The 47,653-nt window shown below is 55.2% G+C and carries 39 protein-coding genes, 2 tRNA genes and 1 riboswitch (1 of these 42 running past the window's edge); of the genes, 25 read left to right on the top strand and 16 right to left on the bottom strand.

The window, feature by feature from the left end; genetic code table 11:
- The 4 genes from nspC to AAFN83_RS16200 form a co-directional block, all read left to right on the top strand.
- Positions 1-791, top strand: the 3' portion of a protein-coding gene (nspC, locus tag AAFN83_RS16185; RefSeq protein ID WP_347771165.1) for a carboxynorspermidine decarboxylase. Its footprint begins 346 nt before the window's first position; only the last 791 of its 1,137 coding nucleotides appear in the window; its start codon lies off the left edge, out of view; it ends in the stop codon at positions 789-791.
- Between the two features lie 248 nt (positions 792-1,039).
- Positions 1,040-4,240, top strand: a complete 3,201-nt coding sequence (gene lacZ, locus AAFN83_RS16190) for a beta-galactosidase, LacZ type (RefSeq protein WP_347771167.1) — start codon at positions 1,040-1,042, stop codon at positions 4,238-4,240.
- Positions 4,241-4,481: 241 nt separating this feature from the next.
- Positions 4,482-5,492 (top strand): ketoacyl-ACP synthase III, encoded by a 1,011-nt coding sequence (locus AAFN83_RS16195; RefSeq protein ID WP_347771169.1) that lies wholly within the window; start codon positions 4,482-4,484, stop codon positions 5,490-5,492.
- 197 nt (positions 5,493-5,689) lie between these two features.
- Positions 5,690-8,512, top strand: a complete 2,823-nt coding sequence (locus AAFN83_RS16200; protein ID WP_347771171.1) for a leucine-rich repeat domain-containing protein — start codon at positions 5,690-5,692, stop codon at positions 8,510-8,512.
- Positions 8,513-8,666: 154 nt separating this feature from the next.
- Here the strand turns inward: AAFN83_RS16200 and AAFN83_RS16205 are convergent, their stop codons facing one another.
- The gene (locus AAFN83_RS16205; protein WP_347771173.1) at positions 8,667-10,427 is read right to left on the bottom strand and encodes an alpha-glycosidase; all 1,761 of its coding nucleotides are present in this window, start codon (positions 10,425-10,427) and stop codon (positions 8,667-8,669) included.
- A 170-nt stretch (positions 10,428-10,597) separates the two neighbouring features.
- Between AAFN83_RS16205 and AAFN83_RS16210 the strand changes: the two genes are divergently transcribed.
- Both AAFN83_RS16210 and AAFN83_RS16215 read left to right on the top strand, forming a co-directional pair.
- Positions 10,598-11,338 (top strand): SAM-dependent methyltransferase, encoded by a 741-nt coding sequence (locus tag AAFN83_RS16210; RefSeq protein WP_347771175.1) that lies wholly within the window; start codon positions 10,598-10,600, stop codon positions 11,336-11,338.
- A 1-nt stretch (position 11,339) separates the two neighbouring features.
- On the top strand, positions 11,340-12,335 hold the full coding sequence (locus tag AAFN83_RS16215; protein WP_347771177.1) for an MBL fold metallo-hydrolase: 996 nt from the start codon (positions 11,340-11,342) through the stop codon (positions 12,333-12,335).
- A 92-nt stretch (positions 12,336-12,427) separates the two neighbouring features.
- On the opposite strand, the gene AAFN83_RS16220 is transcribed toward AAFN83_RS16215, so the two are convergent.
- On the bottom strand, positions 12,428-13,009 hold the full coding sequence (locus AAFN83_RS16220; protein WP_347771255.1) for a phosphatidylglycerophosphatase A family protein: 582 nt from the start codon (positions 13,007-13,009) through the stop codon (positions 12,428-12,430).
- Between the two features lie 197 nt (positions 13,010-13,206).
- On the opposite strand from AAFN83_RS16220, the gene AAFN83_RS16225 reads away from it, so the two are divergent.
- The 3 genes from AAFN83_RS16225 (at position 13,207) to rdgB (ending at position 15,849) form a co-directional block, all read left to right on the top strand.
- The gene (locus AAFN83_RS16225; protein WP_347771179.1) at positions 13,207-14,268 is read left to right on the top strand and encodes a GerMN domain-containing protein; all 1,062 of its coding nucleotides are present in this window, start codon (positions 13,207-13,209) and stop codon (positions 14,266-14,268) included.
- A 136-nt stretch (positions 14,269-14,404) separates the two neighbouring features.
- A complete protein-coding gene (gene rph, locus AAFN83_RS16230; protein ID WP_347771181.1) occupies positions 14,405-15,148 on the top strand; it encodes a ribonuclease PH in 744 nt (247 codons plus the stop codon).
- 11 nt (positions 15,149-15,159) lie between these two features.
- Positions 15,160-15,849, top strand: coding sequence for an RdgB/HAM1 family non-canonical purine NTP pyrophosphatase (rdgB, locus tag AAFN83_RS16235; RefSeq protein WP_347771183.1), 690 nt, complete (start codon positions 15,160-15,162; stop codon positions 15,847-15,849).
- Positions 15,850-15,972: 123 nt separating this feature from the next.
- On the opposite strand, the gene asnB is transcribed toward rdgB, so the two are convergent.
- Complete coding sequence (gene asnB, locus AAFN83_RS16240; RefSeq protein WP_347771185.1) at positions 15,973-17,817, bottom strand: asparagine synthase (glutamine-hydrolyzing); 1,845 nt, start codon at positions 17,815-17,817, stop codon at positions 15,973-15,975.
- A 174-nt stretch (positions 17,818-17,991) separates the two neighbouring features.
- Complete coding sequence (locus AAFN83_RS16245) at positions 17,992-18,213, bottom strand: hypothetical protein (RefSeq protein ID WP_347771187.1); 222 nt, start codon at positions 18,211-18,213, stop codon at positions 17,992-17,994.
- 163 nt (positions 18,214-18,376) lie between these two features.
- On the opposite strand from AAFN83_RS16245, the gene AAFN83_RS16250 reads away from it, so the two are divergent.
- The gene (locus tag AAFN83_RS16250) at positions 18,377-19,135 is read left to right on the top strand and encodes a DsbA family protein (protein WP_347771189.1); all 759 of its coding nucleotides are present in this window, start codon (positions 18,377-18,379) and stop codon (positions 19,133-19,135) included.
- 95 nt (positions 19,136-19,230) lie between these two features.
- On the opposite strand, the gene AAFN83_RS16255 is transcribed toward AAFN83_RS16250, so the two are convergent.
- The 3 genes from AAFN83_RS16255 to AAFN83_RS16265 all read right to left on the bottom strand — a co-directional run bounded on the left by AAFN83_RS16255 (position 19,231) and on the right by AAFN83_RS16265 (position 22,612).
- Entirely contained in the window at positions 19,231-20,835 is a 1,605-nt protein-coding gene (locus tag AAFN83_RS16255; RefSeq protein ID WP_347771191.1) for a M4 family metallopeptidase, read from the bottom strand.
- Positions 20,836-21,221: 386 nt separating this feature from the next.
- Positions 21,222-21,713, bottom strand: a complete 492-nt coding sequence (locus AAFN83_RS16260) for a GNAT family N-acetyltransferase (protein ID WP_347771193.1) — start codon at positions 21,711-21,713, stop codon at positions 21,222-21,224.
- A gap of 47 nt (positions 21,714-21,760) precedes the next feature.
- Positions 21,761-22,612, bottom strand: a complete 852-nt coding sequence (locus AAFN83_RS16265) for a lipase family protein (protein WP_347771195.1) — start codon at positions 22,610-22,612, stop codon at positions 21,761-21,763.
- A gap of 258 nt (positions 22,613-22,870) precedes the next feature.
- Here AAFN83_RS16265 and AAFN83_RS16270 point away from each other — a divergent pair, with 258 nt between their 5' ends.
- Positions 22,871-24,619, top strand: a complete 1,749-nt coding sequence (locus AAFN83_RS16270; protein ID WP_347771197.1) for an alpha-glycosidase — start codon at positions 22,871-22,873, stop codon at positions 24,617-24,619.
- 104 nt (positions 24,620-24,723) lie between these two features.
- On the opposite strand, the gene AAFN83_RS16275 is transcribed toward AAFN83_RS16270, so the two are convergent.
- Positions 24,724-25,362, bottom strand: a complete 639-nt coding sequence (locus AAFN83_RS16275) for a matrixin family metalloprotease (RefSeq protein ID WP_347771199.1) — start codon at positions 25,360-25,362, stop codon at positions 24,724-24,726.
- A 221-nt stretch (positions 25,363-25,583) separates the two neighbouring features.
- Between AAFN83_RS16275 and AAFN83_RS16280 the strand changes: the two genes are divergently transcribed.
- The 3 genes from AAFN83_RS16280 to AAFN83_RS16290 all read left to right on the top strand — a co-directional run bounded on the left by AAFN83_RS16280 (position 25,584) and on the right by AAFN83_RS16290 (position 27,522).
- On the top strand, positions 25,584-26,606 hold the full coding sequence (locus AAFN83_RS16280) for a fibronectin type III domain-containing protein (protein ID WP_347771201.1): 1,023 nt from the start codon (positions 25,584-25,586) through the stop codon (positions 26,604-26,606).
- A 72-nt stretch (positions 26,607-26,678) separates the two neighbouring features.
- Positions 26,679-26,781, top strand: a riboswitch (guanidine-I (ykkC/yxkD leader).
- An 88-nt stretch (positions 26,782-26,869) separates the two neighbouring features.
- On the top strand, positions 26,870-27,211 hold the full coding sequence (locus AAFN83_RS16285) for a DMT family transporter (RefSeq protein WP_347771203.1): 342 nt from the start codon (positions 26,870-26,872) through the stop codon (positions 27,209-27,211).
- The gene (locus tag AAFN83_RS16290; protein ID WP_347771205.1) at positions 27,208-27,522 is read left to right on the top strand and encodes a DMT family transporter; all 315 of its coding nucleotides are present in this window, start codon (positions 27,208-27,210) and stop codon (positions 27,520-27,522) included. Before AAFN83_RS16285 ends, AAFN83_RS16290 begins: the two co-directional genes overlap by 4 nt.
- 90 nt (positions 27,523-27,612) lie before the next feature.
- Here AAFN83_RS16290 and AAFN83_RS16295 read toward each other — a convergent pair.
- Positions 27,613-27,689 (bottom strand) — tRNA-Arg (locus AAFN83_RS16295).
- Between the two features lie 272 nt (positions 27,690-27,961).
- On the opposite strand from AAFN83_RS16295, the gene AAFN83_RS16300 reads away from it, so the two are divergent.
- A complete protein-coding gene (locus AAFN83_RS16300; RefSeq protein ID WP_347771207.1) occupies positions 27,962-28,834 on the top strand; it encodes a DMT family transporter in 873 nt (290 codons plus the stop codon).
- A gap of 177 nt (positions 28,835-29,011) precedes the next feature.
- Here AAFN83_RS16300 and AAFN83_RS16305 read toward each other — a convergent pair whose 3' ends face one another.
- From AAFN83_RS16305 to AAFN83_RS16320, 4 genes are all read right to left on the bottom strand, one after another.
- Complete coding sequence (locus tag AAFN83_RS16305) at positions 29,012-29,524, bottom strand: hypothetical protein (protein WP_347771209.1); 513 nt, start codon at positions 29,522-29,524, stop codon at positions 29,012-29,014.
- Positions 29,525-29,675: 151 nt separating this feature from the next.
- Positions 29,676-30,290, bottom strand: coding sequence for a response regulator (locus AAFN83_RS16310; protein WP_481810518.1), 615 nt, complete (start codon positions 30,288-30,290; stop codon positions 29,676-29,678).
- 55 nt (positions 30,291-30,345) lie between these two features.
- Positions 30,346-31,056 (bottom strand): sensor histidine kinase, encoded by a 711-nt coding sequence (locus tag AAFN83_RS16315; RefSeq protein ID WP_347771211.1) that lies wholly within the window; start codon positions 31,054-31,056, stop codon positions 30,346-30,348.
- A gap of 637 nt (positions 31,057-31,693) precedes the next feature.
- Positions 31,694-31,767 (bottom strand) — tRNA-Gly (locus AAFN83_RS16320).
- 188 nt (positions 31,768-31,955) lie between these two features.
- Here AAFN83_RS16320 and AAFN83_RS16325 point away from each other — a divergent pair.
- From AAFN83_RS16325 to ispG, 5 genes are all read left to right on the top strand, one after another.
- On the top strand, positions 31,956-32,909 hold the full coding sequence (locus AAFN83_RS16325) for a hypothetical protein (protein WP_347771213.1): 954 nt from the start codon (positions 31,956-31,958) through the stop codon (positions 32,907-32,909).
- Between the two features lie 160 nt (positions 32,910-33,069).
- Positions 33,070-34,362: a trigger factor gene (tig, locus tag AAFN83_RS16330; RefSeq protein ID WP_347771215.1), complete on the top strand. Its 1,293-nt coding sequence runs from the start codon at positions 33,070-33,072 to the stop codon at positions 34,360-34,362.
- A 243-nt stretch (positions 34,363-34,605) separates the two neighbouring features.
- A complete protein-coding gene (gene clpP, locus AAFN83_RS16335) occupies positions 34,606-35,196 on the top strand; it encodes an ATP-dependent Clp endopeptidase proteolytic subunit ClpP (RefSeq protein ID WP_347771217.1) in 591 nt (196 codons plus the stop codon).
- A gap of 14 nt (positions 35,197-35,210) precedes the next feature.
- Entirely contained in the window at positions 35,211-36,464 is a 1,254-nt protein-coding gene (clpX, locus tag AAFN83_RS16340; protein ID WP_347771219.1) for an ATP-dependent protease ATP-binding subunit ClpX, read from the top strand.
- A gap of 108 nt (positions 36,465-36,572) precedes the next feature.
- Entirely contained in the window at positions 36,573-37,700 is a 1,128-nt protein-coding gene (gene ispG, locus AAFN83_RS16345; RefSeq protein ID WP_347771221.1) for a flavodoxin-dependent (E)-4-hydroxy-3-methylbut-2-enyl-diphosphate synthase, read from the top strand.
- Here the strand turns inward: ispG and AAFN83_RS16350 are convergent.
- Positions 37,691-38,452 carry an N-acetylmuramoyl-L-alanine amidase family protein gene (locus AAFN83_RS16350; RefSeq protein WP_347771223.1) on the bottom strand — a complete coding sequence of 254 codons (762 nt, stop codon included), beginning with the start codon at positions 38,450-38,452 and terminating at the stop codon, positions 37,691-37,693. The genes ispG and AAFN83_RS16350 overlap by 10 nt on opposite strands.
- Before the next feature lie 222 nt (positions 38,453-38,674).
- Between AAFN83_RS16350 and lonB the strand changes: the two genes are divergently transcribed.
- The 4 genes from lonB to AAFN83_RS16370 all read left to right on the top strand — a co-directional run bounded on the left by lonB (position 38,675) and on the right by AAFN83_RS16370 (position 44,289).
- On the top strand, positions 38,675-40,414 hold the full coding sequence (gene lonB, locus AAFN83_RS16355) for an ATP-dependent protease LonB (RefSeq protein WP_347771225.1): 1,740 nt from the start codon (positions 38,675-38,677) through the stop codon (positions 40,412-40,414).
- A 155-nt stretch (positions 40,415-40,569) separates the two neighbouring features.
- Complete coding sequence (gene lon / locus AAFN83_RS16360) at positions 40,570-42,921, top strand: endopeptidase La (RefSeq protein ID WP_347771227.1); 2,352 nt, start codon at positions 40,570-40,572, stop codon at positions 42,919-42,921.
- A gap of 46 nt (positions 42,922-42,967) precedes the next feature.
- Positions 42,968-43,588, top strand: coding sequence for a ribosome biogenesis GTP-binding protein YihA/YsxC (yihA, locus tag AAFN83_RS16365; protein ID WP_347771229.1), 621 nt, complete (start codon positions 42,968-42,970; stop codon positions 43,586-43,588).
- Between the two features lie 104 nt (positions 43,589-43,692).
- Complete coding sequence (locus AAFN83_RS16370; RefSeq protein ID WP_347771231.1) at positions 43,693-44,289, top strand: hypothetical protein; 597 nt, start codon at positions 43,693-43,695, stop codon at positions 44,287-44,289.
- Positions 44,290-44,487: 198 nt separating this feature from the next.
- Here AAFN83_RS16370 and AAFN83_RS16375 read toward each other — a convergent pair whose 3' ends face one another.
- Positions 44,488-45,069, bottom strand: a complete 582-nt coding sequence (locus AAFN83_RS16375) for a TetR/AcrR family transcriptional regulator (protein WP_347771233.1) — start codon at positions 45,067-45,069, stop codon at positions 44,488-44,490.
- The gene (locus AAFN83_RS16380) at positions 45,047-45,784 is read right to left on the bottom strand and encodes an MBL fold metallo-hydrolase (protein ID WP_347771235.1); all 738 of its coding nucleotides are present in this window, start codon (positions 45,782-45,784) and stop codon (positions 45,047-45,049) included. The genes AAFN83_RS16375 and AAFN83_RS16380 overlap by 23 nt, the downstream gene beginning before the upstream one ends.
- A gap of 255 nt (positions 45,785-46,039) precedes the next feature.
- Here AAFN83_RS16380 and hemA point away from each other — a divergent pair, with 255 nt between their 5' ends.
- Positions 46,040-47,476, top strand: a complete 1,437-nt coding sequence (hemA, locus tag AAFN83_RS16385; protein ID WP_347771237.1) for a glutamyl-tRNA reductase — start codon at positions 46,040-46,042, stop codon at positions 47,474-47,476.
- Positions 47,477-47,653: the final 177 nt, after the last annotated feature.

Raw genomic sequence — 47,653 nt, forward strand, 5'->3', positions numbered from 1 at the left:
AGGTGAAAGCGGCTGGCAAGCCGATTGAATGCGGCATTCGCGTCAACCCCGAATATTCGGAGGTGGCGACGCCGCTGTATGATCCTTGCTATGCGAATTCCCGTCTGGGTGTAACCCTTGCGAACTTCCGTCCGGAAGAGCTCGAAGGGCTCGACGGCCTGCACTTCCATGCCCTCTGCGAGCAGAACTCGGATACGCTGGAGCGTACGCTTCAAGCGGTTGAGGAGAAGTTCGGGGAGTACCTGCATGGAATGAAGTGGTTGAACTTCGGCGGCGGTCATCACATCACCCGCCCCGATTACGACATCGAACGGCTCGTTCGCTGCATCACCCACATTCAAGACAAGTATGGCGTGCATGTGTACCTGGAGCCGGGAGAGGCGATCGCCCTCCACACCGGTTACCTCGTGACCACGGTGCTCGATACGATCAAGAACGGCATGGACCTCGCCATTCTCGATACCTCGGCCACCTGCCACATGCCGGATGTCCTGGAGATGCCTTACCGTCCGACGATCATCGGCGCAGGCCAACCGGGCGAATTCGCGCATACGTATCGCCTCGGCGGATTGACCTGCCTGGCCGGCGATATCATTGGCGATTATTCGTTCCCGAAGCCGCTCGAGGCGGGCGATAAGCTCATTTTCACCGACATGGCGCATTACACCATGGTCAAGAACCACATGTTCAACGGCGTCAACCTGCCGTCCATCGCCCTCTACCAAGAGGGAAAAGGCAGTAAGGTTGTGCGCCAGTTCCAATACGAGGATTACCGCAATCGGTTGTCCTAGAGCGTTCTTGCAAACTCGACCTTCGGTCTAATTCGTCAAGGATGACGATAGCTGCAAATGGCCCCCGTTCCTGCATCTGCGATTTTTCCGCAGAAAGGATACGGGGGCTTTTTTTGCACCGATTGGCACGGGTTGGATGCGAATATTGTTGATGTCGGGCGAGTATCTTTGGCTTTCTTGTTGGAAAGATGTTGAGTAAACTAAAGGTGTATTCGCGTGAACCCAACCCATGAATAACGAGGTGCCTTATGCCGAATAAATTTATCTATACGCCTCCCACCAATGGATATCCAGAATGGAACAACAACCCGGACATCTTTCAATTGAACCGGATGGCCGCTCATGCGTCATTTGTTCCCTACCCGACGGCGGAAGAGGCGCTGAAGAGAGACCCGAGCGCTACGCCGTTCCTTCACTCCTTGAACGGGGAATGGTCATTCCATTTTGCAGAGAACCCGGCCAGCCGCCCGGTCGACTTCTATCGGAACGACTATGATACCTCCAACTGGGCGACCATTCCGGTTCCGTCCCATTGGCAGCTGCAAGGCTATGATTACCCGCAATATACGAATGTCGTTTATCCCTGGGTAGGCAAGGAGGACATCAAGCCTCCCTTCGCCCCCACGAACTACAACCCGGTCGGCTCCTACCTGCGCACCTTCGCGGTGCCTGAAGAATGGAACGGCCAGCCGGTCTTCATCAGCTTCCAGGGCGTGGAATCGGCCTTCTATGTATGGCTGAACGGGGAATTGGTCGGCTATAGCGAAGACACGTTTACCCCGGCTGATTTTGACCTCACCCCGTATTTGGTTCCGGGTGAAAATCGCCTCGCCGTTGAGGTCTACCGCTGGTGCGATGCCAGTTGGCTGGAGGATCAGGATTTCTGGCGTCTGTCGGGCATCTTCCGCGACGTATTCCTGTATACGAAGCAGCCGGTGCATTTGTACGACTTCTTCGCGACGCCGGTCCTCGATTCCGGCTATCGCGACGGAACCCTGCGCGTGAAAGCCACCATTCGCAACTATGATGGAGAAGCGGCGGGGGCTCATTCTTTCCGCATCCAGCTCTATGATGCGGCAGGAGTACCGGTTGAAGGGGCCGCGGCTAGCATGGAGTTCCCGGTAGACGACCGCGAGCAGCTGGAATTCGAGCTCAGCCTGTCGGTCTCGAACCCGCTCAAGTGGAGCGCGGAGCATCCGAACCTGTACACGCTCCTGCTTGTGCTGAGCGATGAGGCGGGGCGCGTGGTCGAAGCGGCATCGCAGCGCATCGGGTTCCGTACCTTTGAGATCAAGGACGGCCTCATGCGCATCAACGGCGAGCGGATCGTCTTCAAGGGCGTCAATCGCCACGAATTCGGCTGCGACAACGGCCGTGTGGTCGACGCGGCCGCCATGCTTCGCGATATCCTTCTCATGAAACGCAACAATATCAACGCAGTGCGTACCTCGCACTACCCGAACCACCCGCTCTGGTACGACTTGTGCGATGAATACGGCTTGTACGTTATCGACGAAACCAACCTGGAGACCCACGGAAGCTGGTCCTACGGCCAACCGGAGCAGGAGGAACGCGACACGGTGCCGGCAAGCAAGCCGGAGTGGACGGAGAACGTCCTCGATCGCTGCAATTCGATGCTCCAGCGGGATAAAAACCACCCGTCCATCGTCATCTGGTCGCTCGGCAACGAATCGTGGGGCGGACGCAACTTTATCCGCATGCATGATTTCCTGAAGGCGGCGGACCCGAGCCGGATCGTTCACTACGAAGGTGTGTTCTTGCACCGGTCAAGCGAAGCGGCGAGCGACATGGAGAGCCAAATGTACACGTCTCCCGACAATGTGGAGCGGTATGCCCGCATGGAGAGAGTAGACCCGATGCAGCGTCAACTGGGCAACGGAACAGCCCGCAAGCCGTTTATCCTCTGTGAATACAGCCATGCAATGGGCAACTCGGTCGGTGGCCTGATGAAGTACGTGGAGCTGTTCGACCGCTATCCGATCCTGCAAGGCGGGTTCATCTGGGACTGGATCGACCAAGCGATCCGCACGAAGACAGCGGATGGGGTGGAATATCTGGCGTATGGCGGGGATTTCGGCGATACGCCGAACGATGGGAACTTCAGCGGCAACGGCCTGATTTTTGCCGATGGCGCTCCGTCTCCGAAGCTCGCCGAAGTGAAGACGGCATACCAGAACCTGCAGTTCGTGCCGGTAGACTTGAAGCGGGGAACCGTTCGGGTGATCAACCGGTACCTGTTCACGGACCTCGACGAGTTCGAGCTTGTCTGCACGCTGGAGCGTAACGGAGAACCAATGGACGAACGGAGGGGCTCCTACTCGCTTGCTCCGCTTGCCGAAGAGACCCTGTCGTTCCAATGGCCGCTTCCGGAAACGCCGGAGCCTGGAGAAGAGTATGTGATCACCTTGAAGGCTGTGCTCCCGGAGGATAAGGTTTGGGCGGCGAAGGGTCATGAAGTGGCTCATGCCCAATTCGTGCTCCCGGTTCCCGTGATGGAAGGCGGGACCGCCTCCGGTTCTAACGATGGCGAACGGGAGGAGCAAGGTGAAGAAGGAGCGGCTGCGGTCTCGGTGGAGAAGAAGAGCGGCCAGCGGATCGTTCAAGCGGGAATCAGCACGATCCGCTTCGATGAAGCGACCGGCGAGCTGGAGTCGTTCGAGGTGAACGGAACCGAGCTGCTTGCAGGGGGAGAAGGGCCTTCGCCGTACTTCTGGAGGGCGATGACCGATAACGACCGCGGCAACGGACTGCCTGCCCGCTCGGGGGTATGGAGAGAAGCCGCCGCCGAACGTCTCCCGGTCAGCGTGCAGTACCGCACAGAGCGAGTGAACTTCCTCGTTCGGCAGGAATTCCTGCTGCCGGAAGCCGCGCAGTCGCGTGTGACGGTGACCTACACCGTAACGCCAGACGGCGAAGTACGAGTGCGGCAAGAGCTGATCCCTGGAGCAGGCCTGCCGGACATTCCGGCCGTCGGGATGCGGTTTAGCCTGGCCAAGCGCTTCTCTCAGCTGGACTGGTATGGACGAGGCCCGGAGGAGAACCATTGGGACCGCCACACCGGAACCCGCCTCGGTCGCTATCAGTCGACAGTAGCGAATGAACTGACGCCGTACCTCCGCCCGCAGGAATGCGGCAACAAAACCGATGTTCGCTTTGCCCGTATCACCGATGCTACCGGCCTCGGCCTTGAGATCGGCGGCTGCCCGGTTGTGGAGCTGTCCGCCCTCCCTTACTCGCCGGAAGAGTTGGAGGAGCATGATCACCTCTACAAGCTGCCGGACAGCACCCGCACCGTCGTTCGTGTGAATGACAAGCAGATGGGCGTTGGCGGAGACGATTCCTGGGGCGCTTGGACGCATCCGGAGTTCCGCATCCCGGCGAACCGCGCCTATGTCTATGAATACACGCTGAGGGGGATCTCTCGGTAAGCGTAAGGAATGACTGAAGGGCCTTCTTCCCTTTGATCCTAACCTGATTAGGTGGGTCATGGGGGCGGAAGGTCCTTTTCTATAGAAGATACAAGCGTTCACGGCTCGTTCAGCTGGCTGGTAGACATGGTTTTTTGAGGTTGTCTATCGGCCTCCTTTGCTTTTGGACAGAATAGAAGGTATACTGAAACCATAATTAGTACCTGGTACTAATACCTAATCCTAAAAAGGAGTGGCGGCGATGACACAAGGAGCGAGGATCACGGCAATCGGAACCTATGTCCCGGCGAAGCGGCTGACCAATCACGACCTGGAAAAGATGGTGGAAACAAACGATGAGTGGATCTTGCAGCGAACCGGCATTCGCGAGCGGCGGATCACCCGCACGGATGAGTACACGAGCGATTTGTGCATCGCGGCTGTAGAGGATCTCATGCGCCGCTTTGGGATAAAGGTGGACGATGTCGATTTTGTGCTCGTCGCCACCAGCACGCCGGACTTTCCCTTCCCGTCCACCGCTTCTATCCTGCAGAACCGGCTGGGCATTTCAACGGCGGCAGGGGCGATGGACCTCTCGGCGGCCTGCGCGGGCTTCGTTTACGGCTTGCATCTGGCGCATTCCCTCATCGCATCCGGCCTTCACCGCAAGGTGCTCGTCGTCGGCGCGGAATCCCTGTCAAAGATCACGGACTATACCGACCGCAGTACCTGCATCCTGTTTGGTGATGGGGCGGGAGCTGTCCTTGTGGAGGCTTCGGAAACCGATCAGTTCCTCGGTCATCACCTCGGAAGCGACGGAAGCGGAGCCCATCAGGTTTATCGTACCGGCTTGACGGCGAGCGTGAACGGGGTGGAGCTTACGGACAGCGGCCGCATTGTTCAAAACGGCCGTGAGGTATTCCGCTGGGCGCTTCGCACCGTTCCTCAGGGCGTTCAGGAGCTGCTGAACCGCGCTGGGATCGAAATGGAGCAGGTGGATTGGTTCATCCCGCACAGCGCGAATCTGCGCATGATTGAACCGATCTGCGAGAAGCTGAACCACCCGTTCGAGCGGTCGCTGTACAGCCTTGTTGAGTACGGCAATACTTCCGCTGCCAGCATCCCGCTTGCACTGGATCTGGGCATCCGCGACGGCCGGGTGAAGAACGGCGATGTGGCGCTTCTCTACGGCTTCGGCAGCGGGCTTACTCACGCGGGTCAGCTCGTTCGGCTCGATTTCGATCCGATGGTAGCAGAACCGACCCCTTTGTAAGCATTATGATCCAATAAGGGTTATCGAACCTAGTCGACGATTCGAGAAAAGGACTTTCCACCCGTGCAGAGTCGGAAGCGACTCGCCAAAACCGGGTCGAAGGTCCTTTCTTGCCATGAATTCGACAAACTTTTAAACTTTCCGCTTACCCCATATTTTGCTAGTATTGATAATACTACGAACTCAAGGAGAAGATTATGCGCCGTCGTCCTTTTTTGTCGATTACACGATATTTATCCATTCTGATTATTGCCGCTATGCTGGGGCAGCTCCTGCCTTCAAGCCGGGTTTACGCAGAAGGGGTAACCTTCGGAGATTCCCTCGTGGAGCAGTCGGTACGCCTTAATCTCGCAATAGAGGATGGTCCGATTACCGAGGCCGATCTTCGCGAGTTGGACTATCTGGTAATTCCCACCACCGACCACAAGGTAAAGTCGCTGAAGGGGCTGGAGGGAGCGGTGAATCTTCAGTCCTTCGATATGAACAATGGCGAGGTTTCGGATTTGACCCCCCTTTCCGGTATGAAGAAACTAAGCTCTCTCTACCTGCGGAACAATAAGATAACGAATGTGGCTCCGCTGGCTGGGCTAACGAAACTAAAGCGGCTTGATCTCTATGATAATCAAGTGAAGGATATCACCCCGCTGCGAGGGCTCGTGAAGCTGGAGAGCCTTTCGCTCCACCTGAACCAGGTTTCGGATTTGTCCCCGCTGGCTTCGTTTCCTGAATTGAAGGGGCTGGAGCTGTACGGCAATCCCTACAAGACGATTGCTCCTCTCAGCGGATTGACCAAGCTGGAGACGCTGCACCTCGGAGGAAGCGAGATCAAGGATTTGTCCCCGCTGTCCTCGCTGACGGAGCTCAAGAAGCTGAACATGTACGGCAGCAAGATCAAGGATCTGTCTCCGCTCGCCAGCCTAAGCAAGCTCGAAATTCTGGCAGCCAGGGGGAACCTCATCCAAAGCATAGAGCCCTTGCGTTCCCTTACGTCGCTGAAAGATGTCAACCTGGAGGACAACGAAATTCGAGACCTGTCGCCTATCGCGGATCTTCCGCAGCTGGAGAGGGTCGCGGCGAGCAACAACTTCCTGGATTTAAACGCCAAGGAAACGAAAGCGGTTCTCGAAACCCTGCGCAAACGGGGGATTGACGTCTCAGAGATAACCTCCAAGCAAAAGGAGGACATGACGAATCCGGTTAACCAGCACGCTCTCCGAATGGACTGGTCCTCCCTGGAGCAGCTGTATCAGGGCTACAGCCATACAGTTGCCTATGGAAACGGCATCTACGTCATGCCGGTCACCGGCGGGTATGTGAAGACTTCGAAGGACGGTCTCAATTGGAAGCAGACTTTCACGGGAAGCAACGATTCGTTCATCACGATCATCTGGGGGAAGAACACGTTCATGGGCTTCCGGGACGAAGGGCGTTCCACCAGCGTGTGGACCTCCAAGGACGGAGTCAACTGGACGAAAAATGCGAAGGATATTCCGGCTCGCTCCCTTCGAAGCGCCGTTTGGAACGGGAAGCGGTATGTCATGACCGGCGGGAATATGTCCGAAGGCATCATCGTCAGCTCCGAAGACGGATTGACCTGGACCAAGCGCAAATCGAATGTAGACATGGACCTGAAGGCGGTTGCCTGGGGAAATGGCACGTTCGTGGCTCAAGCCTTCGAGGGAGGGGTCGTCGCGGTATCCAAGGACGGCATCACCTGGAAAAAGGTGAAGACCAACCAGCCCAATTATGAGGAAATGTGGTCAATGGCCTTTGGCGGCGGACAATTCGTAGCCGTAGGGGACGTAACCATCATGACCTCGAAGGATGGGATAAAATGGACCTTTGTCCGCAGTGATACGTTCTGGACCGACATCTATTGGGCGAAGGACCGCTTCTACGCTTACGGCTTTGTATACATCAATTATGCTACCGATGAAACGAAGCAGATCAACTGGACCTCCAAGGACGGAAAAGCCTGGAGCTCGGCTGGATTTCTGAATTCACCCGAACAGTTCCCGTACGTTACCCTGCATAACGGCAAACAGTATGTCACGGTGACTTCGATGGGCACTCAAGCTTCTACAGACGGAAAGGCCTGGAAGCAAACGTTGAAATACCCCTTCCAGATGCCCAGCACCCTGTCGGACAGTGCGGTCGGAAACGGGAAGCTGGTTCTAGTGGGAGGGTACCGCGATACGCTTGGCTTCGTGAATGCCAGCAATCAGGGATCGGTTCAACTGAATGCTTCCGGGAAATGGTCATCTTCCATTGTGAAAAAGACGTTCCCCCTTAACAATGTCATTTGGACGGGGAAGGACTTCTTCGCTGTCGGGGATTTGGGCAAGATGATGACGTCATCAGACGGATTGAACTGGACCACGCTGGTCTCTCCGACCAAATCCAATTTATCGAAGGTGCTGCTCACGAGCAATGGTACCTATTACGTAACCGGGTCGGGGGGCTTGATCATGACCTCCAAGGATCGTAAAAAGTGGACCGTGCTTAAAACAGGGGTAACGAAGGCGATCAATTCCATCGAAACGAACGGTAAAACGTTCGTTGCAGTCGGAGCCAGGGGGCTTATCCTCACCTCAGACGACGGAGTAAAATGGACCCAGGTTAAAGCCGTGCATGACGGAACTAATCTTGATGTGGTATGGGGGAACGGAAAATTCGTCATCTCCACCTCCAGCCTCTATATCAACGTGGACTATTCGGTTGCTCTCTCCTCGACGGACGGAAAGAAGTGGACGCGGTCTGAGTTCATCGACGGATATGGATATCGCGGAGAAGGCGCCGCTCAGTATGGGATATCCTTTATCGACAATATGTTTGTGGCGGTCGGAAGTGAAGGCTCCATCTTCCTTTCCGATGATGCCGAGCACTGGACGAAGCAAGCAGTGCTAACGAATGAGAGATGGCTTTATGCAGCGGAATACCAAGGCAAGATCTACGTCTTCGGGGATGCGGGCAAAATCATTGTGGGCGATCTGAAGTCTCTTCGCCGCAGTGCAGAGTAAGGGGGAAACCACCAGGCTTTGAACTCGATCTAGCTTTGGAGATCATACTAGCAAATGGAACATCAACAAGCAGTCCGTCTTCCGATAGGAAGCGGACTGCTTTCTTTTGAAGCATTCACTGCGTAAGCGTGACACATAGATCACTGCGACAAACTCAACGCTTGTCGTTCGCCAAGCTCCTGCGAAGGATTCGGAAGCCCAGCGGGTCAAGCGGGATGGACAGCTTGCCTTGGTTCGGCTTCACCGGCTCTCCTGAGAGAGCATCCACCCAATCATCGGTTTCAATCGGATGTTCCATGGTGGTGGGACCGATTGTGTTGTTCATCCAGATGAGGAAGTGGCTGTCCTCATCGATGCGTTCATAGATAATCCTCATGTCATTGGGATCTGCCTTCAGGAAGCGGAAACGGCCGTCCCGAAGCACGTCGTTCTTCTTGCGCAGGTTGATCATGAGCTTGTAGAAGTCGTACAGCTCGTTGTCCTGCTTCTTGGGGTCCCATTCCATGCAAGCGCGGCAGGCCGGATCGTTGCCGCCCTTGAGACCGACCTCATCCCCATAGAAGATACAAGGCGTACCTATGTACGTCATAAGAAACACGATGGCGAGCTTCAGCTTGCGCTTATCCTCGTTGCAGATAGTGAGCGCCCTTGCCGTGTCATGGCTGCACAGCAGGTTGAAGATGACCTCATTCGCCTGCTGCGGATAGCGCATGAGCAGGCAGCCCATGTTGTTGGCGAAGGTGAACCCGTCTACTTGACCCGATACGAAGAATTCCAGCACCCGGTTGGAAAAGGGGTAGTTCATCACCGAATCAAATTGGTCGCCAAGCAGCCAGATGATCGAGTCGTTCCACACTTCTCCGATGATGTAGGCTTCCGGATTGGCTTCCTTGACCACGCGGCGGAAGGTGCGCCAGAAGTGATGGTCGATCTCGTTGGCGACGTCCAGACGCCAGCCGTCCAGCTTGACCTCCTCGATCCAGAAGCGGGCGACATCGAGCAAGTATTCCTTGACCTCCAGGTTCGCCGTGTTGAATTTGGGCATGTTGCCATAGAAGCCGAAGGTGTCATAGGACGGGATGCCGTCCTTGACGGCGATCGGGAACTCCCGAACGTGGAACCAGTCCGCGTACTTGGAGTCCTTTCCTTTTTCCCGAACATCGCGGAAGGCGAAGAAGTTTTCACTGCAATGGTTGAATACCGCGTCCAGCACGACCCGAATGCCTCGTTTGTGGCACTCGTCCACCAGCTTTTTCAAAAGCTCCGTATCGCCGAATTGCGGGTCGATCTTCTTATAATCGACGGTATCATATTTGTGATTGGAGGGTGCTTCGAAGAGAGGGGTGAAGTAGATGGCGTTGATGCCGAGATCGCACAGGTAATCCAACTTGTCGAGCACACCCTGCAGGTCGCCCCCCATATGGTTCCCGAAGTCGGGTGCGGTTCCCCACGGCTGAACATGCTCGGGATCGTTCGACGGATCTCCGTTGCAGAAGCGGTCCGGGAAGATCTGATAGAAGATGGCGTCCTTGGCCCAGGCAGGAGGAGTAAAGACGTCGATCTCATGAATGTAGGAATACTCGTAGTACCCTCCGGGGGGAGTAGGCTCATGATGGGTGATCCCCGTTTCGATGACCCAGACGGTCTCGTTTCCAGCGGTGATCTTGAACCCGTAGTTCATCCGTCTGTAAGTGGGGCGAAAGCGCCCTTCCCAATAGTCGAAGAGGGCGTCGGATGCTGTTTTTTCCATCGGCTTGGTGGACACCGTCTTGTCCCAGGCGTACTTGTCCCCGGTAATGGCGTATACCTGATCCACGTCATCCCGCTTCGTCCGAAACCTCAGGTGAATGGTGCGCGGATCGTAGGCATAAGCCCAGTTGTTCTTCGTGCCGTGATAAAAGGCTTCCAAATGCATAGGGAAATCATCTCCTCGGACAAATGTGTGGATGGGATCGTGCTCATTCTTTACCCGCAACCACAAGGGTCAGAATCAGGCGGACGGTTTGCGCTCTGCGAGGGACGAACGTACAATAGGGACAAGAGGAAAGCGGCGTTAGTTGTCAGGATATGGGGAGGATATGAAGGATGACGGAAGCATGGTATGAAAAAAGCTTCGGGCAGGACTACCTGCTCGTCTACAAGCATCGCGACATGCAAGGAGCTCAGGCGGAAGCCAAGCAGATGGCCGGGTGGCTCGATCTGGCGCCAGGAGCGGAAGTGTTCGATCTGTGCTGCGGCATGGGCCGCCACTCGCTGGCTCTGGCAGAGGAAGGTTACCGAATGACGGGCATGGACCTGTCGGATGTCCTGCTTGCCGAGGCTAGAAGGCTTGATGACCATAAGCAAGTGGAATGGGTGAAGGGCGACATGCGCCGCGTTCCGCTCACCGGACCTTATGATGCCGTAGTCAACCTGTTTACCTCATTTGGGTATTTCGAGACGGATGAGGAGAACGGGGCGGTGCTGGCTGAGATCGGACGGCTGCTTCGTCCGGGCGGACGCTTTTTGCTGGATTTCATGAACGCTCGCTACGTGGAGCACCATCTCGTTCCGTCTTCGGAACGGCAGGATGGGGCGGTGACGATTCGCGAAAGCCGCTCCATCGAGAACGGCTTCGTCTTCAAGCGAATTGTGCTGGTCGAGTCCGGCAAGCCTGATCGTCACTACCTGGAGCGCGTTCGTCTGTATGAACTGGATGACTTCAAACGGCTGCTTGCCGGGACGGGCCTCGTCTTGGACCAGGTTTACGGCGACTACGAGAGCGGAGCGTATTCCGAGGAAGAGTCGAAGCGGCTGATCCTCGTCGGGACCCGGGAGGGCGCCTGACATGGCGGCAGCAAGAGCGCTCTATGACCACCCTGCGGAAGGAATCATTCGGGTTCGTGTCCCCCTGCCGTTTCCTCTGCGCTGGGTAAATGCCTATGTGCTGCCCGAACCGGACGGCCGCCGTTGGACGTTGATCGATCCGGGGCTTCACACCCCGGAATCCGTCTCCCTCTGGGAGCAGGTGCTGGAGGAGCTTGGGCTGCGCATGGGTGACCTCATCCAAGTCGTGCTCACGCATCATCATCCCGATCACTACGGGCTCGCCGGCTGGTTTCAAGAGCGAAGCGGAGCTCCTGTACGCCTTTCTCCCGAAGGGCAAGCACAGGCGGAACGCCTCTGGGGAGAGGGGACACCGCTCACGGAGGAGACACTCCGCTTCTTCGAGCAGCATGGGCTGGAAGCGGAGATGCTGCCCGCGCTGCGTGAGCATCTGGACAGCTTCGTGTCCCAGGTTTCTCCACAGCCGGTGATCACCGGGCTTCGCACGGACGACACGCTCGTGATGGGCGGGCGGATGTGGAGCCTCTACGCCACTCCGGGCCATGCCCTGGGGCATCTCATCTTCCATCAGGCTGAGGAGGAGTTGCTGCTCGCTGGGGATCATGTGCTGCCGCGCATCTCGCCTAACGTCAGCTACCTGCCCGGGACAGACCCCAACCCGCTGGCCTCCTACTTGCGAAGCTTGAAGGAGGTGGCGAGCCTTCCCGCGCGCTTGGTGCTTCCCGGTCATCGCGACCCGTTCGCGACCCTCGCAGAACGCTGCAAGGAGCTGGAGGAGCATCACCGCGAACGGCTCAGCCGGATGGAGGAACGGCTCGATGATCCGATGTCGGCCTACGCGCTTAGCGAGGCCATCTTCGGGCGCGAGCTTACCGTTCATACGATGCGCTTTGCCGTCTCGGAGACGGTTGCGCATCTCATCCTCCTGGAAGCGGAAGGCCGCGTCAGCCGGCAAGAACGGGAAGGACGGTTCTACTACCAGCGCACCCGCAGATGATCCACTTGAGTGCGGCACGCATCTGCAGCAAAAGCCCGGAAGTCCACCGGGCTTTTTTGTCGTTGTCGTAGCTTCGAAGGGGCTCCATCGGGTCAATCCGCAGGGACGGCTCCCACAGGCGTCGGCTGCTCTCCGCGCTCCTGCTGCTCGGCGTGAGCCTGCTGGCGATGAGCGATATAGCTGCATGCGGAAGCCGCAATGGCCCCGACCAGGTCGTCGAGGAACGTGTGGCAGGCCACATCATGCCGATCATTCAACCGTTCGAGAATGCCGGGCTTCGTCTTGTCCAGGTAGCCGTAGTTGGTGAAGCCGATGCTGCCGTACACGTTGACGATGGACAGCGCCAGCACCTCGTCGCAGCCGAACAGCTTCTCATCGTTTTCGACCAGCTCCTGCAGGGGGGAGTCGAGTGCACCCTTCTCCGCCAGTCGATCCAATTGAATGCCAACCAGAAGGGCGTTGTGCACCTCTCGCTTGGACAGCACCCGGTTCACGGCCGCTTCGCACTCCTCCACGGTCAACTGAGGGTAGTATTCCTTTTGCGCGTTGTAGACGAGAGTCGAGATTTCAGGAAGCTCGACTCCTCGTTCCTTAAGCCAGCCGCGGGCGGCTGCTTCGACCTTGCTGCTGTTCAGGTTGTACTTGATCGCCACAGATTGCTCCTCCTTGTCGATAGGCCCGGCATGAGTTCTCTCCTCATTGTGAGCCAATTGCGGTTATAAAATGCGCAGGGGCTCGTATACATAGAAGAGAACCAGAGAGCCCCCACAAAGGGAAGCGAACGCTGACGAAGCGGATGCCGATTCCTTTGGGGGGTCCCCGAAAATCAACGGGTCAAGCCCACCGCCGAATTCAAAGGAGGAACCCTGTCATGAATGTCGCCAACCCCGCCCGTGTCTTGTCCGCTGCCTTGGCGATCGGTCTCATTGCGAGCGGCTGCTCGCTCCGATCCCAGGAATCCCAAGCCATTGATCCGCCGCCGAACGAAGCCGCGGTGATGATGAATCAGACGGAGCCTCCTGCCCAGGCGGGACAAGCTTCCGCTCAGACTTCTGCCCTTGCGGGAGCGAGCGCTGAACTGTTTGTGAGGGATGCCGCAGGCTATGTGGTCCCCCTTAGTGTCCCTTTGGCAGAGGAGAGCAACCGTCCGCTTGCTGCACTTGAAGCCCTGGTGGACGGCGGACCCGGCACCAAGCTCCTGCCGACCGGCTTCCGCAACCTGCTTCCGAAGGGAACGCAGGTCCTGAGCCTTTCGGTTGACAAGGACAAAACCGCCACAGTGAACCTCTCGGCTGCTTTTACCCATTACAACGCGCCGGATGAGCGCAAGCTTCTCGAAGCGCTAACCTGGACCTTGACGGGCTTTCCCGAGATCTCGCGTGTGAAGCTGCTCGTGGAGGGACAGCCCATGCCGGAGATGCCGGAGCAGGCCACCCCGCTCGACCAGCCGCTTGACCGGAGCATGGGCATCAACCTGGAGATCGCACCAGGGGTAAATCCCGGCCATTCGAATGCGGTGGTGCTCTACTTCACGAATCGCACCGATGGTCAATTCGCTTATTACGTCCCGGTGACGCGGCTGATCAGCCGGACGAATGATATCGCCAAGGCGACGCTCACGGAGCTGGTGAAAGGACCGGATGCCGCAAGCGGACTCCTGACGGCACTCTCCGCTGAGACCAAGGTGCTCGGGGTGAACGAAGCCGAGGACGAGAGCTTGATTCAAGCGGATCTGGGCAGCGCCTTCCTCGATCGGGATCAAAAGGCGTCGCCGGAGGCCATTCAGGCGGTGGTGCTGTCGCTGACCGAGAACACGAAGGCGAAGCAGGTGCAGCTCTCCGTAAATGGAAAGCCAGCGGTTAACGCTGCGGACAACAAGGCGTACAGCGAACCGGTTGATCGTCCGGAGGCGATTAATCCGTATAAGAGTTGAGCAGGCTAGAGTAGGATCAGGGAGGAGAAGCGCGAGTTCCCGGACGGGGGTGCTTTTCCTCCCTTGCTTTGGTAAAATAGCGAGTGGAGCGCGGCATGGACCAATACGGCGCGCCAGTGAAGATGGAGGATCTAGCATGAGACATGATGGAAGACAGCACGACCAAGTACGCCCGATTACCCTGACTCCGAACGTGAACAAGCACGCGGAGGGCTCGGTGCTCATCGAGGTGGGCGACACGAAGGTGATCTGCACAGCGACAGTGGAGGAACGGGTTCCCCCCTTCATGAAGGGACAAGGAAAGGGCTGGGTGACGGCGGAGTACTCCATGCTTCCCCGCGCGACCCAAACCCGCAATCAGCGGGAGGCGGCTAAGGGCAAGCTGGGCGGCCGCACCATGGAGATTCAACGGCTGATCGGCCGGGCGCTTCGCTCGGTGGTGGACCTGGAGAAGCTGGGCGAGCGGACGATCACCCTCGATTGCGACGTCATTCAAGCCGACGGCGGCACACGAACAACCTCCATAACCGGAGCCTTCGTGGCCATGGTCCAGGCTATTCATAAATTGCATGTAACCAAGCCATTTGCCGTCTTTCCTGTGACGGATTTTCTCGCATCCGTCAGCGTGGGCATCGTGGGCAACGTTCCCTTGCTCGACCTGAACTACGAGGAAGATTCCAAAGCCAAGGTCGACATGAATGTCGTCATGACGGGGGCAGGCAAATTTGTAGAGGTGCAGGGCACCGGTGAAGAGGCTCCGTTTAGCCGCGATGAGCTGAATGAGCTGCTGAGGCTTGCCGAGGAAGGCATTCATTCGGTAATCAAGCTGCAAAAGGAAGCGCTCGGACCTCTCGCATCAGCTGTCGGAACGGGCCGATGAGGAGCGACAGCATGGGGTTCGGGGAAGGAAACGAGGAACGAGCCGGTGATTCCAGCAACCGAGTGATCGTGGTGGCGACGCGCAACAAGGGCAAGATCGGCGAATTCGCCGCCATGTTCGGCGAGCTTGGATTTACCGTGCGCAGTCTGCTGGATTATGCCGAGGCGATCGACGTGGTTGAGGACCAGGACACCTTCCTCGGCAATGCACTCAAGAAGGCGAAGGAGACAGCGGAACGATTGCAGGTTCCGGTGCTGGCGGACGACTCCGGTCTGGAAGTGGACGCGCTTGCCGGTGCCCCCGGGGTCTATTCGGCTCGCTACGCAGGAGAACCGACCGATGATGCAGCGAACAATGACAAGCTGCTCCGAGAGTTAGCCCGGCAGGGGACGCCAGAGCGGCTTGCAGCGGGAGCCGCAAGCGAGGAAGCGGTCTTCGTCTACAGCGCGGCGCGGTTCGTTTCCGTGCTAGTCCTGTACAATCCGGCCGATGGATCTTGGCTGCATGCCGAGGGGACATGCCGCGGCTACATCCTGTCCGAACGGCGGGGGGAAGGCGGCTTCGGCTACGATCCGCTGTTCTACCTGCCGGAGTTCGGCAAGACGCTCGCCGAGATGACGATGGCCGACAAGAACAAGGTCAGCCATCGCGGCCATGCGCTCGGCACTCTAAGGGAGAAGCTGGCGGCAGAGAATGGATGAGACAGTTGCACCTCAGGCTCATCCGGTATAACAAAAGAAGAGGCTGTGTCTTCCCTACTCGGGGAGAACAGCCTCTTTTGGTTATCCCATACGGCTATTTTGATAGGCAAGCATCGAATGGCGCTAGACAATCCGAACCTTATAAGTGCGGAGCCACGTATCCAACTGGCCGAGGTAAGCGAAGAGTTGGGGGCCGCTCATCAATTGGCCAAACCAGGGAATGTTGATTGCGGTATGATCAGCCTCAGCAAGCGAACGGACATGCTTACCGTCGATGAGGGCAAGAAGCGGGGAGGTGGAATCGTCCAGTATTTCGAGCACCCAAGCTTTCACGGCTGCGGTGTATGACGGGTTGTGCGTCTTCGGGTAGGGACTCTTCTTGCGGTACAGGACATCGTCTGGCAGAACACCGGTGAGGGCTTTGCGCAGGATGCCCTTTTCGCGATCGCCTGCGGTCTTAATCTCCCAGGGGATATTGAACACGTAATCGACAAGGCGATGGTCGCAATACGGGACGCGCACTTCCAGCCCTGCCGCCATGCTCATTCGGTCCTTGCGGTCCAGCAGCGTGGGCATAAACCGCGTTATGTTCAGGTAAGACATCTCCCGCATCCGCGTCTGCCGCTCGTTCTCCCCGAAGAGTCTGGGGACTTCGTCGATGGCCTGCCGATAGCGGTTCAGCACATACTCACGCGGATTGAGATCAACAGCTAGCTCCGGGCTTAGCACGGCTACGCGTGTGTCCATCTGCAGCGACCAAGGGAAGGTTCCGGCATTCAGTGCCTCTTCCCGGTGAAACCACGGGTAGCCTCCAAAGATCTCGTCCGCTGCTTCCCCGGATACGGCCACGGTGGCATGCTTCTTGATCTCGTGACAGAACAGCAGGAGGGAAGCGTCTACATCCGCCATTCCCGGCAGATCGCGCGCGAGCACCGCTGCTTTGAGCGCCTCAATCAACTCGGGAGTGTCGAACTCTACGTTATGATGAGCCGTGCCCAGATGCCCGCTGATCCTCTTGATCCACGGAGCATCCGGGTTCGGCTGGAATGCGCTGGCTTGAAAGTGCTTGTCATTGTCCACGTAGTCCACCGAGAAGGTCGGAACAATCCCTTGCCCGGTGCTTGCATAGTAGCGGACGGCGAGCGAGGTAAGGGCGCTTGAGTCGAGCCCGCCGGACAACAGGGTGCAGACGGGCACGTCGGAGAGCAGCTGCCGCTCCAAAGTATCCTTTAGCAGCTCGCCGATTCGTGCGGCAGTGGCCTCGACATCGTCTTCATGCGGGCGACTTTCCAGCTTCCAATAGGCAGACAGCCGAACACCGTTGCGGTTGACCGTCATGCAGTGCCCCGGCTTGAGTTCTTTCATTCCCCGATATACCCCATGGCCGGGAGTACGAGCGGGGCCGATGGCGAATACCTCCGCCAGTCCCTCTCGGTCCACCTCCGCCGGGAAATCCGGGTGGGCGAGGATCGCCTTCGGCTCTGAGCCGAACAGGAACGAGTCTCCCCGGTCCGCATAGAAGAGCGGCTTCACCCCGAGTCGATCCCGGACCAGGAACAGCTCCTCCTCCGTCTCATCCCAGATGGCAAAGGCAAAGATGCCATTGAGGCGATCTACGCAGGCTTTTCCCCATTCCACGAACGAGAGGAGCAGCACTTCGGTATCGCAAGTGGTTCGGAAGCGATGGCCTCTCGCCTCCAGCTCTTTCTTGAGCTCCGGTGCATTGTATAGTTCTCCATTGTAGACGACGATTACATCTCGCTCGCCTTTCGCCCGAATCATTGGCTGTGCGCCGTTTTCGGGGTCCATGACGCTTAAGCGCCGATGGCCGAATGCACAGCGAGGGCTGAGCCATATCCCGTCCGCATCCGGTCCCCGCGGGGCCAGTGTCTCCGTCATGGCAACAATCACCTCGGGAACCCCCGTTAAATCACGCTGCCAGTCCACCCATCCTGTGATACCGCACATGAGCTTCCTTCCTTTCCTCGAAGCGAGATAGCTGCAAACAGCTGTAAACCACCGGATTCGCGCCCGCGGCGGTTCTGCTCTCTCAAGGTATGCGGATCTTTTGCCCGGGTTGTCTGTCCCATAACGAAAAAAAGACCGTCCGAGGACGGTCTTGACTCTCTGAATAGCAGCATGTTAGGAAAAAGCCGTTTCCATCCTATGAAATTCGCAATCCTGGCGAGAATAGGTTACCCCGTTTACGCGTACGGATTGCGGATCGAATCGCTCCACCTTCCCTGGATAGACGAGGGTGACCTGGTTGCGTCGTTGAAGGACAAGAACCTTCCATTCCAGGAGAGCAGCGGCAAACAGCTCGGAATCCGTCTCGAGCAGATGCGGAGCAGAATGCATAGCCATGAACGGTACCTCCTAAATCAAACCCTATGATTACCCCATTCTAGCGGATTTGAAACGAAAAGAGAATGGGTTTTCTGAATTATCCAACCTCTTGATTTCGCTTGGCGGCTTGTTTCAATCATGGTATGATCACATGGTAAGGAATTGGAAGGGGAGTGACCGGGTGGCCCGGAAGCAAACGCGCAGCAGCGCAAATGGAAAATGGTTCATCCCGCTTTTTCTCGGAGGATTGGTTGTTCTCCTTGGCGCACTGGTCTTTATGAACCGCTACATGGATAAGCAGGATAAGGAAGCGCAGGATACCTTGCTGCAGGACATGCCTAACTGGACGCAAATCCGTGGGGACATCGATGTCTCGAAGGGCATTCAGTATGACAAGCAGCCGTCACTCGGCAGCCCGGATGCCAAGATTAAGGTCGTCGAGGTGGCGGATTTTAAATGCCCGGCCTGCCGCAATTGGACGCTCGGCGATATGAAGGTGTTTAAGGAAAAGTATATCGACACGGGAAAAGTGCAATTTTTCTTTATGAACTACCCGTTTATTGACCGTGACTCGATTCTGGCGGCCGGTGCCGGTGAAGCGATCTATCAGCAAAGCAATGACGCTTTCTGGCAATACGTAGAGAAGCTGTACGAAAAGCAAGGAGACGAAGCGACGATTTGGGCCACGCGTGAATTCTTGACAGATTTCGTAAAGACCAACATCACCGGCATTGATTATGACAAATTCGCAGAGGCCTTCCAGGACGATTCTTACCTGCTCGACGTCAAACTGGACTTTAAAACAGCCGGCAGCCTCGGCGTGAACGGAACCCCGCAATTTTTTGTGAATGACATTCACATGGCGCCCGCCAAGGCAGGGGAAACGAAGACGACCCTGGAGCGACTATCCGAAGCGGTAGAGGCCGAACTCGCCAAATAACGAGTAGATCCCCCTGAGCGAAAAAAGAGCTGATGCCGGTTGATCCCGACATCAGCTCTTTCTTGACTTGCTAGATGGTTGCCCCCGATTCCTTCTTAGTTGACGCCTACAGCCGTATAAGCATTCTTCACGGCGGTGACTTGAGCCGAGCTTGCTCCGTACAGCTCGGTTGCGGACTGGATCACAGCAGCGCGAGCTGCGGAGAAGTTGGATGAGGTGCTCAGGTAGTTCACCAGCGCGTTGTAGTAGATTTTGACGGCGGCCGCCCGACCGATTCCCGTGACGGTAACACCCTTGAAGGTTCCGCCTTGAGCGACCAGGTAGAAGGCTTTGTTGTTGATACCGCTGTTCGTATGAACGCCTCCGTTATCACTGCTACCCGTATAGCGATTGGAATAGTGATCCGGTTGACCGTACAGGGTCGGGTTGGCCAAGGAACGCAGAGCATCTCCCGCAATGTTCGGGGTGTAGATGTCATCCCCAATCAGCCAGCCGTCATTTTCGATCGAGTTGCCGATGATATCCGAGAACGATTCGTTTAACGCTCCGGGTTGCCCGTAGTATTCCAGGTTGGACGTGTATTCGGTTACCCCGTGCGTAATCTCATGGCCGACGACATCCAGATCGCCGGAAAGCGGGATGAAGGTCGAGCCGTCCCCGTCCCCGTAGACCATTTGCGTTCCGTTCCAGAACGCATTGTTGTAGGAAGAGGAGTAGTGGACCGTCGAGCGAATGAGTAGCCCTTTTCCGTCAATGCTGTTTCGTCCGAATTGCGAGAGATAATAGTCATAGACTCGCTCGGCGTACGTATGGGCATCCACACCCGCCCGATCGGTCCAGACATTGTTCGTACTCGTCAAGAGAGTGCCCGGCAACGACGTTTTGTTCTTGGCGGTGTAAGTGTAGATCCCCTTGCCGCGTGTGCTGTCATACAGTTGATAGGTTGAGCCCGACAGAGTGGTTTGGAACGTCTTCGTGTCACCGAGTACCCCGGTGCCTGTTCCGGTTGCATGCTGGAGGATGTTATACTTGAACAGCACGCTTCCATCCTCAGCTGAGATGAAGTAGCGAATCCGCAGAGCCTCCGGCTCCAGAACGTTTACTTCGGTCTTGTAGGCCAGCTTGGGTTGGCCGTCCACGAGGAAGTAGAACAGATCGGCTTTCGGCGTGACTTCTGCTTCTCCCAAAGGACCATATACGGCAGCCGCATCCTTCTCAGCGGCCAGGATGGCATCCTTGTCAGACAGGAGGGCGGCAGCAGCCGAGTTCAGGGAAATCTTCTGAACGGCGTCCGGAATTACGCTTCCGATCAGAGCGGTTACCGTGCCGTTTTTATCCACATGCAGCGTTTGATCGGCTCCATAAACGGGAATGCCCGAAATCGTTTGGCTCAGCCGATAGTGAGTGGTGCCCGTTTCCGAGTTTGTTTCTTGAGCCGTAATTCGGAAATAACTGCGAATGTCGTCTTTGGCCGTCAGATTGAATTTGTCCTTGATGCTGTCCAGGTAAGCCCAAACCAATCCCTCCGAGCTGATCCCTGCGGGCGCGGTGAAGGTATCGCCTGTGAGGGTAAGGATCGAAGAGGCGGAGAACAGGTCGCTTGGAGCGCCGTTGTTCTCAAGCTCAGCCGCTGTTCCCACCGAGGCGAGGGAACCGAATGCGAGAATGCCTGCAAGAAGGGTTGCCAATTTTTTTTGCATAAAAATACACTCCTCCAATCAGAATAATAGGATTTTAGGGTACACCTTTTGTAGGCATTCGCTTCTGTCGACACTGGCTGTCGTCTGGGCTGCAAAAACGAGGGGGACACAACAACGCGGCACAATCGATCAGGCCATTTGGAAGGGACATCCCCCCTTTCAAAAATTGGATATATGAGTATATAAACCTATTTTTTAGCAATTCTACAGCGATTCGATTTGATTGGGAAGGTGGATTTGGAAATATTTGTGATGAAAGCGGTATTAAGTTTGTCTAAATCGTGATCTCTATCAGCCTGTGACAAGTTCACCCTTTAGATCGAATGGGTAGACGACGAAAAGGCAGCCTATCTCTATCAAAGAGATAGGCTGCCTCTTATCCTGCTCTAGTTTGTGATCCCGGAGCGCATGAGCTTCAGGCATACTTGCGGTTCATCATCAAATGCTCGGCAAGGCTCACATTCCACAAAACCAAATTTTCTGACACTTGCCATGGAGGCTTCGTTCTCTGGATGAGTGAGGATATAAATGCAATCGACCTCAAGCTCCTCAAAGCAGATTTTAATCAGAACGGGCAAGGCTTCTGACAAGTATCCTTGCCTCCAGTGCTCTTTCCAAATGTCATATCCGAGTTCCACTTGGCTAAGCTCTTGATCCCAGTAATGATACCCGCATGTTCCAATAAAGGAATCGGTATCTTTGTCGAACATCCCATACCGAAGATAGTCTTTCCCCTCTGGGGCCAGGTAATGGTCAATGATGCCTAGGGCTTCCTCTCGGTCACAGGGGGGCTCACTGAAATATTGGCACATATCTGGGTCAGAAAATTGCCTGTGGACGGCTTCAATATCCTCATGCGCAAGAAAGCGGAATTTCATTCGTTTTGTCTCCACGTGCTCTGGTATCTTCATCGAGTTTCACCCATTTATCTGAGAGAATTAACCGCTTCTAGTCTATCCCTATCTTTTCCAGCGGTCAAGGTTGGCTCCTCCTTACTGGTAGGACAGAAACCCGGGTTCGCAGTGCATAGCGCTTGGGTATACTCCGGTTGAAGCTTGGCGAGTTCGGTGAAGTAGCTGCTAATGACATGGTTGAGGCCGAAGCTTCCGTTTTGAAAGGACAGGGGGATGTGCTCAGGAACATGTCGATAGGAGTAGGTTATCTCCTGCTTGGGCGGCTTATAGGCGGTCGGGGGGACGTAGGTGACGATATCGAACAGGTTAGCGAAGCGATGACGGTCGGTTATTTTGCCGGAAAAGGAATCCACGAACGCGGGGTCTCCCACCCGAGGGGAACCATAGGTATACAGGCTGAAAGAAGAAAAGGTTCCATTCGAAGCGACATCCGCGGCACATAAGGTGGCAAGAGCGGCCCCGAGGCTGTGGCCGGTAACGGTCAACGCTTTGGTGGAGGACAAGTCGGAAAGTGCAGAGAAAATCCCGTCACGGGCCGAAGAGTAGATCGCGGTGAAGCCGCGGTGAGTCAGGCACGGCTCTTCGACACAATCAAAGCTTTTTTGCGAAGCGATGAGATCTGAAACCCAATCATTCGCAGAGCTGGTCCCGCGGAAGGCGATGATGATTTCGTCCGGCGCTTCGAGGATGAATCCAAAGGGTTCCCATGCGAAGCTGAACGATTTGGCCAGGATGGCATGCACAAGGGAATAGCCTTGCGGGATGACAAAAGAGCCATTCGGGTTTGTGTATTGGGCATACGTCTGGGAGCAGACGGCAGCTAGAAAGATCGCTCGCTGATCCCGATCGGGGGTTCGGTGCATGACCGCCCACCTCCTTTCCTTATCCATGTATGATCGGGTAAGGAAATCGGTGCGGTCCTGTTTTTTGTAAAACGAATGAACGAATAGAAAATGCTGGACACTGCCGAGAAACCCCTCTATACTTGGGTGGTGTAAGGCCACAATTAAAGGGCAATGCCTGTTTCTTTTGTCCCATGCGGATGGAAAACACAACCCCGAGCAGCGTATTCGGGATTGTGTTTTTTTGTTTTTTAAACCCCATTGGAGGAGGTTTTCCCTGTGTTAAAGGAAGCGATCCATCACCAGCCCAAAAGCCAGTTTGCCTACGCGTATGACAAAGACACCCTGCACATCACCTTGAAGAGCCAAAAGAACGACCTGACTCAAGTGACCCTGCTGTACGGAGACCCTTATTATTGGGTCGACGGAGAGTGGGCGTTTGAACGGATGAGCATGACCCGATCCGGTTCGGATGATCTGTTCGACTACTGGTTTGCCGCCGTCTCCCTTCCTGTCAAACGCTTTTGCTATCTTTTTGAGGTGTCGGACGGTCAAGAGACGCTCTTTTACGGAGAGAGGGGCTTTACAGCGGACCCCAAGCGAAATCGGGTGTTCCGATTCCCCTATCTGAATGAAGCGGACATTTTCCAAGCGCCGGAATGGGTAAAGGGAACGGTGTGGTACCAGATCTACCCGGACCGTTTCGCCAACGGGAACCCCGAAGGAGCGGGGCAATGGAGTGAGTGGGGCTCGGAGCCGATACCGGGGGCTGTCTTTGGCGGCAATCTGAAGGGGATTATCGATCATCTGGATCATCTGGTCGAGCTTGGCGTCAACGGGATTTACATGACCCCGATCTTCAAGTCGCCGTCAGACCATAAGTACGATACGATCGATTATTTTGAGATTGACCCCCAATTCGGAGACAAGGAAACGTTCCGTCAACTGGTCGAGGCTTGTCATGAACGAGGAATTCGGATCATCCTGGATGCGGTCTTCAATCACAGCGGGCTGCTGTTTGAGAAATTTCAGCATGTCCTAGCGCATAAGGAGCAATCCCCTTATAAGGACCTGTTCCATGTACAAGAGCTGCCGGAGGACGGAGAGCCGATCTATGAAACGTTTGCCTACGAGAAAAAGATGCCCAAGCTGAACACCGAGCATCCCGAGATGAAGCAGTACTTGCTGGATGTGGCAAGGTACTGGGTGGAGGAGTTCGGCACCGACGGCTGGCGTCTTGACGTAGCCAACGAAGTAGACCATGCTTTCTGGCGTGCATTCCGCCAAACGGTGCGGGAAGCGAACCCTGAGGCTTATATCATCGGGGAAGTGGCCCACGATGCTAACGCATGGCTCGGGGGAGATCAGTTTGATGCGGTCATGAACTATCCTTTTACGGAAATGGTTATTGACTTCATTGCCAAGGATCTGATGAATGCCGAGCAATATGCCAACGAAGTGGTTAAGCAGCTGCACCATCATTCGGCGGGCGCCAATGAGGTCGCATTTAACCTGCTTGGAAGCCACGATACCCCTCGGATTCTGACCGTTTGCGGGGATGACAAGGAGAAGCGCCGGCTGGCCTATCTGCTGCTTCTCACGTATCCAGGCTCTCCCTGCATCTATTACGGAGACGAGATCGGCTTAACGGGAGACGGGTACGACTTCTCCTTCTACCGGAGATGCATGGAATGGGACGAGGAGAAGCAGGATCGGGAATGGTTTGCCTTCGTTCGGAAGCTGGTTCATCTTCGCAAGGAGTTGAAGCCCTTGCACGCCTCCGCGCAGCTCTCCATCCTGAATGCCGACGGGGAAGCGAATTCGCTTGTGTTCAGCCGGAGCTTCGAGAACGAGACCGTCTTGATTGCTCTGAATCATGGTGATAAGGCCGTTAACCTGTCTTGGCCGATGGAGCTGCAAGGGAAGCAGGGGACGGATCTATGGACGGACGAAAAGATTCGGCTGGGCATAGATGCGGGGATATTCTTGAAGCCAAAGCAATTTAGGATGATTCACGTGGTTAGGTAGAGCATCCATTGAGACCCTTATTGGGATCTCCAAGGTTGAATAGAACGACAAAAAAAGAGCCGGAGGACGGCTCTTTTTGCTATCACAAATAACGATCATCTGCATTATTTTGAATAGATCTTCTGAACTCCTGTCACATCGTCAGCCGTAGGGCCAAAAGGCGCATTAGAAACGTATTTATTCATTAAGGAGTAGGGAGGGCCGCCGCTAAAATGATCCAAGCCAAGCGCATGGCCAAACTCGTGACCGGCAAGTGAGACTTTATAGTGATCTTCTGTCTTATACGTTAATGACACATTAATCCCAATTGTGACCTTGTCATAATCCTTGGTTGGAGCTTCTGATTGCCCTGCAACATTGACCCCGTCCTTAAAGAAGAAGGTCTTTCCATCCCACCCCGTATTTCCATACTCTGCTACGGTAAAAATGACGGTAGCCGACGCCCTGTCCTTTGCCTTCGTAAAATAGACATCGGTGGTACGTTCAAATTTGTTTTCATTGTTTACCGAATTATTCCAGTTCTGAACTGCGATATCGATGTAAGTGCCATAATTAATAGCTTTATACGTACCATCCGAATCTTTGAATATGTAGGTAGGGTTATCCACCCAATAGGTCCGGTCTTTCACACCGCCAATCAATTTTTTGCCGTAGAGAGTGAATGCACTCGCAGCTGTGGTAATGAGGAGAGACAAGACCAACAAGGTGCTTACCAGAGAAGCAAATCGGAAACCTTTTTTCATATAAAACCTCCTTTTATAATATTTACCATAAATAGAATACAAATAGAAAAAACCGCTGTCAATTGATATTTATATTCGGTTTTCATGCTTAAGCTAGGTTGTTGTCAAATCCGTGACATATTGAAATAATTCCAATAAATTACATATTATGAATAGACCAATCCTCCTACCCTCCCTATACTCCATTTGAAGATACAAATTTCAGGGAGGTTTACCTATTCATGACTAAGAAGCTTAGGATTTTCAGTTCTTTGCTTGCTTTGCTCTTCTTATCTTTTTCATTGTTATCTCTCCATGTCTCAGCAGCATCCATCGGACAACAATTAACACAAGAAGAGTCTGGATGGAGGCGATATGATGACGCAGATCCTCTGTTTACGTATACAGGAAATTGGCGTATGGGCGTCAATACCAACTACTATAATAAGTACGGCCGGTACACAAACGACTTAGTAAGTACGGTTCAATTTGATTTCGTAGGCACAAAGCTCCGACTCATTTCTTACACTTATTCTGACCAATCGCCGAAGATCGCGATAACCATCGATGGTGTGAAGGAAACCTTTGCCCAATATAGGAATGAACCTTCTAAGGTTATGATTCTTGTTTATGAGAAGACAGGATTAACAGAGGGAAAGCATACCGTTTCCATTCAAAATGAGTCCACCGCAGGTACGTTCAACTTCGATGCAGTAGACATCGATTCTACGGGTTATATTACGAAATCCCAAATGAACAGCCCGTCTCTTTCGGCATCAACGGGTCCGTCCAGTATCAGTCTCAATTGGTCGAACGTCTCAAATGCCAACAGTTATGCGATAAAAAGAGCGGTAACGGCCGGAGGACCCTACGAGACGATTGCTACCGGCTTGACGGGAACCACCTATACGGATCTCAATGTTACCCAGGGCAATACCTACTACTACGTAGTAACCGCACTTGGAGCAATAGGAGAGAGCGAACCATCCAATGAGGTTTCGGCTAGTGCAAATGCTGAAACTGGACGAGCCATCCTCACCATCGCTTTGGACAATGGTCAAGAGAAGGAATACGACTTGTCGATGGCCGAGGTTGCGGCTTTTATCACTTGGTATGAAGCAAAAGCGGCTGGCACGGGAACAGCCTCGTTCGCGATTGATAAGCACAGCAACAATAAAGGCCCTTTCAAAAGCCGCAAAGAATACATCATCTTTAACAAAATCGTCTCGTTTGAAGTTAACGAATATGACGAGGTTACTCCATAATCATGTTGAGACTTGGTGAAATCTCCCTCTTGACAAGAGGGAGCTCTCTTCGTAGAATGATGGGAATTGAATAGAGAGGTTTTCTAGGGTTCCGCAACTGGTGTTGGTTGGTCTGGTCCGAGAGAAGACCCGCAGCCATACGGCTGCGTCACGGAAGGATAAAAGCCTGGGAGATAAACTGCGAAAGCGGTTTGTTTCCCAGGCTTTCTGTTTATTCCTCTCTATTCCATCCATACTACCAGAGAATGAAGGAGGGATTCAGGATGAACAAAACGTGGGCGTCGGTTTTTGTAGCGGCATTCTTTGAGGTGTTTTGGGTGATCGGCTTGAAGCATGCAGGGAGCTTCTGGGAGTGGGGAGGAACCGTCATTTCCATTATCGTTAGTTTCTATTTGATGATTTGGGCGGCTCGCTCCCTTCCAGTGGGTACGGTCTATGCCGTGTTTGTTGGGCTGGGAACGGCAGGAACGGTCATCGCGGAGATTCTTTTGTTCGATGCCGAGGTTAACCTGCCGAAGCTGGGTTTGATTGTAATGCTTCTCCTTGGAGTGATCGGGCTCAAGCTGTTGAGTAAGGAAAAAGAGAGTGAGGTGAGCGGAGGATGAGCTGGCTGTATCTGGTTACGGCAGGCATCTGCGAAATGGTCGGGGTCTTGCTGATTAATAAATTCAACGAAGCGCGAAATGCAAAGTCCTTGGGCTTGATGATGGCGGCGTTCGGTCTCAGCTTTCTTTTCTTATCGCTTGCGATGAGGGATTTGCCCATGGGGACAGCCTACGCGGTCTGGACAGGAATCGGAGCTTCGGGGGGAGCGATCCTGGGCATGATTTTTTACAAAGAACCCCGCAGCTTCCTCCGAATCGTCTGCATTGCGTTGGTGCTGGGCTCTGCCGTCGGCTTAAAGCTCGTAGGTTGATCCCCGGATATAACGAAGAAGCCCTGAATTCCCTTAACGTTCAAGGACTTCAGGACCTTCTCTATGTTTAATCGTTTATAGGTAGTGAAATGGCGTCCCAGGAGGGATTCGAACCCCCGACAACACGCTTAGAAGGCGTGTGCTCTATCCAACTGAGCTACTGGGACAATGGCGATGGATAGAAGTCCATCAGAACTAGACCTATACTAAAGGATATTGCAGAATGTGTCAAGAAGCCAGAATAACTGGTCAAATTGAGGTCTTTTTGTTACGATACTCCTTACAATTTGGATCGAGACTTGAGGTGAGCAGACGTGTATTTCCCTCCTTTATTTGAAAATGATGTGCCTGTCGTCCTTCTGCGCCCATAACGGAGCGAGAAGGCACTCTCTCCGGTAAGGGCAAACGCACCTTACAAACTTCGGAGGGATTGGAAATCATGAAAAACACTTTCTTGGGTTCGCTCTATTTAATGTTAGCCTCCAGTATATGGGGAGGCATGTACGTTGTGGTGAAGGTTGTCGTTTCGGTCATACCGCCGCTTGAACTGGTGTGGTTGCGCTACCTGATTGCACTCGTCGCTCTGTTGGTGATCGGGCTGGCAACACGGCAGAAGTGGCGGATTCGCAAACGCGATCTACCCCTTATCCTGGCCATTGGAACCATAGGCAACGCCATTTCGATCGTTGCGCAGGAGACGGGGACGATGTTGTCGTCGGCGCAAATGGGGGCGATGATTACCGGTTCGACGCCTGCTTTTATGGTTCTCTTTGCCCGTCTTCTGCTGAAAGAGCGGCTGACTCTTCGCAAAGGGATCTCCATCGGCTTCGCTACCCTCGGGGTGCTCCTCATTGCGGGAGTGGGGCATGTGGACGTATCCAGTCAACGCGGCGGCGGCTGGCTTCTTGTAGCCGCGTTAACATGGGCACTCATGTCTGTGTTAGTGAAGCGTGTGCCGAGTGATTATTCACCGGTTGTCGTAACCACATACGCCACCTTGACGGCAATTCTTCTATTAACTCCGTTCGTCTTGCCGCGGCTGCATGAGATTCACTTTTCAACTCTAACAACACCAAGTATAGGGGGAGGGCTCCTCTATTTGGGGATCATCTCCACAGCGGGCGGGTTTCTGCTGTGGAATCGAGGCCTGCAACTGCTGAACGCTTCAAGCGGAGGGTTGTTCTTCTTCTTTCAACCCGTCGTAGGGAGTCTGCTGGGTTGGCTGATTCTCGATGAAACGATCGGCTTTGCGTTCTGGGCCGGTTCCTTCCTCATTCTCCTGGGTGTGTTATTCGTGATAAAAGAAAAGTAGGATGACTCCCCTTGAGTATGGCATTTCATATTTTCACTGAGGCCGCTCGCCAAGAGCTGGTCAAGATCCTAGACGATATCGAGCTTGATTAGTCAAACGGCAAGCAGGAGCGATCCGGGGAAGAACCCTGAAGCGCTCCTGCTTGCTTCTTTTATAGGCGATCGCGATTTGAATTCATTATCTCAAATAAGTTCTCGTCTTCGACTTGCTTTGTTTGACTCTCAGGTAGATCCCCAATACACGAACCGCTACCATGGCGGTTGCCATTAGGATAAAAATCGGCCCTAGGATGGTTAAATCGAAATGGTGCTTCACGGAGAAGGAATAAGCCTTTTGCCCGTTTCGAGTAATCCATTCAATGAAACCGATACGCAGAAGAAAGATGGTCGACAGCACTACAAGGCTCGGGATCCCCGTTGTTATATAGGGTTTTCCTGTTTTTTGATCGTTTTCCACGCGGGCGAGCAAGACGAGAACAAAGCCGATTAAGCCGCCGAACAAAATAAATCCAGCAAGCAGCCATCCGTTATTCCCGCCTGTAGGGATGTCCTTTAAATAGGTTGTACCGAAATAGGCCAGGATTGGAATGGGCAACAGCAAGCGAATCAGGTTAAAGGGCTTGCGCCCGTATACACTGAATGCGAGCACGGCGAATATTGCGAATGTTGAGATCCAGTGGCTGGTGGTCATGATGGGGTTCCTCCTCGCAGTCATGGGGAATGTATGTTTCTTCCCGATGCGCAGCTTTATCATATCCTGCGAGAGAAATGACTACGTCCACCTGCGGGTTGATTCTGATCCTCCACACATCCATCTGCAGGTGGATAATGTGAGGATGCGCTTATTCAACGATGCGGTTTCGGATGGCATATACGACCGCCTGTGTGCGATCCTGGACGTCAAACTTTTGTAATATTCGATGCACGTGAGTCTTCACGGTACTCTCACTGAGGAACAGCTTGGCGGCAATTTCTTCGTTCCGAAGTCCATAGGCCATCTGCTGAAGCACCTCCAGCTCGCGGTTGGTGAACATCTGCTTGGCATTCGTCCGTCCGACGAGGTCCGTTGGCAGGGGAAGGCTTTGCTTCTCAATGGCTTGCCCGATCAACCTGGCAGCATGGGCGGTCCGAAAAATCACTTCCCCTCGAAGCGAAGCCCGTATTGCGGCAAGCAGCTCCTCCGGCTCGGTGTCTTTGAGCAAATAGCCAATGGCTCCGGCTCGAATCCCTTCCAGAATGTACTCTTCGGTATCAAAGGTGGTTAAGATGACGATTCTACATGCTGGCTGTTTCCGCAGGATTTCCCGGGCAGCTTCAATTCCGCTGCATTTCGGCATCTGGACATCCATAAGGATGAGATGCGGCTCCAGGGTTGCCGCCCGTTCCACCGCTTCCAGGCCGTTGCTGCCTTCTCCGACCACTTCCATATCCGGCTGGGCGCTAATAATAACTTTCATCCCCTGCCGAATGAGCGGCTGATCGTCTACTACGACAATGCGTGATTTCTCCAAGTTAATGCTCCTCCCCTGCGGCAAGTGGAAGCCAGATATCGATTGCCATGCCATGAGGAACCCTTGCTTCAATCGTGCAATGGCCGCCTGCATCCTGACAGCGCTTCCGGATACTGCTTAAGCCAAACCCTTCTTGCCAATGGCTTCCCGGCATCAGTTGGCCGTCGTCCTGATAGTGCAGCTCTACAGCTTGCTCGCTTTGCACCACTGCTATGTCGATCCTCTGTGCATTTGCATGGCGTATCGTATTGGTCAACGCTTCCTGTAGGCTGCGGTACAGGACGACCGCCACCGCAAGCGGCCAATCCTCCTGCTCTGCTTGCTCCCCCATCTCCAAATGAATGTCCATATGGGAAGGAACGGCAATGTGTTGCATGAGGCTGCGCAAGGATACCGTTCCGGCGCCTGTTTCGTCAGCCCCGAGATTATGGACGACCGTTCGCACCTCTTGCAGGCAGCCTCGTGCTACGTCCAATACACTTTTTACGATTGCTTCGGATTGTGCTCCTTGCTCGTTCTTCAGCGCATAGGGGAGTGCTTGCAGCTGCACGATTACGGAGATCAGCCGATGCCCAATGCTGTCATGAATGTCGCGGGCAATGCGGCTGCGCTCTTCCAGCACCGCGTAACGCAAGGACTGAACGGAGGCTCGCTCCAGCTCTTCGTGAGCCTGCTGTAATTTGAGGTGCGACTCCGCTAATTCTGCATTCATCTCTGCGAGTTCCTCGGTGTACCGTTGCTGTTCCTGCTGCCGGAGCCTCCTTACTCGGATCAAACGAAAGGAAACAAACAGCCCCACGTAAATCAAGAGGCTTTCCCTGATTAGAGTAGCCCAGGTTTGATGGTCATACAGCACCAAACCCTGAAAGGTAATGAGCATGAAGGATAAGCCCAGGATTTCAGCTGTCCATGGGGGTAGGTTTAATGCAATGAAACTGATAAGGACGCCTTGAAGGGACATGACAATCGTGGTTTGACCGGGAAAGGCAAACCCATATCCCATCAACGCAAGGTAGAGGAGGAAAAATAGTAAGCATCGCATTCGGATGGAGGGGGTCCTGGTGATTCCTCGCAATCCGAGGAAATAAATGAGGTAAAGCAAGAGGGTGATCCGTTGGGCCCATACTTCATTCGGCAAGAGCCTTACGAATACAACCAGCAGAATGATCCCAACCACTACAGAGCTTCTACGGAAGGACCCAAATGACATTTGTCTTTTCTCCTCCAATCTTTCCGTATTGTAGCACAGGGGCGGAAGGGCAACCCCATCGCTCGGTTCACAGAAAGCGAAAGTTCTGGGGGAAATAGAAAAAGCCTTGATTTCTCAAGGCTTTCAAGTGATATATAGTTGGAGCGGGTGATGGGAATCGAACCCACGCCTCAAGCTTGGGAAGCTGGCGTTCTACCATTGAACTACACCCGCGCGTTTGCGAAACAGGAATATCATAGCACAAGCCGGTTGCTGGATGCAATTGCTTTTTTGCTCTCCCTGCTGATTCTTGGCAGCAGCACGTTCGCCGGAATTTTCGTTTCCTTTGCATTTTCTCGCGTAAACCGCTACCATCTTTCTAGGAAAGGCTTGCTGGCAGGAGGCTTCCGGCCGGAAATGAGGTGAGGACCATCACAGACGGAAGAACAGACGATCGAGGGAAGCCCCAGGACAAACGCACCAATGTGATCCTGTTTCCCCGAACCGTGGATTATTATCAGATCGAGCTGACAAAGCTTCTTGAGACGGAGCGGTATCAGGAGGCAGCCGATCTGCTTCGCTTTCTTTTGCAGGTGGACAGCGGCGACCCGCGCAATCAGGAGGAATGGGAGACGCTGCTCGATTGGATCACAACCCTGATGAATGAATCGGATCACGAATCGGGTGCCTTGAGTCCCGTTGACGACGAAGCCGACCTCACCGAGGCCGATCTGCTGCGCAAGGAAACGGAACGAAAAAAAGCAACGGACGAGGGGTACGTAACCCGCTTGCTTGAAACGCTTCGAGAAGCTTCTTCCTTGGAGCAGATTTTGCTCGCCCTGGGACAGCTTTCGTATGTTCAGCATCCTGAGGTGGAGCCCGCTCTCGTCCGCTGGATCGAGACGACCCGCCTTCATCCCTACGTGATCTTCAAGGCGCTGCAGACGCTGAAAAAGCGGGGAGCGACGGGCTCGGTTCGGCCCGCGCAGCAGGCTGAGGAACGGGAGCTCCGCATGGAGGAGACCCCTCTTGATGTATGGGAGTTTCCCGAATCGATCACCGATGTGCTAAAGCGCGTACAGGAGCACAGCGCGGTAAGAGAACCGGCGCTCGGCTTTTTTGCGGAGGAGACCTGGTCGGAGTTTCTGGCCTTTGTTTATGCCTCTCCTCTGTACCGTCGTTTGACGGAGCTGGAGGAGGAGGGCCGGAACGCTTGGGCAGCTGCTCTGCACGGAGCACTTCGACGGGTGATGCAGGAACAGGCGGACGAGGAAGAGTTGCTCCATCTTTATGGAATGACAGAGGCGCTGACGATGGAGTACAAGCAAGCCGGACAGGCGCTCGATGCTTTCATGAGGCTGCAAACTCGCCCCTGAGCCAGGCAAGAGAAAGACAGGGTACCGCAACAAAAAGGGCAATCCCTTCGTCGGTGCCAGTCTTGTCTTGAAATGGTAAAGGGAAATGATTATAATGGAATGGTTAAAGACCGGAATGAATACCGAACGCAGGTACATTTTTTGGAGGGGAAAGCATAAAATGAAAGCAACCTGGGAAAAAATAGAGAAGAATCAAGGCGTCCTGACCGTCGAAGTCGAAGCGGAACGCGTCGCCGTCGCGTTAGACAAAGCCTTTAAGAAAGTAGCTCCGAAAGTTTCGATTCCCGGATTCCGCAAAGGCAAAGTTCCGCGGTCCATGTTTGAAGCCCGTTATGGCGTAGAAAGCCTGTTCCAAGATGCGCTCGACATTCTTCTTCCAGAAGTCTATGCAGAAGCCATCGAGGAGACGAAGATTGACCCGGTAGATCGTCCGGAGATCGACGTGAAGGAAATGGCCAAGGGACAAGCACTGACGTTTACCGCTAAGGTAACGGTTAAACCGGAAGTAGAGCTTGGCGAATACAAGGGCATTGAAGTGGAAGAGAAGACGGCTGACGTTACCGCTGAAGAAGTGGATGCGGAGCTGAAGCGCCTGCAAGAGCGCCACGCCGAGCTCGTCATCGCCGAAGAAGGCGAAGCGGCTCAAACCGGCGACATCGCCATCATCGACTTTGAAGGCTCTGTAGACGGAGTCCTCTTCGAAGGCGGCAAAGCCGAGAAGCATTCCCTGGAGCTTGGCTCCGGCAGCTTCATTCCAGGCTTCGAAGAGCAAGTCGTCGGAATGAAGAAGAACGAAGAGAAGGACGTTAACGTTACCTTCCCGGAAGAGTACCACTCCGAAGACCTGAAGGGCAAAGCGGCTGTCTTCAAGGTTCTGCTCCATGACATCAAGCGCAAGAACCTGCCGGAGCTGGATGACGAGTTCGCCAAGGACGTAAGCGAATTCGACACGCTGGACGAGTACAAGGCAGACATCGAAAAGCGCCTGAAGGAGCAAAAGGAAGAAACCGCCAAGCGTGAGAAAGAAAACGCAGTGGTTGCCAAGGTTGCCGAAAATGCTCAAGTGGACGTTCCGGAAGTCATGGTGGACAACGAAGTGGACAACATGTTCAAGGAATTCGCCAACCGCCTTCAACAACAAGGCATGAACCTGGAGCTTTACACCCAATTCACCGGCCAAACCGAAGATGTGATCAAGGGTGAAATGCGCGAAGAGGCAGCACGCCGCGTTCGCAGCAACCTGGTTCTCGAAGCGGTTGCCAAAGCGGAAAGCATTGAAGCCGGCGACGAAGACCTCGATGCCGAAGTAGCACGTATGGCTGAAATGTACCAACGCAGCGTTGAAGAGATCCGCACGATCTTCACGGCTAACGGCATGCTTGATTCCATCAAGAACGATCTGGCCATCCGCAAGACGGTGGACTTCCTGGTGGAGAACAGCAAGACGGCGTAACCGGTTCTGCCTAACTGAATGACAAGCGGAGCTTGCGAAGAAAGCTCCTTTCTGGGAAAGGCGTCGCATGTCGGCGCCTTTCTTTCCAAAAAAAGGGGAAAACGAGGCCCGTTTTTGTTTAGACGAGGGGGCTTCGGGTAAGAATGACAGAGGCATCTAAACATGGTAAGATGAAGGTGGAACTCGGCTGTTCCCTGGCCGACAATTGACGTTTATCCTGAAGTGAAGGGGTTGCTGTCGGATATGAGTCTGATTCCTATGGTTGTGGAACAAGAGGCCCGCGGCGAGCGGTCCTACGACATTTATTCCCGTCTTCTCAAAGACCGGATTATCTTTATCGGAGATGCCATTGACGACAACGTCGCCAATCTGGTTATAGCCCAGCTGCTGTTCCTGCAAGCAGCCGACCCCGAGAAGGATATCAGCTTGTACATCAATTCCCCGGGCGGATCGGTAACGGCCGGCATGGGGATTTATGACACCATGCAATTTATCAAGCCGGACGTATCCACCATCTGCGTAGGAATGGCCGCCAGTATGGCTTCGTTGCTGCTTACGGCAGGAGCGAAGGGCAAGCGCTACGCGCTCCCGAACAGTGAAGTGATGATTCACCAGCCGCTCGGAGGCGTGCGCGGGCAAGCGACGGACATCAAGATCCACGCGGATTGGATCATCAAGACGAAGCAGAAGCTCAACCAAATCTACGTCACGCATACGGGTCAGCCCTATGAGAAGATTGATCGGGACACCGATCGCGACAACTTCATGTCTGCTGAGGATGCCAAGGCTTACGGGTTGATCGATGAGGTCATCACCCGGAAAGAGATCGTTTAACAAGGGGTGATCCAATGTTTAAATTCAACGAGGAAAAAGGCCAGTTGAAGTGCTCGTTCTGCGGCAAATCGCAGGATCAAGTGCGCAAGCTGGTTGCCGGACCGGGTGTCTACATTTGCGACGAGTGTATCGAATTGTGCACGGAGATCGTAGAGGAAGAACTCGGCCATGAGGAAGAACTGGATCTGAAGGATGTTCCGAAGCCGAAGGACATCCGCAACATTCTGGATCAGTATGTGATCGGACAGGATAATGCCAAGAAGTCTCTGTCCGTTGCCGTATACAATCACTACAAGCGCATCAATACCCAAGGCAACAAGGACGAGGTTGAACTCGCGAAGAGCAACATCCTGCTGCTTGGACCGACCGGCAGCGGCAAGACGCTGCTCGCTCAGACCCTTGCCAAGATCCTTAACGTTCCGTTTGCGATCGCCGATGCGACTTCGCTGACGGAGGCGGGGTATGTTGGGGAAGACGTCGAGAACATCCTGCTCAAGCTGATTCAGGCAGCGGACTACGATGTCGAGAAGGCCGAGCGCGGCATTATCTACATCGACGAAATCGACAAGGTGGCCCGCAAGTCGGAGAACCCGTCGATTACCCGCGATGTTTCCGGCGAAGGCGTACAGCAAGCCCTGCTGAAAATTCTCGAAGGCACGGTCGCTTCTGTTCCCCCGCAAGGCGGACGCAAGCACCCGCATCAGGAATTCATTCAGATCGACACGACGAACATTCTGTTCATCGTCGGCGGTGCCTTCGATGGATTGGAATCGATCATCAAGCGCCGCATCGGCAAAAAGGTCATTGGCTTTGGTACGGACGGTCACAAGGCCGATCTGAAGCCGGGCGAATACCTGTCGCTCGTACTGCCCGAGGACCTGCTCAAATTTGGGTTGATCCCCGAATTTGTCGGCCGGATTCCGGTCATCTCGACCTTGGAGCCGCTGGACGAAGCCGCACTTGTGCGTATTCTGACGGAGCCGAAGAATGCTCTCGTCAAGCAATACCAAAAGCTGCTGGAGATGGACAGCGTGGGCCTCGAGTTCACGGCGGAGGCGCTCGATTGCATCGCCAAGGAAGCGATCAAGCGCAATACCGGGGCGCGCGGACTGCGAGCCATCATCGAGAGCATCATGCTCGACGTGATGTTCGATGTGCCGTCTCGCACCGATATCTCCAAGTGCGTCGTGACCAAGGAGACGGTGTTGGAGAAGGTCTCTCCGCTCATTACCACCAAGGACACAAAGAAAAAAGAAGAGAGCGCCTAAGCGTCTCTCCTCTTCCATACCAAGCCAGTTCGCATCCTCCGTTTCGGTCAGGGTCCTTTGCCGGACCACCGGCACGGAGGATGTTTGGCATAAGGGGGAATCCATTTCATGTTTCACCGCAAAGATACCCTTCCGGTGAAGGTAGGCAACCTGACCATCGGCGGAAGCGATCAGGTGGTCATCCAGAGCATGTGCACCACCAAAACGGCGGATGTGGAAGCGACAGTCGCTGAAATCCTCCGGTTGGAGGAAGCCGGGTGTCAGCTCGTTCGCGTCACCGTCAACAACGAGGAAGCGGCTGAAGCGATCAAGGAAATCAAGAAGCGCATTCACATCCCGCTCGTTTCGGATATTCATTTCGATTATCGACTTGCCCTTAAGGCGATCGAAAACGGCATCGACAAGGTACGGATCAACCCCGGCAACATCGGCAAACGGGAAAAGGTCGAAGCGGTGGTAAAGGCTTGCAAAGAGAAGGGCATTCCGATTCGAATCGGCGTGAATGCCGGCTCTCTTGAAAAGCATCTGCTGGACAAGTATGGCTACCCGACCGCCGACGCGATGGTGGAGAGTGCGCTCTTCCATATTGGCATCCTCGAGGAATTGGATTTTCACGATATCATCGTTTCTCTTAAAGCCTCTGATGTTCCGATGGCCATTGAAGCTTATACGAAAGCAGCAGCGGCGTTCCGGTACCCGCTTCACCTGGGCATTACGGAATCGGGTACGTTGTTCTCCGGAACCATCAAGAGCTCGGCGGGACTCGGTGCGCTCTTGTCCCTGGGAATCGGTTCCACCGTGCGCGTATCGCTGAGCGCTGATCCGGTTGAAGAAGTAAAGGTCGCTCGCGAGCTGCTGAAGGTGTTCGGTCTTGTTTCGGATGCGCCGACGCTCATCTCCTGCCCGACCTGCGGACGGTTGGACATCGACCTGTTTGCGATTGCCAACGAAGTCGAGGAGTACCTGGCCAACATTCGAGTGCCGATCAAGGTATCGGTTCTCGGCTGCGCGGTTAACGGCCCCGGCGAAGCGCGTGAAGCCGATATCGGCATTGCCGGAGCCCGCGGGGAAGGCATGCTGTTCCGTTATGGGGAGATGGTGCGTAAGGTTCCTGAGGCGGAACTGGTCAGCGAGCTCAAACGGGAAATCGACAAGATTGTCAAAGAATTCGAGGAGACCGGTGAAATCTCCGGCCGCCGGCACGGGAAGACGGCAGAGGCAGCGCCTCAGCTATGAACGGGAATCGCTTCGGCGCTTCCGTTCGGGAGTCCTTCCTCCAGCAACAGGTAGTTCCAGATCGCAGAAGCCAGCGCTTCTGCGATCTTTTTTTGATCTTCGGGGTTGGTCAATCGGCGCCGATCCGAAGGATTGGACAAGAACCCGATCTCGACAATGACACTGGGGGCTTCGATTTTCTTGAGCAAGTAATAGGTTTTGCCGGGAAACGGTTGGTTGGACGTCCCCGCATCCTGATTCAAGTGAGCTTGAATGGTGCGGGCCAGCAAGAGGCTCTTCGGGTTGTTCGGCTGGTACAGAACAAGGGGGCCGTACCTTCTTGAGTTGCGGGTCCAGTTCACATGAATGCTGACGACGGCCGAGGGCTCCAGCATCTTGGGCAGCCCCGTGCGCTGGCCCAGGTCCCGGAGGTGCCTGGATTTCGTTCCTTGCCAGCGGTTTTCCTCACTTAAGGCATAATCTCCGAAGCGGTTCAAGACGCAGTCAACGTTCCGGGAGGTGAGCTTGTTCCGTAGCAGCAGGGCCACTTGAAGATTGATATCCTTTTCCAGAATATTGCCCTCGAAGGTCCCTCCGTCGATGCCTCCGTGGCCGGCGTCCAGCAGAACATCGGCGGTTGGCAGATGAGGATCGCCCGCAGACGGGACGATCTCCAAGGAGGAAGGGGATCGGTGTGCGGCAGCGGCTGCACTGGGGACAAGCATGATAAGGGAAAGGAAAAGGACCGATAGGGAGATGTATTTTGGTTTCATAAGATCCTCCTTGGGCGCTATCCTGGCTTCGGTTAAGCATTAGTTTGTCCGTCTTCCCCATGTGTACTCTCTCCCGCTCCCGACGTTAGGGTTATCGAGGAAAAGAGCGGGAAATACTAATACTCAGTGGCGCTATGGACCCGTATTCGCCAATTTTAGAAGGCGCACCAGAAAACTCGAAGCTCGTATGGGGAACTTCGGAGAGTGAGGGAGGAAGCTTACATGGGACTCAGCGTGGCGCTTATGATCATTCAGGTGTTTTTCGCCGTGGTGATCGGCCTGTATTTCTGGAATCTGCTGCGCGGCCAGCAGACGAACCGCAGTGCGGTAGACCGCGAATCGAAGAAGGAGATGGAGAAGCTGCGTAAGCAGCGTTCCATTTCACTGTCCAAGCCGCTGTCGGAGAAGACCCGACCCGGCTCGCTTGAGGAAATCATCGGACAAAAGGAGGGGCTGCGCGCTTTGAAGGCGGCTCTGTGCGGGCCCAATCCGCAGCATGTGCTCATCTATGGGCCTCCGGGAGTAGGCAAGACCGCCGCAGCGCGAGTCATTCTCGAAGAGGCGAAGAAGAACGCCTTCTCCCCCTTTCGCCAAGACGCGAAGTTTATCGAGACGGATGCGACCGTTGCTCGATTCGACGAGAGGGGCATTGCCGATCCGCTGATCGGATCGGTTCATGATCCGATCTACCAAGGAGCGGGGGCGATGGGGGTTGCGGGCATCCCTCAACCGAAGCCCGGAGCCGTATCCAAAGCCCACGGCGGAATTCTCTTCATCGACGAAATCGGAGAACTGCATCCGGTTCAGATGAATAAACTGCTGAAGGTGCTGGAGGATCGCAAGGTCTTCCTGGAGAGTGCCTATTACAATTCCGAAGACCCCAATATTCCGAGCCATATCCATGATATTTTTCAAAACGGCCTGCCTGCTGATTTTCGGCTTGTCGGAGCCACCACCCGCACCCCGCAGGACATTCCTCCTGCCATTCGTTCGCGGTGCATGGAGATCTTCTTCCGGCCGCTTCTTCCGGAGGAGATCGGTGTGATTGCCGAGAATGCCATTCGCAAGATCGGCTTTCCTGATCAGGCGGAAGCGGTCGAGGTGGTGAAGCGGTATGCCACCAATGGCCGGGAAGCGGTCAATGTGATCCAGCTTTCGGCTGGCCTTGCCCTGACGGATAAGCGGAATGAGCTTACCGCAGCCGACGTGGAGTGGGTGGTGAACAGCTGCCAGATCCCTCCGCGACCGGAACGCAAGGTACCCACTCAACCGAAGGTGGGTTTTATCAATGGGCTCGCCGTGTACGGGCCAAACCTTGGCACGCTGCTGGAGATCGAGGTGACGGCGGTGAAGACAGCCGTTCCCGGAAGCGGTGCCTGGACGATCACGGGCGTGGTCGATGAGGAAGAGATGGGGGGAGGCTCTCGCACCTTGCGCCGCAAGAGCATGGCCCGGGGCTCCGTAGACAATGTGCTCACCGTCCTCCGGTCGCTTGAGTTTCGCCCGCAGGACTTCGATCTTCATATCAACTTTCCTGGTGGAACGCCCATCGACGGGCCATCGGCGGGCATTTCGATGGCGACGGCCATCGTATCCGCCATGTTGGACATTCCTGTGGATCACCGCCTGGCGATGACGGGCGAGATGAGTATCCACGGGAGAGTGAAGCCGATTGGCGGCGTTGTGCCGAAGGTGGAAGCCGCGATCCATGCGGGTGCCGATAAGATCATCATCCCGAAGGAGAACTGGCAGGAGCTCTTCCGCTCCTATGCAGGCGTTCGCGTCATCCCGGTCGATACGATCGAAGAGGTGCTGGAGCAGGCGCTCGGCATCACGGTGCATACCGAGCGCACTGCGCCGTATGTGCCCTTTGCCGATCAACCGTTGTCCTCGGCCGTCTCTTTCCTGCAGGCGGATCGGCTGAACAGCCAGCGCCGAGGGATCGACAGCTCGCCAGGCTGACCGGAACGAATTGGTGTTTTGACGGGACATCTGATAAAATGATCCTACATTGAGGCCGAATGCGTGCCTTCTTTTTCCATTCCGCTGGTTTCGCTGCAGCAGCAGCCTGAAACCCTTTGCCGGGCGGCACGCAGGTTGACCACTGGAGGTGTAGCATGGGGCAGAACAAATCGAAGGCCAAACGAATGCCTTTGCTGCCTTTGCGCGGGCTCTTGGTGTATCCGAGCATGGTCCTGCACCTGGACGTCGGGCGCGAAAAGTCGGTGAAGGCATTGGAACAAGCTATGGTAGAAGAGAGCTTGATCCTCCTGGCCTCCCAATCGGAGATTAACATCGAAGATCCTGCGCAGGATGACATTTACCGCATCGGGACCGTATCGAAGGTCCGGCAGATGCTTAAGCTTCCCAACGGCACGATTCGCGTGCTCGTCGAAGGATTGGTTCGCGCGGAAGTGCTGGAATACCTGGATAACGAAGACTATTATGAGGTCCTGTTGAAGGAGCTTCCCGAGGAGACAGCCGTGGATGCGGAGATCGATGCGCTCATGCGCACGGTGTTGACTCAGTTCGAGCACTACATCAATCTCTCCAAGAAGGTTACGCCGGAGACGCTCGCTGCGGTATCCGATATCGATGAGCCGGGAAGGCTGGCGGATGTCATTACCAGCCATCTGTCGCTCAAGATCAAAGACAAGCAGGACATTCTCGAAACGGTAGACGCCAAGGAGCGCCTCGGCAAGCTGCTCGACATCCTCGGCAACGAGCGCGAGGTGCTGGAGCTCGAACGCAAGATTGGCCAGCGCGTGAAGAAGCAGATGGAGAAGACCCAGAAGGAATACTACCTGCGCGAGCAGATGAAGGCGATTCAGAAGGAGCTGGGTGAGAAGGAAGGGCGCGCCGGAGAGGTTGAAGAGCTTCGGAGTCAGCTCGAAAGTGCTGAAGTGCCGGAGAAGGTGCGGGAGAAGATCGAGAAAGAGATCGATCGCCTGGAAAAGATGCCGGCGGCCTCCGCGGAAGGCGGCGTGATCCGCACCTACATCGATTGGCTGCTCGGCTTGCCTTGGCTGAAGAGAACCGAGGATGATCTCGACCTGGCAAGAGCCGAGGAGATTCTCAATGAGGATCACTATGGGCTGGAAAAGCCGAAGGAACGTGTACTGGAGTATCTTGCCGTGCAGAAGCTCGTGAAGAAGCTGAAGGGGCCGATCCTGTGCCTCGTCGGTCCTCCCGGAGTCGGCAAAACCTCCATCGCCCGTTCCATCGCCCGTTCGCTCGGACGCGAGTTTATTCGGGTCTCCCTCGGCGGTGTTCGCGATGAAGCGGAAATTCGCGGCCATCGGCGGACGTATGTCGGCGCCATGCCGGGCCGGATCATCCAGGGTATGAAGAACGCAGGGGCCGCAAACCCTGTTTTCCTGCTCGATGAGATCGATAAGATGGCGATGGATTTCCGCGGGGATCCGGCAGCCGCCCTCCTGGAGGTGCTTGATCCCGAGCAGAACAACACGTTCAGCGATCATTACATCGAGCTGCCCTTCGATCTGTCGAATGTCATGTTCGTGACGACGGCGAACGCGGTGCATAACATTCCGCGTCCGCTCCTGGACCGGATGGAAATGCTTCATATCCCCGGCTACACGGAAGTGGAGAAGCTGCACATCGCCAGTCGATACCTGCTGCCCAAACAGAAGACGGCTCACGGGCTTGAGCCGGAGCAATTGGTCATCGGCGACGATACCTTGACGGCTGTCATCCGCAGCTACACGCGGGAGGCGGGGGTACGCAACCTCGAGCAGCAGATGGCCAGCCTGTGCCGCAAGACGGCCCGGGAGATTCTTGCAAACGAAGGTGCTGCGGTCACGATCCGGCCGGAGGACATCAAGCATTACCTCGGAGCTGCCAAGTTCCGCTATGGCATGGCAGAGGCGGAGGATCAGGTCGGAGCCGTCACCGGACTCGCCTGGACAGAAGTGGGCGGCGACACGATGGTGATCGAGGTCAGCATCATGCCGGGAGCCGGCAAGCTGACGCTGACCGGCCAACTCGGCGATGTGATGAAGGAATCCGCGCAGGCAGCCTTCACCTATGCGCGGGCACATGCAGCCAGCCTCGGCCTGCCGGCCGACTTCCACGAGAAGAATGACATCCACATTCACGTGCCGGAAGGAGCCATCCCGAAGGATGGTCCATCAGCCGGGATTACGATGGCAACGGCGCTGATCTCGGCGCTTACCCAGGTTCCCGTCTCACGGGAGGTGGCGATGACCGGCGAAATCACCCTTCGCGGGCGCGTCCTGCCGATCGGGGGCCTGAAGGAGAAATCGCTGGCCGCTCATCGCGCCGGGATTCGCACCATCCTGTTCCCGAAGGACAACGAGAAGGACCTGGAGGACATTCCAGAGAGCGTCCGCAGCGACATCCGGTTTATCCCGGTCAGTCAGCTCAGCCAAGTGCTGGAGCATGCGCTGGTGCAGGAGCAAAGAGAAGAAGCTCCCGTACACGGATAAACCTTTGGCATTTGATAACGCAAGAAGAAGGAAATGAGGGACTAGTATGAAGGTCAAACAGGCGGAATTCGTCATCAGCGCCGTTGGACCGGGTCAATATCCTGAGGATGCCCTGCCGGAGATCGCCTTGGCAGGGCGTTCCAATGTCGGCAAGTCTTCGCTGATCAACCGGCTTATCAGCCGGAAGAATCTAGCGCGGACCAGCTCCCAGCCCGGAAAGACGCAAACCCTGAACTATTACCGGATTAATGATTTCTTTTATTTTGTGGACGTACCCGGCTATGGCTACGCCAAGGTATCCCGAACCGAGCGGGCGGCATGGGGCCGCTTCATCGAACAGTACCTCGTGGGCCGCGAACCGCTCCGACGCGTGATGCTGATCATTGATGTGCGCCATCCCCCGACAAAGGACGATCAGGCCATGTATGATTGGCTTCGGCATCATGATCTGCCGATTGTAGTCATCGCAACGAAAGCGGACAAGATCCCCCGCAGCCAGTGGCAAAAGCACGTGAAGATCGTGCGCGAGACGCTTGGAATGCCGAAGGGAGATCCACTCGTGCTGTTCTCCTCGGAAACAGGCCAGGGACTCGAGGAACTGTGGGCTCTGCTCGATGAAAGCGTCGATTGGAACGAGGGGGAAACCCTCGAAAACCCGCAAGAATAAGTCATTCTGTCGAGGAATTGGCCCCTAATCCGGCCATTCGCCTCCTGCATCCGCTTTCAGCATGCGGTATAATAGAGCCAATGAATCACGAGAGAGGGATCGGTATGGCGGAAGGAACAACCGCGGTATACGTGCGCACCCGACTTGAAGTGACAGAGGCAGAACTGGACGTCTTGATTTCACTCTTCCGGGAGCGAAGGACGTTCCCGGAGGTCCGGGTGCTGGAGAACGGCAGTCAGGAAATTGCATTTCCCCAAGAGGTCCGGGATGCGGGCGTTGGACCCGTTCTTGAATTTACGAAGCAGGACAACCGGTACGTGTGCCAGGTTTCCTGCCGCATTCTCAACGCGCGGGTAGCGGGTGCTTTGCGCCTCGCGGTTGCGCGCTTTCGAGGAAACGCTCTCATTCATCGATTTGGCGATGGCTTCATGATGGCTTACGAATACCGCAAGGGAACGGTGGTCAAGATCACGGAGATCAAGGATGGGGAGACGACCATCCTCTACCAGTTCCAAGCTCTCGCGCGTGAGCTGGAGGAGCTGTTCCGAAATGATTCGCTGGAACAGCAAATTGCGCTTTGCCGCAGGGAAATTGATCGCCTGCTTGAGGCACGAAGCCGATCGAGCGAGCCTGAGCAGGTGGCGCTTCTCGATCGCCAGTTGGTGGGTCTGGCGGTAAAGCTCCGCGGGCTGGAACGATGAGGCGCGGAGCAAGAAGCAGGGAGCCAAAAGAATGAAAAGCAAGCATGAAAGAACAAGACGGCCCTTCCCGGACTGCTGTGCGGGAGGGGCCGTCTTTGTGCTTTTGCGGTTTGTTGCCCTATAGCGTGTTAGCAAGCCGAAATTCGGTCAAATTGGTTGAACGTTTTATGGGTTTTGCAAACACGCTCTCGCCTTGCCTCAGGAAATGAGCTGGGAAAGACCCCGCAAGTAAGTTTCTATGAGGAAGGTAAGGGATTGATCGGTGCGGAGAGGAAGGCCGAAGCCTCCTTGCCCTTCGAGGGAAACGAACCCGTGCAAGAGGCTGCGGAACCCGCGAACCGCGTGAATGGCGGACTCTTCCCCCAAATGAAATTCGGCCAGCGCGAGGAGAGTCAGGTCGAGCACCTGCTGGGCCGCTGCGGCAAGGGCTTCATCACCCGGCTCGGGGGCTCGTTGAAATGCGGCATACAATCCGGGATGCTGTCTGGCGAAATGAACGTAGCTGCGGCTGAATGCCAAAGCGCAGGCTGTGGGAGCTGGGGTGGCGGCTTCCGGCGGGACAGCGGCTCGCAGGTCCTTCGCCAGCCGCTCAAGCCCCTCCAAAGCAAGCAGACGGCGAAGCTCAGGAAGCCCTGCTACATGGTTATACAGAGAAGGGGTACGAATGGTCAGCTTTTGGGCCAACAGAGCAAGGGTCAAGGATTCGAAGCCATGGGTGTCCGCCAGCTCGATGGCGGCCTGCAGCACTTGCTGAGGATCAAGACCGATGCGCGGAGACATGGCGTCCTCCTTCCGATTCGTCAGGTGATTTGGCCAGCAGCTTGGTGATCGCGGATGCTGGATTCGCAATCAGCTTCCCGTGGCCTGCCGCGAGAAGAGAAGGCTGGAGTGCGGCAAGCCGACGGGCGGAGACGAGCGCCGTTTCGGCATGCCATGTTGCCAGTGCGGGGAAGGGAAAGCCGAGGCGGAGCCGTCCGCTCACAGCGAGTCCGCCGCGGACCTGGAATGCATCGCCTACGATCAAGGCTTGGTTGCGCGTATCCAAGAAGGCGAACGAGCCGGGGGTATGACCGGGAGCGGCTACCGCGAGCAGCGAACCAACGCGGTCGCCATCCTTCAAAAGATGGTCGGGACGCGTCTTTACCGCCTTGGGAACATCTCCCCGAATAGGAGAGTCAGGTTCATTCGCATCCAGGGAAAGATCCCCTTCCAGGAGCCGAGCATCCCGGGCGGACAGGAAGACCGGGACATCCGGCAGCTCTGCCTTCAAAGCATCCAGTGCGCCCACATGGTCCCCATGGGCATGGGTGAGCACGATGCGGGTGATGGGCTTTCCAATGTTTCGTGCAGCTTGGAGGATGCCCTTCGCACTGTAAGGAAGGGCCGCGTCGATGAGGGTGAGGCCGTCGGGTTCTTCCACCAAATAAGCGTTAACCGGGAACAAACGGGGCAAAAAGGTCAGCTGGTAGACGGTTAAAGCGTGTCGAATGCGCATGGGAGCCTCCTTTTTTATCAAAAACTAATGACGTTAGTTTTATCATAACAGGGATGATCCAGAATGAAAAGGGGGACGTAATGAAAAACTGGAAGAAGCGACCTGACGGTATAGAAGGGATAAGTTTCATAAAACTCCAGAAGTGTCAATGATAATTGACACATCTTATTCAAAAAGATCGGCACGGCGGCCAAACGTTGCTTTTTGCAGTGTGGTATAATGAGAGGACTTTAGCGAAAGCAGGTGATGAGCGGCTTGCAGATCCTTACGGTAGGATTACACTATCGGACGGCCCCGGTGGACTTGCGGGAGAAATTTGCCCTGTCTGCTCCGAAGCTGCCCGAAGCGTTGCAGGAGCTGCGGAGAACCGCAAGCGTCTTGGAGTGCGTCATCGTCTCTACCTGCAACCGGACCGAACTCTATCTTGTTGTGGACCGCAAAAAGCTTTGCGGCCATTCGATACATGCTTACCTGGAGCATCAATTTGGCGTGAGCCGGGATGAATTTATGCCCCACTTGTTTTACCTGGAAGAGGAAGAGGCGGTGAAGCACCTGTTCCGGGTGGCGTGCGGCCTCGATTCGATGGTGCTGGGGGAAACGCAGATTCTCGGCCAGGTGAGAAGCGCCTTCCAAACGGCGCAAGCCGAGAAGACCACCGGCACTTACTTCAACACGCTGTTCAAGCAAGCCATCACGCTGGCCAAGAGAGCGCGGACGGAGACTTCCATTTCGGATAATCCCGTTTCGGTCAGCTATGCTGCGGTTGAGCTTGGCCGCCGGTTCTTCGGCTCTTTCGTCGACAAGCGGGTACTGATTCTCGGAGCCGGGAAGATGGGCGAGCTCACGGCGAAGCACCTTCACAGCGGTGGAGCGGCAGAGCTGATCGTCATGAACCGCACGATGGCGAAGGCGGCGGAGCTCGCAGAGCGCTTCGGCGGACAAGCCCTGCCGATCTCGCGAATGGCGGCGGAACTGGAACGAGCCGACATCGTCATCAGCTCGACCGGCTCCCATGAGCTTGTGCTGACCCGCGGGGAGGTGGAAGCGGTGCTCCCGGCACGCGGCGGACGCCCGCTCTTCCTCATCGACATTGCGGTCCCGCGCGATCTTGATCCAGCGATTGCCGAGCTGCCCGGCGTGCAGCTCTTTAACATCGATCACCTCGAGTCGATCGTGGAATCCAACCTGGAGGAGCGGAAGAAGACCGCTGTCCGGATTGAAGAGATGATCGAGGAGGAAATGCGCGCATTTGCCCAATGGCTGAAGACGCTTGGAGTGGGGCCGGTCATCCATGCCCTCCAACGCAAGTCCTCGCATATCCATCAAGATACGATGGACAGCCTCATGAAGAAGCTGCCGCATCTCAGCGAGCATGATCAGACCCTCATCTATCGGCTGACCAAAAGCATCGTCAATCAGATGCTGCGCGACCCGATTACTCGCGTAAAGGAACTGGCGGGTGAAGAGAACGGGCATGAGGCGATCGAGCAATTTCGCAAGCTGTTTGCGTTGGAGGAATGGGCATCAGAGCCGACGAAGCCAGAGCTCACGGAGGAATCGGGAGCCCAGGAAGACGGCAAAGGCCGCCGGGAGGTCCTTGAACTCCGGGATCATCCCGAATCGGGCAAGCCTTCCGCTGCCGAACGATCTTATGTGCCGGAGCCTGTCGCTAGTGCGAGCGTGACGGCATAACCGCAGCCGTTTGACCGAAACGGCATAAACGAGAAAGAGGGTGACCCAAACGAATGATATGCTCCCCATATAGTAGACAGGTGAAAAAACAAAGACCTGTTACTGTATGGGGAGTATTTTTATGGAGAAAAAGAAATTTACGGCATTTGAGAAATTAACGATCCTTGAAGAAATAAA

Origin of the sequence: Gorillibacterium sp. CAU 1737 (genome assembly GCF_039888655.1) — a bacterium.
In the GTDB taxonomy this organism is placed as follows: domain Bacteria; phylum Bacillota; class Bacilli; order Paenibacillales; family NBRC-103111; genus Gorillibacterium.

Bases quoted from the DNA above. Each gene is read 5' to 3' on its own strand.
- lacZ (WP_347771167.1), top strand. From the start codon at position 1,040: ATGCCGAATAAATTTATCTATACGCCTCCCACCAATGGATATCCAGAA.
- AAFN83_RS16195 (WP_347771169.1), top strand. From the start codon at position 4,482: ATGACACAAGGAGCGAGGATCACGGCAATCGGAACCTATGTCCCGGCG.
- AAFN83_RS16200 (WP_347771171.1), top strand. From the start codon at position 5,690: ATGCGCCGTCGTCCTTTTTTGTCGATTACACGATATTTATCCATTCTG.
- AAFN83_RS16205 (WP_347771173.1), bottom strand. From the start codon at position 10,427: ATGCATTTGGAAGCCTTTTATCACGGCACGAAGAACAACTGGGCTTAT.
- AAFN83_RS16210 (WP_347771175.1), top strand. From the start codon at position 10,598: ATGACGGAAGCATGGTATGAAAAAAGCTTCGGGCAGGACTACCTGCTC.
- AAFN83_RS16215 (WP_347771177.1), top strand. From the start codon at position 11,340: ATGGCGGCAGCAAGAGCGCTCTATGACCACCCTGCGGAAGGAATCATT.
- AAFN83_RS16225 (WP_347771179.1), top strand. From the start codon at position 13,207: ATGAATGTCGCCAACCCCGCCCGTGTCTTGTCCGCTGCCTTGGCGATC.
- rph (WP_347771181.1), top strand. From the start codon at position 14,405: ATGAGACATGATGGAAGACAGCACGACCAAGTACGCCCGATTACCCTG.
- rdgB (WP_347771183.1), top strand. From the start codon at position 15,160: ATGGGGTTCGGGGAAGGAAACGAGGAACGAGCCGGTGATTCCAGCAAC.
- asnB (WP_347771185.1), bottom strand. From the start codon at position 17,817: ATGTGCGGTATCACAGGATGGGTGGACTGGCAGCGTGATTTAACGGGG.
- AAFN83_RS16245 (WP_347771187.1), bottom strand. From the start codon at position 18,213: ATGGCTATGCATTCTGCTCCGCATCTGCTCGAGACGGATTCCGAGCTG.
- AAFN83_RS16255 (WP_347771191.1), bottom strand. From the start codon at position 20,835: ATGCAAAAAAAATTGGCAACCCTTCTTGCAGGCATTCTCGCATTCGGT.
- AAFN83_RS16260 (WP_347771193.1), bottom strand. From the start codon at position 21,713: ATGAAATTCCGCTTTCTTGCGCATGAGGATATTGAAGCCGTCCACAGG.
- AAFN83_RS16265 (WP_347771195.1), bottom strand. From the start codon at position 22,612: ATGCACCGAACCCCCGATCGGGATCAGCGAGCGATCTTTCTAGCTGCC.
- AAFN83_RS16275 (WP_347771199.1), bottom strand. From the start codon at position 25,362: ATGAAAAAAGGTTTCCGATTTGCTTCTCTGGTAAGCACCTTGTTGGTC.
- AAFN83_RS16280 (WP_347771201.1), top strand. From the start codon at position 25,584: ATGACTAAGAAGCTTAGGATTTTCAGTTCTTTGCTTGCTTTGCTCTTC.
- AAFN83_RS16285 (WP_347771203.1), top strand. From the start codon at position 26,870: ATGAACAAAACGTGGGCGTCGGTTTTTGTAGCGGCATTCTTTGAGGTG.
- AAFN83_RS16290 (WP_347771205.1), top strand. From the start codon at position 27,208: ATGAGCTGGCTGTATCTGGTTACGGCAGGCATCTGCGAAATGGTCGGG.
- AAFN83_RS16300 (WP_347771207.1), top strand. From the start codon at position 27,962: ATGAAAAACACTTTCTTGGGTTCGCTCTATTTAATGTTAGCCTCCAGT.
- AAFN83_RS16305 (WP_347771209.1), bottom strand. From the start codon at position 29,524: ATGACCACCAGCCACTGGATCTCAACATTCGCAATATTCGCCGTGCTC.
- AAFN83_RS16310 (WP_481810518.1), bottom strand. From the start codon at position 30,290: ATGAAAGTTATTATTAGCGCCCAGCCGGATATGGAAGTGGTCGGAGAA.
- AAFN83_RS16315 (WP_347771211.1), bottom strand. From the start codon at position 31,056: ATGAATGCAGAATTAGCGGAGTCGCACCTCAAATTACAGCAGGCTCAC.
- tig (WP_347771215.1), top strand. From the start codon at position 33,070: ATGAAAGCAACCTGGGAAAAAATAGAGAAGAATCAAGGCGTCCTGACC.
- clpP (WP_347771217.1), top strand. From the start codon at position 34,606: ATGAGTCTGATTCCTATGGTTGTGGAACAAGAGGCCCGCGGCGAGCGG.
- clpX (WP_347771219.1), top strand. From the start codon at position 35,211: ATGTTTAAATTCAACGAGGAAAAAGGCCAGTTGAAGTGCTCGTTCTGC.
- ispG (WP_347771221.1), top strand. From the start codon at position 36,573: ATGTTTCACCGCAAAGATACCCTTCCGGTGAAGGTAGGCAACCTGACC.
- AAFN83_RS16350 (WP_347771223.1), bottom strand. From the start codon at position 38,452: ATGAAACCAAAATACATCTCCCTATCGGTCCTTTTCCTTTCCCTTATC.
- lonB (WP_347771225.1), top strand. From the start codon at position 38,675: ATGGGACTCAGCGTGGCGCTTATGATCATTCAGGTGTTTTTCGCCGTG.
- lon (WP_347771227.1), top strand. From the start codon at position 40,570: ATGGGGCAGAACAAATCGAAGGCCAAACGAATGCCTTTGCTGCCTTTG.
- yihA (WP_347771229.1), top strand. From the start codon at position 42,968: ATGAAGGTCAAACAGGCGGAATTCGTCATCAGCGCCGTTGGACCGGGT.
- AAFN83_RS16370 (WP_347771231.1), top strand. From the start codon at position 43,693: ATGGCGGAAGGAACAACCGCGGTATACGTGCGCACCCGACTTGAAGTG.
- AAFN83_RS16375 (WP_347771233.1), bottom strand. From the start codon at position 45,069: ATGTCTCCGCGCATCGGTCTTGATCCTCAGCAAGTGCTGCAGGCCGCC.
- AAFN83_RS16380 (WP_347771235.1), bottom strand. From the start codon at position 45,784: ATGCGCATTCGACACGCTTTAACCGTCTACCAGCTGACCTTTTTGCCC.